Genomic DNA, 57,671 nt, shown 5'->3' with positions numbered 1-57,671 from the left:
TTTCGCGCAGTATCTGCCGCTCTCTTATCGTGCGCTGGTGTTTATTCTGGGTATCTTCTCAATGGCGGTGTCCAACCTCGGGTTGAGCCACCTGATTCAGATTTCGATTCCGGTGCTGACGATGATCTACCCGCCCTGTATCGTACTGGTGGTGCTGAGTTTTACCCGCTCCTTCTGGAACAGTTCAACACGCGTTATCGCACCGGCCATGTTTATCAGCCTGCTTTTTGGTATCCTTGACGGCGTGAAAGCCTCCGCGTTTGCTGAACACCTTCCTGCCTGGACACAGCGCTTGCCGCTGGCGGAGCAGGGGCTGGCCTGGTTGATGCCAAGTCTGGTGATGGTGATTCTGGCCGCAATCTGGGATCGCGCCGCAGGACGGCAAGTGACTTCCAGCGCGCATTAACAGCAGCAAACACGGTTTGTTTAACCACGGGGTACGCGCTCCGTGGTTTTTTATTTTTGTGTTGAATAATGGCAGTGGAAACGATGGAAAGTACTAATAAGCTGAAGCGTGGGCTAAGCACCCGCCACATTCGCTTTATGGCGCTGGGTTCAGCGATTGGCACCGGGCTGTTTTACGGCTCCGCAGACGCCATCAAAATGGCCGGGCCAAGCGTGCTGCTGGCTTACATTATTGGCGGTGTCGCCGCGTATATCATTATGCGTGCGCTGGGCGAAATGTCCGTGCATAACCCTTCTGCCAGCTCCTTCTCCCGCTACGCGCAGGAAAACCTCGGCCCGCTGGCCGGTTATATCACCGGCTGGACCTACTGTTTTGAAATCCTGATTGTCGCCATTGCCGATGTGACCGCTTTCGGCATCTATATGGGCGTCTGGTTCCCGACGGTGCCGCACTGGATTTGGGTGTTGAGTGTGGTGCTGATTATCTGCGCCATTAACCTGATGAGCGTGAAGGTATTCGGCGAACTGGAGTTCTGGTTCTCGTTCTTCAAAGTCGCCACGATCATCATCATGATTGTCGCCGGGTTCGGCATCATCATCTGGGGCATTGGCAACGGTGGCGAACCGACCGGCATCAGCAACTTGTGGAGCCACGGCGGCTTCTTCAGCAATGGCTGGCTCGGCACGGTGATGGCGCTGCAAATGGTGATGTTCGCCTACGGCGGTATTGAAATCATCGGTATCACCGCCGGTGAAGCGAAAGACCCGGAAAAGTCGATCCCGCGCGCCATTAATTCAGTACCGCTGCGCATACTGGTGTTCTACGTCGGGACGCTATTTGTGATTATGTCCATTTACCCGTGGAACCAGGTAGGAACAGACGGCAGCCCGTTTGTGCTGACCTTCCAGCATATGGGTATCACCTTTGCCGCCAGCATTCTTAACTTTGTGGTACTGACCGCCTCGCTTTCCGCGATCAACAGCGACGTGTTTGGTGTCGGGCGTATGCTGCACGGCATGGCCGAGCAGGGAAGCGCGCCGAAGATGTTCGCCAAAACCTCGCGCCGCGGTATTCCGTGGGTCACGGTGATGGTGATGACGGTCGCGCTGCTGCTGGCGGTCTATCTGAACTACATCATGCCGGAAAATGTCTTCCTGGTGATTGCCTCGCTGGCGACCTTCGCCACGGTGTGGGTGTGGATCATGATCCTGCTCTCGCAGATTGGTTTCCGCCGCCGTCTCTCTGCTGATGAAGTGAAAGCGCTGAAATTCAAAGTCCCTGGTGGGGTAGCCACTACCGTTGCTGGGCTGATTTTCCTCGTGTTTATTATCGCGCTGATTGGCTGGCACCCGGATACCCGCATCTCGCTGTATGTCGGTTTCGCGTGGATTGTGCTGCTGCTGATTGGCTGGATGTTTAAACGCCGCAAAGCCTGATAACCATGCCGGATAAGCGTCAGGCTTGTCCGGCATTTTCCCCTCTTTACTGGCCTACACCACAGCCGTCAGCAGTTTCCCTTGCGTAAAGTAGCTCAGCAGATTATTGATGGTCAGATCCGCCATCGCCTGGCGCGTTTCGGCGGTATTACTGGCGATATGCGGCAATAACACCACGTTTTGCAGGCTGCGCAGCGCGGGCGGAATATGCGGTTCCTCTTCAAACACATCCAGCCCGGCGCCGCGTAATTTCCCTTCCTGAAGCACAGCGATTAACGCCTCCGTATCAACCACGCTGCCGCGCGCAATATTGATCAGAATGCCCTCAGGCCCCAGCGCTTCCAGCACGTCACGGTTGATAATGTGCTGCGTTTTCGCACCACCAGGCAATGTGAGCACCAGAAAATCGACCGCGTTCGCAAGCTTGATAAGCGAGTCATGGCGCTGCCAGTGTCTGTTGCGCGCTTCCCGTGGGCTGAAATAATGAATCGGCATATTGAATGCCGCCGCGCGTTGGGCTATGTCATGCCCAATATTACCCATGCCCACAATGCCGCAGCGCTTGCCGCTCATCTTCCATGCGCCGGGGAAGGCGCGATGTTCCCATTCGCCGGCGCGGGCAAAGCGGTCGGCCTCGCAAATTTTCCGCGTGACTGCCAGCATTAACGCCAGCCCGGTATCCGCTACGCATTCGTTAAGCACGTTCGGCGTGTTGCTGACTTTTATTCCGCGCTGGCGACAGACATTGAGATCGGTGGCATCCACGCCGACGCCGAAACCGCTGATCACTTCCAGCACCGGCAGTTGCTCAATCAGCGCGTTACTGATGCCTTTCGCGGCACGTGTCAGGGCACCACGGATGGCAGGCGCGCGTTCGCGCAACAGGGCCTGTGCATCGATCTGCCAGTAACGATGTACCACGAAATGGCGTTCGAGGGTGTCGATCATCGCCTGCGGAATTTCGCTAATGACGAGGATCTCGGGTTTGCTGCTCATACTAAGCCCTTTATTCATCTATAGTTTTTATCAGTATAAAAAGCACGTTAGCCTGCGGCTTCGGGCATTCGCACGAAGCGGGCGCGGAAAAACTCACACACATGCCTGGTGAATATCTCGCCAGATCACATCTGCGCCCTCTCTCTCACCCCCGGAAAAAAGCGGAAAGAAGGAGGCAGGGTGAGAATCGCTGTGGAAGAGTGGCGTCATTTTGAGCAAAGGGGATTTTTTGATGTTTAATGCATGGCATTTGCCCGTCGCGCCGTTTGTGAAACAGAATCAGGATCAATTAGTTATTAGCCTTTGGCTAACCGGAACCTCGCTGCCGGAGCGGGTGACGCTGCGGACGGAAATCGATAACGAAGAGACGCCGGTGGTGATGCATCGCGCGCGCAAACCAACAGCCGATGGTGTGACTGTCTGGCGGGCAGCGATCGATGTGGCGAGCGGGCAGCCGCGTCGTCGCTATAGCTTTAAGCTGCTATGGGAAAACCGCCAGCTCTGGTTTACCCCGCAGGGCTTTAGCCATTTTCCACCCGCGCGGCTTGAGCTGTTCGCCATTGATGTGCCGGACAGCGGGCCGCAATGGGTGGCAGATCAGGTGTTCTACCAGATTTTCCCGGATCGCTTTGCCCGCAGTCTGCCGCGCGGCGAAGATCAAGACAACATCTATCATCACCATGCGGCAGGGCAGCCGATTGTCATGCGTGAATGGGACGATCCACTGACTGGCGAAGCGGGTGGTTCGACCTTTTATGGTGGCGATCTTGACGGCATCAGCGAGAAATTGCCGTACCTGAAAAAGCTCGGCGTCACCGCGCTGTACCTTAACCCGGTATTTGTCGCCCCCAGCGTACACAAATATGACACCGAAGATTATCGCCATGTTGACCCGCAGTTTGGCGGTGATGAGGCGTTGCTGCGCCTGCGGCACAACACGCTTGACGCGGGTATGAAGCTAATTCTGGATGGCGTCTTTAATCACACTGGCGATTCCCACGCCTGGTTCGACCGGCACAACCGCGCAACGGGCGGAGCCTGCCACAACCCGGACTCACGCTGGCGTAGCTGGTTCAGTTTTGATGAGAATGGCCACGCCCGCGACTGGCTGGGCTATGCGAGCCTGCCGAAACTCGATTACCAGTCGCCCGCGTTAGTTGATGAAATTTATCAGGGTGAAGAGAGCGTGGTGCGTCACTGGCTGAAAGCGCCGTGGCAGATGGATGGCTGGCGATTGGATGTAGTGCATATGCTGGGCGAAGATGGCGGCGCGCGTAACAATTTGCGCCATGTCACGGGCATTACGCAGGCGGCGAAAGAGACTCAGCCGCAGGCGTATATTGTTGGCGAACATTTTGGCGATGCGCGCCAGTGGTTGCAGGCGGATGCCGAAGACGCGGCCATGAACTATCGCGGTTTTACCCTGCCGGTGTGGGCTTTTCTGGCGAAGACCGATCTCTCTTATGATCCGCAAAAAATCGATGCGCAAACCTGTGCGGCATGGATGGATAACTACCGCGCCGGACTGTCGCATCAGCAGCAATTGCGCATGTTTAACCAGCTCGACAGCCACGATACGCCGCGCTTTAAAACGGTGCTCGGTAACGACATTGCGCGCTTACCGTTGGCGGTGGTCTGGCTGTTTAGCTGGCCGGGCACGCCGTGTATTTATTACGGCGACGAAGTGGGGCTGGATGGCGCTAACGATCCGTTTTGCCGCAAGCCGTTCCCGTGGGACAAAAAGCGCCAGGATGGCAAACTGCTGGCGCTTTATCAGCGCATGGCGAAGTTGCGTTCACGTTCGCAAGCGTTGCGCTACGGCGGCTGTCTGGTGATTTATGCGCACGACAATGTGCTGGTATTTTTGCGCGTTTACCGTCAGCAACGGGTTCTGGTCGCCATTAACCGCGGCGAAGCCTGTGAAGTTGTGCTGGAGGATTCACCGCTGTTACGGGGGAAAAGCTGGCGGCTTCAGGAAGGTACAGGTACGCTACAGGATGATGTGCTGACGCTTTCAGCCATTAGCGCATCTGTCTGGTCCGCCGCCTGAATCGCCACGCGAAAAGGGGCGGGCATTACGTCTCCCCTTTAGCGAAGGCGATAGTACATGGATGGTCTTTTACTCTTTGGTGTGGTGGTGCTGTTTCTGGCACTGGTGGTGGTGCCTATTGTGGCCATCACCGCCTGGCGACGCAGTATTGCCACCCAGAATGAACTGCAACAACTGCGTCAGCGGCTGAGCATACTGGAACGGCAGTTTTCGGCGACGCCGGAAAACCGTGAACCAACGCCAGTGGCGATGGCTGAAATTGCGCATCCCATTGAACCGGTTGAAATCCCTCAACCTGCTGAGCCGGTGGAAAACCCGTGGGGGCGAAAAGCCGAATCGCCTGTGGCGGCGGAAAACCCGTGGGGACGTAAAGCTGAAACACCTGCACCGGTTATGTCCGCACCTGCTATTGACGAACCTGCCGTAACGACAAAAACGCCGGAAACTGCATCGTGGGGAATGGTAACCTCGCTGGTGCGCTGGTTTATGCAGGGCAACCCGCTGGCAAAACTGGGCGTTATCCTGCTGTTTATCGGCCTCTCCTTCCTGCTGCGCTACACCGTGGAATATGCGTTGTTCCCGCTGGAACTGCGGCTGGCCGCCGTCGCGCTGGTGGCGATTGTACTGCTCGGGCTTGGCTGGCGGCTGCGGCATAAACAGACGGTCTTTGCACTGATACTGCAAGGCGGCGCGGTTGGTGCGCTCTATCTCACCGTCTTTGGCGCGTTTCGCTTATGGCAGATGCTGCCGATGACGCTGGCTTTTGTGCTGTTAATCGTTATCTGTGCGGCGAGCGTTGGCCTGGCAGTGCTGCAAAAAGCGCTGAGTCTGGCGTTGCTGGCAAGCCTTGGCGGCTATCTCGCGCCGATCCTGCTCTCTAACGGTGGCGGCAGTCATATTGCGCTGTTCTCATTTTACCTGCTGCTTTCGGTGGGCATTCTCGCCATCAGTATCTGGCAGCACTGGCGCGAATTGAATCTGCTCGGCATGGTCTTCACTTTCGGCGTTGCCGGGCTGTGGGGCATGGATAATTATCGTCCGGAATTTTACCTCAGTTGCCAGCTGTTCCTGATGGCTAACATCCTCATCTTCGGCGTACTGAGCGTGGCGCTTTCACTGCGCGCGCAGCGCCGGGGTGAGCGCATTATTGATGGTGTTTTACTCTTTGCGCCGCCGCTGGTGGGCTTTAGCATGCAGTACGCCATCACGCAACACTGGCATTATGGCCCGGCATTTAGCGCGCTGGGCTTTGGTCTCTTCTATCTGGCGCTGGCGATGCTGGCGCTCAAACGGTTCCCTACAACCGCAAAACCGCTGGTGCTGGCAGCGCTGGCGCTCGGCGGCGCGTTTGCCACGCTCGCCATTCCGCTGGCGCTGTCGGCGCGCTGGACGGCAATGGCCTGGGCACTGGAAGGATTGGGCATTTTGTGGCTTGGCGTGCAGCAAAAACTGCGCCGCATGAGCTACAGCGGCAGCGCCTTACTGCTGCTGGCGTTGTGCAGCGCGCTGTGGGCGGCGGCGGACGGCATCAATGCCGTGTCGACATTGCTGATCTTCGCCGTGCTAAGCGGTTGCTGGCTGGCGGCCTCCTGGTTGTGGCGTGGTCTGCGGCAAGAGGGAAGCTGGCTATTGCTGGTGGGCGGCATCGTGTTTTGGGGCGTTGCGCTCGGAGGGGCGTCTCAGGCTGCGCTGCCATCTTCTGTGGACAATGGGTTTGGCGTGCTGACGTTGCTGGCGCTTTCCGTATGGTTATGGCGTGCGGGCAGCTTGCGCTGGTCGTGGCCGGAACTGGGTTACGCACGCTGGCTGTTATGGCCGGGAATGGCAGTCATACTGGGCTGGCAGATTATGACCGGGGGGCACCTGCTGGCAGCGGGCTGGCCGAATCTGGCCTGGTGTGTTGCGCTGCCTGCCGCGTTCCTGCTGCTTTATCGCGAGAAAGAAACGATACCCGCGCGGGTGTCGCAGGGGCTGCATATCGCGTTGTTATGGATGTTGCTACTGGCGGCAGGTACTGAGCTGTGGTGGTTCGTCGATGGGCTGGCGTGGGGGAATGAACCCTGGCAGCTCGGGCTGCCCATGGCAGCGGGTGGTGTGGTTATTGCGTTGGCACTGGCGGCTATTCGCCGTCAGTTCTGGCCGTGGCGCGTCTGGCCCGCGCTGTATGGCGCGCTGGGATTATTACCGCTGGTTCCTGTGCTGCTGTGTTTGCTGGTGTATGCCAATCTGAGCGATGGGGTGGTGATGGGCATGCCGTATCTGCCGGTCATTAACCCGCTGGAGGAAGGCGCGGCGTTTGCACTGCTCGGCGTCTGGCTGCACAGCCGTTTTGCCGAAGCGCACTATCCGACCATTGCACCGCAACTCTGGCGTGCGCGCCCGTGGGTGCTGGCGGCGCTCGGTTTCTGGTGGCTAAACGGTGTGTTACTGCGCCTGCTGGCTTATTACGGCGACGTAGCCTGGGAGAGTGAAAGCCTGTGGCAGTCGCGATTGATTCAGACCAGCTTTGCGCTGTTCTGGATGCTGATCGCGCTGGTGGTGATGATCCGCGCCACCCGTCAGCATACGCGCCAGCAATGGTTGTGCGGCAGTGTGTTGCTGGGCGTGGTGCTGCTCAAATTAATGCTGGTTGACAGCGCTGGCGGCGGTGGGCTTTCGCGTGCAATTGCCTTTATTGGCGTGGCGGTTCTGGTGCTGATTGTGGGGTATTTTTCACCCCTGCCGCCAAAAGCCGTGCGGGAAGAGGACAAGGGAGAAGAGCAATGAAAAAGTGGCATGGATTACTACTGGCCGCACTGCTGACCACCGCAAGCGCGGCGATAAGCAGTGAAGCTGTTCCGGATTCACCGCAGGATTACGCGTTTGGCGCGACACTCGATCTACCGCAACCGGCATCCTGGTATCGTGTCGATCTGCCGCAGGAGACTTACGCCCAGAGCGCCTGGCCGGATCTGCGTGATGTGCGGGTGTTTAACCACGATGGCGAGCGTGTGCCGTTTACGCTGGAAACGCAGCGTGCCACCGCGCGTGCGCCAGAGCCTATTGCGCTGCGCGTGTTCCCGCTGGATACGTCGCCGGTTGACACCAGCACAGAAGGGCAGAATGTGGTGCGTTTGCACTCTTCGTCCGGCGTCGATATTCGTATTGAAGGCGAGCCCGACGAGGTGGTCGGGCAGAGCTATTTGCTGGCGTTCCCGGAAAATACGCCGGAAAACTTCACTCTCGCGCAACTGAAGCTGGCCTGGTCGGAACCAGTAAAAAACTGGCGTGGCAAAGTGACGCTCTTTTTCAGCAGCGATATGCGCAACTGGACGACATTGCAGCAAGACATACCAGTGATGGAGCTGGCAAGCGGCAGCGATCGGTTGACGCTCGATCAGATTAACCTCGACCAGCCGATGCCTGCCGATGGTGTACGTTATTTGCTGATGGTGTTTGATACTCCGAACCTGCCAGTGACGATTACGCAGGTCACCGCGCGACCTGGTAGTGAGCCAACACCGCTGGAACAGGTGGAGATGGCAGGCCGCGAACAACGGATTTCCCCAACCGAAGCGCAGTATCAGTGGACGCAACCGCAGCCATTAAGCGCGCTATTGATGAGGCTTGCTAAAGAGGGCGTGTTGCCGGTGGCGATTGACTGGCGTAGCAGCGCCAATGGTGAGTGGAAACCGTTAAGTAAAACGGTGTTGTGGGCGCTTAATGGACGTACTTCCGCGCCGCTCAGCCTGCCAGGCGATGTCGTACAGGCGGTGCGCATCACCACGCTTGATGCCCGTTTACCCGAAGCTTTGCCGCAGGTGACCGGCAGCCGCGACCGACAATCGCTGGTCTTTAATGCGCAGGGCAAGGGGCCATTTATGCTGGCGTGGGGTAACCGTGCAGCGGCGCCTGCTGCGGTGACAATGGAAGGCCTGATCCCGGAAGCGCTGCGTAAACAGCTCGATCTTACGGCGATACCGGAAGTGCAGGTGCAGGATCGTGTGGTGCTTGGCGGCGAGGAGCGGCTGACGGCGACATTACCAGCAGAGCGCCAGCAGACGTGGAAAACGTTGCTGGTGTGGGGCGTCTTGTTGTTGGGAGTGGCGGTGCTGGTATGGATGGCACTGCGCATCTGGCGTGAAGTGAAAACACGTGCGTGAATAACGATCCGCTTGTTAAGGGGGCGGTATTGGTTTCGCCCCTGAACGGTGTGTCGTAACCTGACAAGCAGCGGCGGCCCATAGGGCTTGTTTGCCATCCAAAGACAATAAGGCCGACCCAAACTTGTTGACAACGACGCTCACCGGGCGTTGTTTTCAGCTTTCCATAAAAAAGGCCCGCGGTGCGGGCCTTTATCAACGCTGCCAATTACAGGCTGGAGACGTTTTCGCTCAGGTATTTTGCCACGCCGTCCGGAGAGGCGTTCATCCCTTCTTTGCCTTTTTCCCACTGTGCCGGGCATACTTCGCCATGCTCTTCGTGGAACTGCAGCGCGTCAACCATGCGCAGCATTTCATCGATGTTACGGCCCAGCGGCAGGTCATTGACGACCTGGTGGCGCACGATGCCGTTTTTGTCGATCAGGAAAGAACCACGCAGGGCAACGCCCGCGTCCGGATGCTCAATACCGTAAGCCTGCTGAATTTCACGTTTGATGTCAGCGACCATCGCGTATTTCACCGCGCCGATACCGCCTTTCTCAACCGGCGTGTTACGCCATGCGTTGTGAACAAACTCGGAGTCGAAAGAGACGCCAACCACTTCCACACCGCGGCTTTTGAACTCTTCGTAACGTTTGTCAAAAGCGATCAGTTCAGACGGGCAAACGAAGGTGAAGTCCATCGGCCAGAAAAACAGCACGGTCGCTTTACCGTTGGTGTGCTGTTTGAAGTTGAAGTTTTCAACAATTTCACCGCTGCCCAGAACGGCTGCGGCAGTAAAATCCGGTGCCTGACGAGTAACCAGTACCATATGTACTCCTGTAATTTACAAGGTTAATAGAACGCAACGCGGGCCAGTATAGGGAGAGGGGTAGGGTAGCTCAAAGCGCCACTGACAATCGCTGGTATAGGTTTTGTCTATCGATTGTTTTTGTAATGACGCTTTCCAAAATAGCGTAATGCACACGCAGTGCAAGAATTAAAGCTGCTGATCTTTAGCCTGCGCCATCATGCGCGGATAGAATTCCCAGAATTGTGACTCCAGCGCGGCGTAGTTGGCGTCGAGATCCTGCCAGGAGTCGCGCAGTGCATCCAGGCGCGGGCGACGGTTCGCCATGCCGTTAAGCACATTCTGGATAAAGGCCATCTCGCGGTAGCGCTCTAGCCAGCGCTCTGACCAAAGGTAATTGTTCAAATTAACAAATCGCGGCGGAGAGTCGGGCAGGATTGTCGCCACCTGCGCACGGGCGTAGCGAACAAAATCCTCCAGCGGGAAATCCGGCGAGATTTGCGCCCAGTGGCGGGAGAGGAAGTGATCCCACATCACATCCAGCGTGATCGGCGCGACCCGCCGGGTTTCCGGACGGAACCACTCGCGGGCGGTTTTGACTTCCGGCAGGTTGTCAGTCATGACGTCGATACGGCGATGCATCTGGATCCCGTCAACGATCTCCACCGGGTAGAGGTCTTGTGGGTTGCCGCGAACAAAATCCGCCAGCAGGTTGCCGGGCAGGGAACTGTCGGCAAGATGGGCTAAGTGCAGGTGTGCTAAAAAATTCATGCTTATTGTTTGTCCAAAAGCGGCTAACGGTTGCAGCGAAGGGGCGTGGGCACTAGACTACCCGCCTCTTAAATATGTATCGAGTTAGTGTCATGCGCGTTGCCGATTTTTCCTTTGAATTGCCTGAATCCCTGATTGCCCATTACCCGCAGCCTGAGCGCAGCAGTTGCCGCTTACTGTCGCTGGATGGCCCAACAGGCGCGCTGACGCACGGTACTTTCACCGATTTGCTCGACAAGCTCAACCCCGGCGATCTGCTGGTGTTTAATAACACCCGCGTAATTCCGGCGCGCCTGTTCGGCCGTAAAGCCAGCGGCGGCAAGATTGAAGTGCTGGTCGAACGCATGCTCGACGATAAACGTATTCTGGCACATATTCGCGCATCCAAAGCGCCGAAACCGGGCGCGGAACTGCTGCTGGGTGACGCGGAAGATATCCAGGCAACGATGGTGGCGCGCCATGACGCGCTGTTCGAAGTCGAGTTTCACGACGAACGCCCGGTGCTGGATATCCTTAACGCAATCGGCCATATGCCGCTGCCGCCCTATATTGACCGCCCGGATGAAGACGCGGACCGTGAACTCTACCAGACCGTATACAGCCAGAAGCCTGGCGCGGTTGCCGCACCGACGGCAGGGCTGCATTTTGATGAGCCATTGCTTGAGCGCTTGCGTAATAAAGGCATCGAAATGGCGTTTGTGACGCTGCATGTAGGGGCGGGAACTTTCCAGCCGGTGCGCGTAGACAGCATTGAAGACCACGTTATGCATTCTGAATACGCCGAAGTGCCGCAGGAGGTTGTTGACGCGGTGCTGGCGGCAAAAGCGCGCGGCAATCGGGTTGTCGCCGTGGGAACCACGTCCGTGCGTTCGCTGGAAAGCGCCGCGCAGGCAGCAAAAAAAGATCTGATCGAGCCGTTCTTCGGCGATACGCAGATTTTCATTTATCCAGGTTACCAGTACCGGGTGATTGATGCGCTGGTCACCAACTTCCACTTACCGGAATCGACGCTGATCATGCTGGTTTCCGCCTTCGCCGGGTACCAACACACCATGAATGCGTACCGCGCCGCAGTTGCAGAGAAATATCGCTTTTTTAGTTACGGGGATGCGATGTTTATCACGTACAATCCGCAAGCCATTTTTGAACGCGTCGGGGAATAGGTCCGCGGCGCTGGTTTTAAACGTCAGACTGTCTTTCTGGCTGGAGAAGAAATGAAATTTGAACTGGATACCACTGACGGACGCGCCCGCCGCGGTCGTCTGGTGTTTGATCGCGGCGTGGTTGAAACGCCAGCGTTTATGCCTGTGGGTACTTACGGCACCGTAAAAGGGATGACGCCGGAAGAAGTTGAAGCCACCGGCGCACAGATTATCCTCGGCAACACCTTCCACCTGTGGCTGCGCCCGGGTCAGGAGATCATGAAGCTGCACGGCGATCTGCACGACTTTATGCAGTGGAAAGGCCCAATCCTTACCGATTCCGGCGGTTTCCAGGTGTTCAGCCTTGGCGACATCCGCAAGATCACCGAAGCGGGCGTACACTTTCGTAACCCGATCAACGGCGATCCTATTTTCCTCGATCCCGAAAAATCGATGGAGATTCAGTACGATCTCGGTTCCGATATCGTGATGATCTTCGACGAATGTACGCCGTATCCGGCGGACTGGGATTACGCAAAACGCTCCATGGAGATGTCTCTGCGCTGGGCGAAACGTAGTCGTGAGCGTTTTGATGGGCTGGGTAACAAAAACGCGCTGTTCGGTATTATTCAGGGCAGCGTTTACGAAGATTTACGCGATATCTCGGTCAAAGGTCTGGTAGAGATTGGCTTTGATGGCTACGCTGTCGGCGGTCTGGCTGTGGGCGAGCCGAAAGAAGATATGCACCGTATTCTGGAGCATGTCTGCCCGCAAATCCCCGCAGACAAACCACGATACCTGATGGGCGTCGGTAAACCAGAAGATCTGGTTGAAGGCGTGCGACGCGGCATTGATATGTTTGACTGCGTGATGCCGACGCGCAACGCCCGTAACGGTCACCTGTTTGTGACCAATGGCGTGGTGAAAATCCGTAACGCGAAATATAAAAGCGATACCGGCCCGCTTGATAGCGAGTGTGATTGCTATACCTGTCGCAATTATTCTCTTGCTTACTTGCATCATCTCGACCGTTGCAACGAAATATTGGGCGCGCGTCTCAATACCATTCATAACCTGCGGTATTATCAGCGTTTAATGGCTGGTTTACGCAAGGCTATCGAAGAGGGTAAATTAGAGAGCTTCGTCGCGGATTTTTACCAGCGTCAGGGGCGGTCTGTACCACCTTTGAACGTTGATTAATTTAATAATGAGGGAATTTGAATGAGCTTTTTTATTTCTGATGCGGTAGCAGCAGCAGGCGCACCGGCAGCCCAAAGCCAGTGGACGTTGATTCCGATGCTGGTGGTGTTCGGTCTGATTTTTTACTTCATGATCCTGCGCCCGCAGCAAAAACGCACGAAAGAGCATAAAAAGCTGATGGACTCCATCGCCAAAGGTGATGAAGTGCTGACCAATGGTGGTCTGATCGGCCGCGTGACCAAAGTAGCAGACACTGGCTACATTGCTATCGCACTGAACGACACCACCGAAGTGGTAATCAAACGTGACTTCGTAGCTGCCGTTCTGCCGAAAGGCACGATGAAGGCGCTGTAATCTATTGTTTTCCCAAAGGGAACTGCCGTGTTAAACCGTTATCCTTTGTGGAAGTACATTATGCTGGTCGTCGTCATTATCGTCGGCCTGCTTTACGCACTTCCCAACCTGTATGGTGAGGATCCGGCTGTTCAGATCACTGGCGTGCGCGGTGTCGCCGCCAGTGAGCAAACGCTGATCCAGGTCCAGAACGATCTACAAAAAGAAAAAATCAACGCGAAGTCTGTGGCACTGGAAGAGGGCGCGATTCTTGCTCGCTTCGATTCTACTGATACGCAGCTGCGCGCCCGCGAAGTGCTGGTCAGCGCGTTAGGCGATCAGTATGTTGTCGCGCTTAACCTTGCTCCGGCAACACCACGCTGGTTGACCGCCATTAAAGCCGAACCGATGAAACTCGGTCTCGATCTGCGCGGCGGTGTGCACTTCCTGATGGAAGTGGATATGCAAACAGCGCTCAGTAAACTGCAGGAACAAAACATGGACAGCCTGCGCAGCGATCTGCGCGACAAAGGCATTCCTTACACCACCGTGCGTAAGGAAGATAACTATGGCCTGAGCATTCAATTCCGCGACAGCGCGGCGCGCGATCAGGCGAATGCTTACCTGACAGCCCGCCACCGCGATCTCGTTATCTCCAATCAGGGCGACAACGTACTGCGCGCCGTGATGAGCGATGCGCGTCTGAGCGAAGCCCGCGAATATGCTGTTCAGCAGAACATCAATATCCTGCGTAACCGTGTAAACCAACTGGGCGTGGCTGAGCCGCTGGTACAGCGCCAGGGCGCTGACCGCATCGTGGTTGAGCTGCCGGGTATTCAGGATACCGCGCGTGCGAAAGAGATTCTGGGCGCCACTGCGACGCTGGAATTCCGCCTCGTTAACAGCAGTGTGGATGCATCCGCCGCCGCCGCTGGTCGTGTACCAGGTGACTCCGAAGTGAAACAGACGCGCGAAGGGCAGCCTGTTGTGCTGTACAAACGCGTGATCCTGACCGGCGACCATATCACCGACTCAACGTCCAGCCAGGATGAGTACAACCAACCGCAGGTGAACATTTCACTGGATAGCGCGGGTGGCAACATCATGTCTAACTTCACCAAGGACAATATCGGTAAACCGATGGCGACCTTGTTTGTGGAGTACAAAGACAGCGGTAAAAAAGATGCCAACGGACGTGCGGTGCTGGTGAAACAGGAAGAGGTGATTAACATCGCCAACATCCAGTCTCGCCTCGGCAACAGCTTTCGTATTACCGGTATCAGCAACCCGAACGAAGCGCGCCAGCTTTCTCTGCTGCTGCGTGCCGGTGCGCTGATTGCACCGATTCAGATTGTTGAAGAACGCACCATTGGCCCAACGCTTGGTTCGCAGAACATCACGCAGGGTCTGGAAGCGTGCCTGGCAGGTCTGGTGGTTTCTATCATCTTCATGATCTTCTTCTATAAGAAGTTTGGTCTGATCGCCACGTCCGCGCTGATTGCCAACCTGGTGTTAATTGTCGGCATTATGTCGCTGTTGCCTGGCGCAACGCTGACGATGCCGGGGATTGCGGGTATCGTGTTAACCCTTGCGGTGGCGGTGGATGCCAACGTTCTGATAAACGAACGTATTAAAGAAGAGCTGAGCAACGGCCGTTCGGTACAGCAGGCGATTCATGAAGGTTATCAGGGCGCGTTTTCATCCATTTTCGATGCGAACGTCACCACGTTGATCAAAGTGCTTATCCTTTACGCGGTAGGTACTGGTTCAATTAAAGGGTTTGCGATCACTACCGGTATCGGTGTGGCGACCTCAATGTTCACCGCTATTGTCGGTACCCGTGCCATCGTCAACCTGTTGTACGGCGGCAAACGCATTAACAAGCTGTCTATCTGAGGAGTGCGTTGTGGCACAGGATTATACTGTTGAACAATTGAACCACGGCCGTAAAGTCTGGGACTTTATGCGCTGGGACAACTGGGCTTTTATCATTTCCGGCGCGCTGCTGATCCTCTCCATCGTTGTGATGGGCGTTCGCGGCTTTAACTGGGGCCTGGATTTTACCGGTGGTACGGTTATCGAAATCTCGCTGGAAAAACCAGCGGATATGGATTTGATGCGTGACGCGCTGGAGAAAGCGGGCTTCCAGGAGCCGCTGCTGCAAAACTTCGGTAGCAGCCGCGACATCATGGTACGTATGCCGCCTGCTCAGGGCGAAACCGGTGGCCAGGTGCTGGGAAGTAAAGTCGTTAGCGTGATTAACGAAGCGACCAGCCAGAATGCTGCTGTAAAACGTATTGAGTTTGTCGGTCCGAGCGTAGGCGCTGATCTGGCGCAGACCGGTGGGATGGCGCTGCTGGTCGCGTTGATCAGTATTCTGGTTTATGTCGGTTTCCGCTTCGAGTGGCGTCTGGCGGCGGGCGTGGTTATCGCGCTGGCGCACGACGTTATTATCACGATGGGCGTACTCTCGCTGTTCCAGATTGAGATTGACCTGACCATCGTGGCGTCGCTGATGTCGGTAATTGGTTACTCGCTTAACGACAGCATCGTGGTATCTGACCGTATTCGTGAGAACTTCCGCAAGATCCGCCGCGGCACGCCATACGAGATCTTTAACATCTCTCTGACGCAAACATTGCACCGTACATTGATCACATCCGGTACGACGTTAGTGGTGATTTTGATGCTTTATCTCTTTGGCGGCGCGATGCTGAAGGGCTTCTCGCTGACCATGCTTATCGGTGTTTCCATCGGTACGGCTTCGTCTATCTATGTCGCGTCTGCTCTGGCGCTGAAAATGGGAATGAAGCGCGAGCATTTACTGCAGCAGAAAGTGGAAAAAGAAGGGGCGGATCAGCCGTCTATTCTGCCGTGAGCATTCGTTGCACCAAACAAACCGCAGCCATGTGCTGCGGTTTTTTTATCTGTGGCATTTTTTCTATTTATAATAAAAACGCATTTATTTATTAAATATATTAATTTCGCTTTTTTATTTTTATAAAATGCGAGCGCCTTTCCTTTATTAAATATTCATTCTGCATTGCCATTTTTTTTTGTTAAAGTGCGTGAACTCGTAATGATATGGCTGTGACCAGAGATTTCTAAGCGTGTTGAAACCTAAAAAAGTGTTGATTGCAGATGATCACCCTATTTATTTAATGGGGATGCGAGCGTTACTCGCACCACTTTCCGCGCAATACATCATCGTTGATGAAGCTATGACCGCCGATGAAGTCGTGGCAAAGCTGGAGCAGCACGCAACCGATATTCTGATAACCGATCTCAGCATGCCCGGAGAACGATACAATGATGGTCTGGCGCTCATTCAATTATTAAAAAGACGCTGGCCAGATTTGCTGATTATTGTGGTTTCTATGATCAATAACCCAGGTATTCAGCATTCATTACTCCGTCTCGGAGTGCACACGGTATTAAATAAGGCCAGCTTGTCGACAAAGCTGTTACAGACATTGCAAGCGCTCACCTCGCCTGCTATTTCCCCGAGAACGAATACGCCGCAAGAAGACGCTTCCGCGCAACTTGAGGTGAAGTTGACGCCAAAAGAGAATGAAGTGTTACGCCTGTTATTGCGCGGCATGACGGTGAACGATATCAGTACCCGGCTTAGCAGGACGAAACAAACCGTCAGCGCACAGAAAAAAAGTGCCATGCGCAAACTGGGTGTCACCTCCGAATACGAGCTCTATCAATACCTGCAGCAAATTGGATTAACAAGTTAACGACATGGAGTTTGTTATGCATGGAATGCAGACACTACTTGCGACGTGCAGTGCTGAGCAGCAGCGCGTGCTCGCCCAACAGCTGCGCTTTTGCAGTGATGTAAATATCGCTACTGTGAATATAAGCGATGCGCAGAATGCGCTTTCCCGTCACCCCTGGCATGCGCTATTGGTCGATTTGAGCGAGAGTGCACATTCAGGTGTTGATTTAGTTGAGAAGCTTCTCGCTGCGGAGTTGGCGGGAGAATTAACATTACCTTCGTTATTACTGGCCTGCATAGGCAATGAACAGCCAGAAACAGAATCAATGCTGCGTCTGAAGGGGTTCGACCATATTTTGTCTCTTCCTTTATCTGCAGAGCGTTTACGCTGCTCTTTTCAGTCGAGGGATATAGCACAACCGGAGCTGCGTGAATTACATCTGCTGGCGAATCATCAGCAGCCAATAATTGATGCCATGCTCCCGAAGCTCTTACAGGCGTTAGCGGCCGACATTCAACAACTCGACATCATCGCGCGCACAGGAACACTCCTTCAAATTGCGAATCTTGCCCACCGAATGAAATCTTCCTGGTATCTTTTGGGAATGCGCCGGGCGATACGCTACTGCATCGTGATGGAACGATTGCCGAAGTTGATTGATGAGGGAACGATAAATAAAGAAAATATTTCTAAAATGCGTCAGCGTTTTATTTCACTCATGTTTAAAGATTATAACCAACTGGTTTTATTATTTGGTTAATTGACTGTGAGTATGCTCGCGTCGAATTATTGATAGGTTTTACATATTGCATCGACCAGCAATTGCAAACGGGAAAAGCGAATGTCTTCTTTTATTTTTCACCGTATTAAATGGTGCGTTTTTTTATTATCGCTTCTCTTTATTTGCTGCCTCGCAGTAAATGCTCGTCCGACAAATATCGCTTTTTATACAGCCGATATTTCCGGCAGCGGAGCAACAGAAAAGCAAGTCATCCATCCGATCGGATCTGCAGCTGTGAATACGTTTCCGGTGAACAATGGAGTTGCTGCGCAAAAGAGCGTGTTTTGGCAGGGCGGGCGCCGTCATATCAAGGTCATTAGTCTGGTGATGTCGGTGATTGTTATCATCTCGATGGTGTGGATCATTTCGCTCAGACGCCAGGTCAACCAGCGCATACGTATGCAACAGCGACTTAAAGAGCAACTCGCCTGCATGAGCAATATGATGTTTTCCGTCCCCTGGCCGGTTGCGGTGCGTAATCTGCGCGGGGAGCTTGTCAGTTGTAATAGCCGCTATCTGGAAGAGATGAACGTCACGCGCGATGAGGTGTATGGGAAAACCGTCGATGTATTACCTTTGCCGGATTTCATGATCCGTGAGTTTCACCGCGACTATCAACGGGTGATTACCACAGGTGTCCCGCACATGCGTGACAGGTTGCTGACGTTTAACCACTCAGCCCAATCACGCACTGTTTTTTACTGGATTATTCCTTTTCACGGCAGCGATGGCCGAAACAATGGTGTTTTAAGTGGCTGGATAGACATGACGGAGCGGCAGGAATTCATTCAGCAATTGAATGAAGCGAGGGATGAAGCCGTAGCGGCAAATCGGGCGAAGACGAATTTTCTCTCGGTAATGAGCCATGAAATTCGCACGCCGTTAAACGCGATTCTTGGCATTCTGGAACTGCAAATCAAACAGAATGTGCTGGCGCAACAGCCACAGCCAATGCTGGAAGTTGCGCACGATGCCGCAAAAAATTTACTCGCTGTCGTGGGGGATATTCTGGATATTTCACGGATTGAATCGGGCCGTATGGCAATAGCGCCGCGAAAAGAGGAGCTGATTGCGTTGACACGCTCGGTAGCGCTGTTATTCAAAGAGGCGACCGATCAAAAACAGCTAACGATTAATATGCATGTAGAAGGTGGCGAACGGTGTCTGCTAAAAATTGACCCTCATCGTTATAAACAGATCCTTTCGAACCTGTTAAGTAATGCGGTTAAATTTACCCGCGAAGGTTCAATAGACGTCATTCTAAAACATGAACCGGCTGTTGAGGGGATGATTGCGGTTTCGCTGACCGTAAAAGATACCGGTATCGGCATTACGCCCGAAGACCAAAAAAGGCTTTTTAAACCCTTCACCCAGTTGGGTTCCGATAAAGACGCCTCGCGGCTCGGCTCAGGGCTGGGGCTGTTTATCTGCCGTACCCTGTGTGAACTGATGAAAGGCGAATTAACGCTGGAAAGTACCCCTGGCCAGGGTACCGCTGTGCATGTGCATGTGCGTTTGCGCCTGCCTGCTGTAGCGGTAAATCCTGCTGAGCATGTATCGGCGGTGCCAGCAAGGCGCTCACCTTCCGGCGTAAAACGGGTGCTCATTGTTGATGATTATCCGCCGAACCTTATGTTGTTACGTCATCAACTTGAATTTCTTGGTCATCAGGTCAGCGAAGCAACGAATGGAGAAGAAGCGCTAACCCTTTGGTTGATGACCCGCAATTACGATTACATTCTGATCGATTGCAACATGCCGGTGATGGATGGTTTCACGCTGGCAAAGCTGATACGCGCGGAAGAGCTGCGTTCCGGAGAGATGCGTGCAACGCTATTGGGGTTCACCGCCATTGCGCAAGCCGAGGTTGTTGAACAATGCATCGCGGCAGGAATGGATGGCTGTTTGTTTAAGCCTTGCAGCCAGGAAGTGATCAATAAATGGATTAAATAGCTGTTGATAATTTTTAAGTTATACATAAAGGCCTGAGTTGGAAAAATACAGAGGCCTTTTTATTTACCGGCTAATAGATTAAATGCGATGCAGCAATTTACATTGCGATATCAAACATCCGCGTCTGAAATAATAAACAATAAAGCTGGCAATCCGTTCGCACATTGAGTTTTCCCATGGCGCGGAGTTTATGTGCGCTGACAGTTTTAATACTAATGTTCATGCGTTTGGAAATCGTCGTTAACGAAAGCCCACGGCATAATAAGCGTAAAACCTCACTTTCGCGCGTTGATAATTCCTGCGGTGTCAGCGCATCGCGGCGGAAAAGTGAATCCATTAACCCTCGTTCAATATAGACTTCGTCCATTAGCACGGTAGTAATGGCTCGCCAGAGCGTGCGTTCGCTGGTGTTACGGCTTATATAGCCTTTGGCACCCGCTTCCAGCGCAATACGAATAAGATTCGTATTGTTATAAGGCGATAACACGATGGTTTTTGTATTGGGGTAACGGCTTGAAATCCATTTTACCAGTGCAACGCCATCCAGTTCCGACACAGGGTTACCCGTTTTAATGGTATGCAGGCCATAACCCAGAAAGAGAAGATCCACTTTTTTACTGGCGAGAATATCAAGAAGTTCTGTTTGCTCATTGGTGTCACCGATAACATCAATATCAAGTTTATCAGTATTAAGATTGCTGTTTTTTAGTGAGTTAATCATCGAGGTCATTCCCCGACGTATAATGGCATGCTCATCCACAATTAAAATATTAATGGACATAGATTAACCTCCTAAACCTGCCTGAGGAATGTAAGCGGGATAGAGAAGATACGATGTTCTATTCCTGTTTTCTATCTGACCAGTAAGAAAAATGACCATGATATTTAAGCCCGGTTTGTAAGGTTTGATAGATAAAATGCCAGTGTCTATTTCAGGACTGCGCGTTATATTCCTGAAGCGGATGAATTTCCCTTCAACGCCTGTTGGGAGGGGGAGTCAGGTAATTCGCACTGCTATTGTGGGTAGGCGATTGATGATACCCCGGCAATATCACGCAGTTTAAAAATAGTAATCCACGGAGAGTTGCCAGCGCCTGTCTGGCTGCACGCTATAGGTCTTTTTTACCTCAGGGCGGTAGATTTTTTGCCACTGAAGGGCGATATCCACCGAATTCAGATGACGCCTTAGCTCGACAAATCCCATATTTTTCTGGCGCTGCAAATCCCGCTGCCAAATCAGGTTGAAGTCATACTGGTCGGCGATGTCTTTCCAGTACGCCTGCAATAGCGCACCACGCCGTGGCGTCAGCCCGTCTTGCGCTTGCTGCGCGGTGTTGTCTGCGGGAGAGGCGGCAATCTGTGCGGCGATATAAGGGGGAGCGGCACGAAGTGTGGCGATGGCCTTTTTGCTGTCGGCACTGCCGTTATAGTGCCCCTCAAGACGCAGGGTTAAATGGTTCTCGCCAGTCCAGGTTAAACCAACGGCTGCACGGTTACGCCACGCCGTATCCCACTGGCTTTCGGGCAGCGCTTCCTGCCAGTTGAAGGGCTGGCGTCCTCCCGCCCATTCCGCATAGACCAGCGCGGAGCGCGACAGCACCCGCGAAAGGTTGATGCCCAACTGAGGTGATCGGTGTTCTTCCTGTAGCAGCAATAATTGAGGATTAAGGTTTTCGGCAAAGCGATAGCTTCCCGCCAGTAAGACACGTTCGCGGGGATTACTGGCATTCCAGTCAAGGCTGGCGCTGTTCTGCCGCCGGCTGGCACTGATTTTTGGCGACCAGATCACCGTTGCTGCCGCGTTGTCCCAAAATTTTTGCAAACGGATCATGGCATTGCCCAGGCGGTTGCTGCGCAGGGACTCCGGATCGGCCGATATGGCTGAACGCACAGTACCGCGACCAAGAAAGTCGGTAGGGTTGTAGCCCAGCGCAACGCCATAACGGGTGTTAATGCGCCCGACATCGATGGAGGCCTGAGACGTCAGCGCATAGCTAAGCCAGGCTTCACGCAAGGTATTGATATTACGATTTTGGCTCAGATGGTGAGAGAAGCGGCTATCGAAGCGGTTCGAAAGTACAGCCCGCCAGTTGCGTAACAGGGTTTTGTCCCAGCGCATATCCAGCGACGCGCGTTGCTCTTTGGCGCTGTTTTCGTTCAGGCTGCTGGCTATTTCGAGTAGTCCACTCAGCGCCTTATTTTCTACGGCGGTAAACTCGGTCTTATCCGCCAGTTCAAGCGCCGCCAGGGTGCTATCCTGCTGTGCGCTGGCAGAAGCGTTGCACAGCGCGCCGAGTGCGATGAGCCAGCGCGTAGCCTTCATTGATCCGTATCCTTAAAGTGCGCCAGATAATCGCGTTGTAGCCACGCTTCCGGGACATCCCGCCAGGCAAAATTCTGCTGGCGCAGAACGGTAACAAGCTGGGCGTTGACGCCATCAATGATCACCGCCTCGGTGGGACGCACACCGCCAAGCGCAGGTTCGTAGCGACGATACCAGGTCGTTTTCAGCAGGTTGCCATTAACGGCGTAAAACTCCGCTTTACGGCTTTTGAAATCGTTTTTGTCGACCCAAAGATCCATCGAAGGGTAGGGAGCGTCCGGATTGGTTGCGACTAAATGCAAGTGGTAGCAGTCGCGCATTTGCTTTTCGCCGTCCTGGATCTGCTCTTCTGCCACCAGGCTTGCCTTGTAATCTTCGGCCCAGTTTGCTGTTACGACATCACCGTTAGACGCTTGGCCCAACAGACGCTGTTGCGGGGAGATTGGCACGCTCGCCTGGCTTGCCGGGTCATAAAGCCAGAGATCGCGGCCGCTTTTCAGGGTCAATTTACCCGCATCGCGCTGCGGACTGATAAAGCGCAGCAGGCTGCGGAATTGACCGCCATTCGGCGATGCGCGCGAGTAAAGCACCAGTTTGCTGGTGTCGTTCTGCTTGCCGTTTTTATAACTGATAAGCGTTGTGACCAGGCTAAAGGAGCGATCCGGGTTACGCACCTCGTCGCTTTTTTTCAGGATTTGTTGCGCTTCAAGCGCGGCGCTTGCTGGCATCGCGGCTAACAAGAGCCACACCAGGCACAAGGGTGCCAGTGGTTTCTTTTGCAATTGCATTACGTTCTTCCTTGTTAATAGACGAAGGGCAGGGGTCAGATATGGCGCAGCGCCTCGACGATAGAGACATTCGCCGCGTGGCGTGCAGGCCACCACGATGAGATCACGGTTATCAGCAACAACACGCCGACTACGCTGCTAACCATTCCCCACTCTCCCCACACACTGATATGGATCCTGATTGGCACTGTCACGCCGGGAGGCTGCCAGGTAAGCCCGGCGTGATTGATCAGATACGCCAGCAATAAAGAGACGATTACCCCGATAATCGAGCCGAACACACCCAGTAGCGAGCCTTCACTGAGAAACAAGCGCTGGATATCACGCCGTTTCTGCCCGACAGCACGCAGCGTACCAATCTCCACCGTGCGCTCCATTACCGCCATTCCCATGGTGTTACTGACGGTGAATAGCGCGATGGCGAGGATGAGAACCAGCATGAAATTGAGCATGTTATCGAACATTTTCAGTACCTGTTTATACAACGGCTGCAGCTCGGTGAAGTCGTATACTGTCAGTGGATAATCCGCGAGTTCGTTGGCAAAAAGCTGCTGGAGCCGCGCTCGCGCATCCGCCAGTTGCGAGGTGCTGTGCAGTTGCAGAATGATAGCCGTCACGCCCGGCGTCTCCTGACCAAACAGCAGTTGTTGCGCCTGGTGCAGATGGATGCCGACGAAGCTATCATCCAGCTCACGAGCGGGTTGCGGCTGAATGCCTTCCACTTTAACGCGCACGATATTTGGCGCGCCGTTACCGGAAGCCGCCAGCAGTTCAATGTAATTACCACTGTCCGCAGCGTATGCCTGCCGCGCTTGTTGCGACAGTTGCAGAAGATCGGCCGGGAGATCGGCGGCGTGGTTCTCTTTGGCTGGTGGAGCACTGCAAGGCTGGTTGCTGGCGAGGTTGCACAGTTGCAGCAAACGCGCCAGACCGCCGCCAATAAATGCCGAATCCGCTGCGGCACCAGAGTATATCTGGCGGTTTTGCAGGAAATCCCCGAGGTGGTATTCGTCCCATTTGTTCAGTTGCACTTTTCCTGCGGCGTCACTGCCGTAAATAAGCGCCGGACGTGATGTCCCGACCGCGTAATGTCCGGCGATGCCTGTCAGCGTCAGCACCGGCGTGCTGACGGTGAGCATCGGTTGCAGTACCGGATCGCTGGCGATGATATCCATCACTTTCTGGTAATTGCGGATGCTGTATTGCGCCGGGTTTCCCGTACCGTGCAGTAAATAATCCCGATGCTGGATTTGCAGATGACCGGTGCTACGCACAAAAGTCGTTTGCAAACTGTATTTGATCGAGTGGTTATAACCGCCAAACAGCAGAATACCGACGGCACCCACCACGATTGCACAGAGTGTTGATAAGGTACGGCGACGGTTACGCAGCAGGTTGCGCAGCGCGTGTTTGAGCGTTTTTAGTTTCAGCATGTTCTCTCCTTAGCAATCGCCCGGGCCGTTCACACTGCCGTCGTGGACGACATACAAATCATCGGCCTCGGCAATCACCTGCGGATCGTGGGAAGAGAACACCACCGTAACGGCATGCTCCTGCTGCAAACGCCGTAACAGCTGTAAAATGGATTTGCCGGTTTTGCTGTCAAGGTTCGCAGTGGGTTCGTCCGCCACCACCAGCGCTGGGCGGTGAATGAGCGCCCGGGCGATGGCGACGCGCTGGCGCTGCCCGCCAGAGAGCTGGTTCGGCAATGAATCGGCTTTATCGCCAAGGCCGACGCTCTCAAGCATGTCGTTGACCGCCTGTTTGCGCCAGGCCGCGGTGTGACGCTGTGCGAGAAGTGGAATTTCGACATTTTCACGTGCGGTGAGCACCGGGATAAGATTGAAGTTCTGAAAGATAAATCCAAGGTTACGGGCGCGAAAAGCGCTGCACTGGTCGTCATTGAGGCTGTTCATTTCGCGATCGGCAATCACCAGGCGGCCACTATCGGGAGTATCAATACCGCCGATTAAGTTCAGTAGTGTCGTTTTGCCACTGCCGGACTGACCGGATAATACGGTAAACCGTTTTGCTGCAATGTTGAGCGTCACCTCTTTTAATGCGTCAACACGAACCTGTCCTAATAAATAACTTTTACTGACGGCCTGCATTTCAACTGCCCACATCGTTCCCTGTTCCTTAGCGTGTAGTTGCTGTTTGTATCGGCTACCCATTACGGCAGGGGGCGGAGTTTATAGATATCATTTTGCTTTGAATACATAGCCTGCTCATTAATGCTTTGGTTAATTATGTTTTTCGGATAATTATCGCGGCAGGACGGAAAATAGTAAGACGATCCCTACTGACAATATGTTGTCAGGAGCCCTCTGGCAGACTCACTGTGTTGATTTTTCTAACGCAGAGGAACAGAGCATGAACACATTAGTGAATTGGTTTGAATTGCCGGTACAGCAACTGGATCGAGCAGTCGCGTTTTATGAGCATGTATTAGGTGGTCAGTTTCGCCATGAGACCGTAGCCGGTATCGAAATGGCGGTATTTCCGCATGTAAAACCCGCGACCGGCGGTGCGCTGGTAAAAGGGCCAATGTTCCAGCCGGCAAGCGGTGGTACAGTGGTCTACCTGGCGACGGCAAACCTTGCGGCTGCGCTGGAACGCGTGCGTGAAAAGGGCGGTGAATGTTGTTTTGGCCCGGAAGTATTGCCGCAGGGCATTGGTACTATTGCCTTGATTATTGACAGTGAGGGTAACCGGGTTGGATTGCATCAACCCGCCTGAACCACTGATGCCCGTGCTGATGCGCGGGCTTTTCTTCATCCGGATAAGTTATGAGCCGTCGTGCTGATCGATTGTTTCAGATAGTCCAGGTTCTGCGTACCCGACGTCGCGTGACGGCGGCGCTACTGGCCGAGCGGCTGGAGGTTTCTGAACGCACCATCTATCGCGACATTCGCGATTTGTCGCTTTCCGGCGTACCGATTCAGGGCGAAGCGGGTAGTGGCTACCGTTTGCTGCCCGGTTTCGATTTGCCGCCGTTAATGTTTACCGGTCTTGAGGTTGAAGCACTAATTGCCGCTATCGGCATGTTGCAAACCTGGAGCGGTGATACGCTGGCACAGGCTGCCGGTTCGGCGCAGGAAAAACTTTTGGCGGTGCTGCCTTACGACAAACGCATTACGGCTGAACGCAACCGCATTGTTTCACCCAATTTTGATAAATACCCGCAGGTACGCGTCTGGTTTGATGTTATGCACCAGGCGATGCGACTGCATCAGGAGCTGCATTTGCATTATGAAGACGACAAAGGAAAAGCCTCGGAGCGGGTGATCCATCCGTTAGGGTTGTCGTTTATGGGAAGTGTGTGGGTATTGGTGTCGTGGTGTACGTTACGCGATGACTATCGCTGTTTTCGCCTCGATCGCTGCACATCGGTTGCTTTTACCGGCAAGACATTTACGGAACGTGCGGACAGATCGATGCAGGATTTCGTTAACCTGCAGAAAGCGCGCTTTCAATAAAAAAGCCGACCATCGGTCGGCTTTTATGCAATGCAGTGGGATTAGAAGTTGTAACCAACAACCAGGTAACCACCCCAACCGGTAGAACGCACATAGCTATCACCCAGGGCCGCATCATCTTTGAACTGACCGCCATTGTGCCAGTAACGCGCCACTACAGAGTAGTGCCAGTGATCATATCCCAGAGAGAGGATATGGCTGGAGGCAATCGAGTTGTTGGTGCGGAACTGTTCGCCGTTAACGTAGTAGCGGCTGTCGCCCAGTTTTGAGCCCCAGTCAAAGTTGGTAAAACCGATGTAGCTCAGCTGGCCGCCCCACAGGCTGGTGATCGGCACGAAATATTTCACTTTGAAACGGTAGCCATCCCACTCGTTCTGGTTCGGCGCATCGTAGTTCTGCCACTGGTATTTCGCATAGACGTTCAGGGAGAGGCTCATCGGCAGACCGGTGTCGATATCGGTACCCAGACCCATGTACCAGGTGCTCTGGCGGCCGGAGGCGTTGCGACCCATGTCGTAAATGTAGTTGTTGGCGAAGTACCACTCTTTGAACGGACCGAAACTCAGGTCGGTTCCGGTCAGCTTATCAATAGAGAAACGCGGCTCGATTTCCATAAACAGCGGCGAACCGTGGTTCCAGATCCCCTTCGCACCGGTGTTACCACCGAAGAAGACCGGCGCATCCAGGTAGCCGTAGAAATCAAACCAATCTTTCTTGGCGAACGCTTCATATTCCAGATAAGTATCGTTACGCGGAACAGGCCCGAAACGGGTGTGGTAGCTGCCCACCACGTTTACGCTCTGGTGCCACCAGTCGGAAACGTATTCAGGTTTGCTGTTATCCGCTGCGTTAGCAGTAAAAGAAGCGGAAAGCGCCAGAGCAGCACCGGCTGCGAGAATTGTTTTTTTCATCATTACGCCACTGATTGAGATCCCAGACGGGAGTGAAAGAAAGCACGCATGGAGTTTCTAAATGTTTCATATTTCTGCGCGCCTATTATAAGTATCCGCGTTCACAAAAATATGTGTTGTTTCACATTATTGACACGCGCGTAATCGATTGCGTTCACGTTTGCGTGCAATAAACGACGGCGATTGTACTGGCATTTATCGATATTGCAAATTGGTGAATGTGATGAAGAGATGACAAAAAAGAAGAAAATGCATGACAGAGAGTAAGAAAGGGCGACAGCGTCGCCCCGGATGTTACTGCAAATTGGCGGGCTGGATATCGTGAATGCGGAGGAAGCCTAACTGCTCTGGCGTGATGCCGTTAAGTTGCAGCGGAATATCAACGTCGCTCGGCGCCAGCGTGCTGGCCGGTGCGTTAATCAGTTGGTTTTGTACATTCACTTCCTGGTAGTTCTCGGTGGTGCCCTGGATCTGACCCCACTCAACGGTGCCGCTAAAAGCCGGTAACGGATCGTTCGATTCGCCCTGGATCCGCAACACGACGCGGGTTCCCGCCGCATTCGGCGCGATATTTTGCAACGACATCCGCAGCATACCGATTTGGCTATTCAAGCGGGCGGGCGTATTGGCGCCCGGCAGCAGGTAAACGCCGCTAGCGGATTTGGCATTAAGCGTGTTCTGCTGGGTGATTTTCACCGTCTCTTTGTTCAGCTTGCTCATTTCATTATTTAGCGTGCTGACACTTTGATGAAGCTGGCGAACTTCGCTTTGCTGGGCGCAGGCACTGAGGGCAAAAAGGCTTCCCAGTAACAGGGTTCTTAGGTAACGTCTTGTCATTGTGTCTGTTTCCTTGGATAGGATCTTCTCTGTAATGGTAGATCGCAACGGCCTCGTTGCCATCGATCCATTGTCTCAAAAACGGTCTGCCTTTGTTGTCATGCCAGTTCAGGGTAAAATAGATTTCAGTTAACTCTAACGTCAGGACGCCGTATGCATTGCCCATTCTGTTTCGCCGTGGATACCAAAGTTATCGATTCTCGCCTGGTGGGTGAAGGTTCATCCGTTCGCCGTCGCCGGCAGTGCCTGGTCTGCAATGAGCGTTTCACCACCTTTGAAGTGGCGGAGCTTGTGATGCCGCGCGTCGTGAAAAGCAATGATGTGCGTGAACCTTTCAATGAAGAGAAGCTGCGTCGTGGCATGTTAAAAGCGCTTGAAAAGCGCCCGGTCAGCGCAGATGACGTCGAAATGGCGCTGAATCACATTAAATCGCAACTTCGCGCAACCGGCGAAAGGGAAGTGCCGAGTAAGATGATTGGCAATTTGGTGATGGAGCAGCTGAAAAAGCTCGATAAAGTGGCCTATGTCCGCTTTGCCTCCGTCTACCGTAGCTTTGAAGATATTCGCGAATTTGGCGAAGAGATCGCCCGTCTACAGGACTAATCATGCTCGACGAAATGTACATGGCGCGGGCGCTGAAACTGGCGCAGCGCGGGCGTTTTACCACTCACCCGAACCCGCGTGTCGGCTGCGTAATTGTCAACGATGGCGAAATTGTCGGCGAAGGTTTTCATTACCGCGCTGGCGAACCGCACGCGGAAGTGCATGCGTTGCGCATGGCGGGCGAACGGGCTCGCGGTGCGACGGCGTACGTCACGCTCGAACCGTGCAGCCATCACGGACGCACACCACCATGCTGTGAAGCGCTGATTAATGCTGGCGTTGCGCGCGTGGTTGCCGCAATGCAGGATCCTAACCCGCAGGTTGCCGGGCGCGGTTTGTATCGCTTGCAGCAGGAAGGCATTGAAGTCAGCCACGGGCTAATGATGAGTGAAGCCGAAGCGTTGAATAAAGGCTTTCTCAAACGTATGCGCACCGGGTTCCCTTACGTGCAACTCAAGCTTGGCGCGTCGCTTGATGGCCGTACCGCGATGGCCAGCGGTGAAAGCCAGTGGATCACCTCACCGCAGGCGCGCCGCGACGTACAGTTGCTACGCGCGCAGAGCCACGCGATCCTGACCAGCAGTGAAACGGTGCTGGCGGACGATCCGGCGCTGACCGTGCGCTGGGCAGAGTTAAATGCGGATACGCAGGCGCTTTACCCACAGGAAAATCTGCGTCAACCGGTACGCATTGTTGTCGACAGCCAGAACCGTGTGACACCGCAGCATCAGTTAGTCGGCCTGGCGGGAGAAACCTGGTTTGCCCGTACGCGAGCCGATGAGCGCCAGTGGCCTGAAAATGTGCGTGAAATTATCGTACCGGAACATAATGGGCACGCCGACCTGGTCACGCTAATGATGCTGCTCGGCAAACAGCAGATCAACAGTGTGTGGGTCGAAGCGGGCGCGCACCTTGCCGGCGCGTTACTGCAGGCAGGCCTGGTGGATGAGCTGATTGTCTATCTGGCACCTACACTGTTAGGCAGCGATGCGCGCGGTCTGTGCGTGCTGCCGGGGTTATCTGCCCTTGCGGACGCACCACCCTTTAAATTCAATGAGATACGTCAGGTTGGCCCGGATGTCTGCCTGCATCTCACTCATGCGTGATGCTTCCTGTAAAAGGGAAGCAGCGCGCAAAATATTATGCTAAAATCCGCCCCCCTGCGGGGTCCGAACTGAACCTGTGAAGGAAGTGTATGAACATTATTGAAGCCAACGTTGCTGCTCCGGACGCTCGCGTCGCTATCACCATTGCGCGTTTCAACAACTTCATCAACGACAGCCTGCTGGAAGGCGCGGTTGATGCGCTGAAACGCATCGGTCAGGTGAAAGATAACAACATCACTGTTGTGTGGGTGCCTGGCGCTTACGAACTGCCGCTGGCGGCAGGTGCGCTGGCCAAAACCGGTAAATATGACGCGGTGATTGCACTTGGCACCGTGATCCGCGGTGGTACTGCGCACTTCGAATATGTTGCCGGTGGTGCAAGCAATGGCCTGGCGCATGTTGCCCAGGACAGCGAGATCCCGGTGGCTTTCGGCGTGCTGACCACTGAAAGTATTGAACAAGCCATCGAACGCGCTGGCACCAAAGCCGGTAATAAAGGTGCGGAAGCCGCACTGACCGCGCTTGAAATGATTAATGTATTGAAAGCCATCAAGGCCTGATTTTTGTAAGGGGAATTCCGTGAAACCTGCTGCTCGTCGCCGCGCCCGTGAGTGTGCCGTCCAGGCGCTCTACTCCTGGCAGTTGTCCCAGAACGACATCTCTGATGTTGAATACCAGTTCCTGGCAGAGCAAGACGTTAAAGATGTTGACGTCCTGTATTTCCGCGAGCTGTTGACCGGGGTGGCGACTAATAGCGCATATCTCGATGGCTTAATGAAGCCTTACCTGTCCCGTTTGCTCGAAGAGCTGGGTCAGGTCGAGAAAGCGGTATTGCGTATCGCGCTGTTCGAACTGTCCAAACGTGATGATGTGCCGTACAAGGTGGCGATCAACGAGGCTATCGAACTGGCAAAAACCTTCGGCGCTGAAGACAGCCACAAGTTTGTTAACGGCGTGCTGGATAAAGCCGCACCTGCGATCCGCCCCCACAAGAAGTGATCCGCAAGCCGGAAACTGGCGCTGCATGTTGCGCGTCGGTTCCGGCTTTTTCTTTTTTCTACAGAGGCATAACGTATGGCATGCGGCGAATTTTCCCTGATTGCCCGTTATTTTGACCGCGTACGAAATTCCCGTCGCGATGTAGAAACTGGCATCGGCGACGACTGCGCGCTACTCAATGTTCCCGAAAAACAGACGCTGGCGATAAGCGTCGATACGCTGGTGGCGGGCAACCATTTTCTGCCGGATATCGATCCGGCCGATCTGGCGTACAAAGCGATGGCATCAAATCTCAGTGATTTGGCGGCGATGGGTGCCGATCCGGCGTGGTTAACGCTGGCCCTGACACTCCCCGAGGCAGATGAAACCTGGCTGCAAGCCTTTAGCGACAGCCTGTTCGAACAGCTTAATTACTACGATATGCAACTGATTGGCGGCGACACCACGCGTGGCCCGCTGTCGATGACGATTGGCATTCATGGTTATGTGCCGGTTGGGCGGGCAATGAAACGTTCAGGCGCGAAGCCAGGTGACTGGATTTACGTCACCGGCACGCCAGGCGACAGCGCTGCCGGGCTGGCGATTTTGCAACAGCGTTTAGCCGTGAACGATAGCGCTGATGCACAGTATTTGCTCAAGCGCCATCTGCGACCAACGCCGCGCGTATTGCAGGGGCAGGCGCTGCGCAATCTCGCAAGTTCGGCGATTGATCTCTCCGATGGCCTTATTTCTGACCTCGCGCATGTGCTGAAAGCCAGCGGCTGCGGCGCGCGTATCGATCTGGATGCGTTGCCATTTTCCAACGCCGTTCGCCGCCATGTCATGCCGGATCAGGCACTGCGCTGGGCGCTTTCCGGCGGGGAAGATTACGAGTTGTGCTTTACCGTGCCGGAGCTGAACCGCGGTGCGCTGGATGTCGCGATTGGTCAGTTGGGTGCGCCTTTTACCTGTATCGGGCAGATTAGTGCGGATATTGAAGGATTGCATTTCACCCGTGACGGCAAAGCCGTGACGCTTGACTGGAAAGGATATGACCACTTTGCCGCGCACTAAAGATGTGGCTAAAAGCCGTCTCAACTTACGCAACCCCTGGCATCTGCTGGCTACTGGCTTTGGTAGCGGTTTAAGCCCTATCGTTCCGGGAACCATGGGATCGCTGGCGTCGATTCCCTTCTGGTGGGCGATGACCTTTTTGCCCTGGCAGCTCTACTCGCTGCTGGTGATGTTTGGGATCTCGCTTGGCGTTTACCTCTGCCACCAGACGGCAAAAGATATGGGTGTGCACGATCACGGCAGTATTGTCTGGGATGAGTTCATCGGTATGTGGATCACGCTGATGGCGCTCCCGACCAATGACTGGCAATGGGTCGCCGTGGGGTTTGTGCTGTTCCGTATTCTGGATATGTGGAAGCCGTGGCCGATCCGCTGGTTTGATCGCAATGTTCACGGCGGAATGGGGATCATGGTCGATGATATTGTCGCCGGGATCATCGCCGCCGGGCTGCTCTATCTGATTGGCCATCACTGGCCGCTTGGCCTTATCTGAACTTTCCCTCTCCCGGCGGGAGAGGGAGGTTTCGCGTTTACTTAAAGCCCACCACTGGATGCGGTTTATATGGTGTTTCCAGCTCGGCTATCTGCTCCGGTTTCAGCGTTAAATCCACCGCGCCCAGCAAGTCGTCCAGTTGCTCTTCACGCGATGTACCGATAATCGGCGCGGCAACACCGGGTTTACTCAGCAGCCACGCCAGCGCGACCTGCGCGCGCGATGCGCCAATCTCTTCTGCCACACCCGCCAGCCGCTCGGCGATCTGCGCGTCGTTGTCATCCGTTTCGCTGTACAGCGTTTTGCCAAATTCATCCGACACCAGACGCGCAGTGGTTTCCCCCCACGGGCGCGTTAAACGCCCGCGCGCCAGCGGGCTCCACGGAATAATCGCCACGCCCTCTTTGTAGCACAGCGGCAGCATCTCGCGCTCTTCTTCGCGGTAGATCAGATTGTAGTGATCCTGCATGGTAACAAAGCGCGCCCAGCCGTTTTGCTCCTGCAACGTTAATGCCTGGGCAAACTGGCGGGCGTGCATTGACGATGCGCCAATATAGCGCGCCTTACCGGCTTTCACTACTTCGTCCAGCGCTTCCAGCGTCTCTTCGATAGGCGTGGTGTAATCCCAGCGATGGATTTGCAGTAAATCCACATATTCCATGCCAAGACGCCGCAGGCTGTCGTCGATGGAGCGTAGAATTTGCGCGCGCGACAGGCCTTCGGGCAGGTCGCCAACCTGGTGATACACTTTGGTCGCCACCACCACTTCATCGCGACGGGCGAAATCACGCAGCGCCCGGCCAACAATCTCTTCGCTGCTGCCGTCTGAGTAGCTGTTTGCGGTATCGAAAAAGTTGATCCCGCTTTCCAGGGCGCGTTTGATGATGGGGCGGCTGCTCTCTTCGGGCAAAGTCCAGGCGTGTTTACCGCGATCCGGTTCGCCAAACGTCATGCAGCCCAGACAAAGGCGGGAAACCTTCAGGTCTGTTTTTCCTAATGTGTTGTATTGCATGGTTCCACTCCTGCTTGTCAAAACGTACGTTTAAGCATAGCAGGAGCGGAAAGGGGAGGGTCAGGCAAGCCAGTTTCTGATGCGGGATTCAATCCCTGCGGCATCCAGGCCTATTTCGGCGCGGGCTTCATCCTGCGTGCCTTGCGGGATAAAGAAATCCGGCAGTCCAAGATTCAGCACCGGTACTGGTCTGCGGTGAGCCATCAGCACCTCATTCACGCCGCTACCAGCGCCACCGATAATGGCGTTTTCTTCCAGCGTTACCAGCGATTCATGGTGTGCGGCGGTTTCCAGAATCAGCGCCTCATCCAGCGGTTTGGCAAAACGCATATCGATAAGCGTGGCGTTCAGCGCTTCGGCGGCTTTTTCCGCCTCCGGCAATAGCGTGCCAAAATTAAGAATTGCCACTTTTTCGCCACGGCGTTTCACCACACCTTTGCCGATGGGCATTTTTTCCAGCGGTTGCAGCGGCACACCAACGGCATTGCCGCGCGGGTAGCGCACCGCGCTTGGGCCATCTGCGTAGTGATAGCCGGTAAACAGCATCTGGCGACATTCGTTTTCGTCGCTCGGGGTCATCACCACCATGCCCGGGATGCAGCGCAGATAAGAGATATCAAACGCGCCCTGGTGGGTTTGACCGTCTGCACCAACGATCCCGGCACGGTCGATAGCGAACAGTACCGGCAGTTTCTGGATCGCCACATCATGAATAACCTGATCGTAGGCGCGTTGCAGGAAAGTGGAGTAAATCGCCACCACCGGCTTATAGCCGCCAATCGCAAGACCTGCGGCAAATGTCACCGCGTGCTGTTCGGCAATCGCCACATCAAAGTATTGATCCGGGTATTTGCGCGAAAACTCAACCATGCCGGAACCTTCACGCATCGCCGGCGTGATCGCCATCAGCTTGCTATCTTTGGCGGCGGTTTCGCACAGCCAGTCGCCGAAAATCTTCGAATAGCTCGGCATGCCGCCGCTGCTTTTAGGCAGCGTTCCACTGGTGGGATCGAATTTCGGTACTGCGTGGAATGTGATCGGATCTTTTTCGGCCGGTTCATAACCGCGCCCTTTTTTGGTCATGATATGCAGGAACTGCGGGCCTTTCAGATCGCGCATATTGCGCAGCGTCTGCACTAACCCCAGCACATCGTGACCGTCGACCGGGCCGATATAGTTAAAGCCCAGCTCTTCAAACAGCGTACCCGGCACCACCATGCCTTTGATGTGCTCTTCGGTGCGCTTAATCAGCTCTTTAATCGGCGGTACGCCGGAAAGCACTTTTTTACCGCCTTCGCGCAGCGTGGAGTAGAGCTTGCCGGAGAGCAACTGCGCCAGGTGATTATTCAGCGCGCCGACATTCTCAGAAATCGACATCTCGTTGTCGTTTAACACCACCAGCATATCTGGGCGGATATCGCCCGCGTGGTTCATGGCTTCAAATGCCATGCCTGCGGTGATCGCGCCATCGCCAATCACGCAGACGGTGCGACGCTGTTTGCCCTCTTTCGCGGCTGCGACAGCCACGCCAATACCGGCGCTAATGGACGTTGATGAATGACCGACGCTCAGCACGTCGTATTCGCTTTCGCCGCGCCATGGGAAAGGGTGCAACCCGTTTTTCTGCCGGATGGTGCCGATTTTGTCACGACGTCCGGTCAGAATTTTATGTGGATACGCCTGGTGACCCACGTCCCAGATCAGTTGATCAAATGGCGTGTTATAGACGTAATGTAGCGCGACGGTCAATTCAACCGTGCCAAGCCCGGAGGCGAAGTGCCCGCTGGAGCGGCTCACGCTGTCGAGCAGGTAGCGACGCAGTTCGTCGCATAGCTTCGGCAGGCTCTCTTTCGGCAGCAGGCGCAACTCTTGCGTGGTATCAACCAGCGCCAGCGTCGGGTATTTGGCTATATCAAAACTCATCAGAGACTCATCGTGGTGTTTTCGTTATTTATCACGCTGGATTATATAATTCGCCAGTGCTTCCAGTGCCGTCGTATCCAGCGACTGTGCCGCAAGCAGGCTTAAAGCTTGCCGGGCGTCGTCAATCAGGTCGCGGGCTTTTGTCCGGGCTTGCTCAAGGCCCAGTAGTGCGGGATAGGTGCTTTTCCCCAGTTGCTGGTCAGCGCCCTGGCGTTTGCCAAGCGTCGCAGTATCGCCGACAACATCCAGAATGTCATCCTGAACCTGGAACGCCAGACCAACGCATTCGGCATAGCGATCGAGCAATGGCAGGGCTTCGCGGCCTTTATCCCCTGCGCTTAGCGCGCCCATTCGCACCGCTGCGCGAATCAGCGCGCCGGTTTTGTGGCGATGGATCTGCTCCAGTTCAGCCAGTGAAACCTGCTTGCCTTCCGCTGCGAGATCCAGTGCCTGGCCGCCGCACATTCCTGCGACGCCGCTGGCGTGAGCCAGTTCCGAAACCATCGCCAGCCGGTCACGCGCATCGACTTCTGCCATTGGTGCATCTGCAAGAATGGAGAAAGCCAGAGTTTGTAACGCATCACCCGCGAGGATGGCGCTGGCTTCACCAAACTTAATATGGCATGTCGGTAAACCCCGACGGAGATCATCATCATCCATGGCGGGCAGATCGTCGTGGATCAGCGAGTAAGCGTGAATACACTCCACCGCCGCTGCAGGCGCATCCAGCGTTTGCTGGCTAACGCCGAACATGGTGCCCGTGGCATAAACCAAAAAAGGGCGCAGACGTTTACCGCCTAATAATGCGCCATAGGAAATGGCCTCAACCAGAGGAGTGTTCTGAAAGGGCAGTGGCGCGATAAATCGGCGCAGCGCTTCATTGGCCTGAGAGACACAGGCCTGTAGCTGTTGATCGAAATCCATTTATTCAGCGTCCGGAGCAAAAGGCGTAAGGGGAGCCTCTTGTGAATCAGAGAGCAGGATCTGCACGCGTTGTTCCGCCTGCTGGAGTTTCACCTGTCCCTGGCGCGCCAGCTGCACGCCGCGTTCGAATTCATTGAGTGCCTCTTCAAGCGGAAGATCGCCGCTTTCAAGACGAGTGACAATCTGTTCCAGTTCGCTTAGCGCTGTTTCAAAACTGGCCGGTGCGTCGTTTTTCTTTGGCATAGTGAATGTCTGACTCTTCTATTGTTCTGGCTCAACGTAGCTATGGTAGCGAAGTCACGGCGCTTAGCAAATAACGCGCAATGGTAATGCAATGTGCGCAGCTTTATTGCGATGGTGGTATACTCCTGCGCCTGGATGCAGCCGCGGGTATGGGGCTGCTGTACTATTTTCCTATACAGGCCCAGCCGGGCTTGCCAACGAACCATTGCCGCCATGAAGTTTATCATTAAATTGTTCCCGGAAATCACCATCAAAAGCCAATCTGTGCGTTTGCGCTTTATTAAAATTTTGACCGGGAACATTCGTAACGTTCTGAAGCACTACGACGAGACCCTCGCCGTTGTCCGCCACTGGGATCATATCGAAGTGCGCGCCAAAGATGAAAATCAGCGCCTGGCTATCCGCGACGCGCTGACCCGTATTCCGGGCATCCACCATATTCTCGAAGTGGAAGATGTTCCTTTCACCTCGCTGCACGACATTTTTGAGAAAGCGCTGGTGCAGTACCGCGAGCAGATCGAAGGTAAAACCTTCTGCGTACGCGTTAAACGCCGCGGCAAACATGAGTTTAGCTCGATTGAAGTTGAACGTTACGTCGGCGGCGGTCTGAACCAGCATGTCGACTCTGCGCGTGTCAAACTGACTCACCCGGATGTGACGGTGAATCTGGAGATCGAAGACGATCGCCTGCTGTTAGTGAAAGGCCGTTATGAAGGTATTGGCGGTTTCCCGATCGGCACTCAGGAAGATGTGCTGTCGCTCATCTCCGGCGGTTTCGACTCTGGCGTTTCCAGCTATATGCTGATGCGTCGCGGTTGCCGCGTACACTACTGCTTCTTTAACCTGGGCGGCGCCGCGCATGAAATTGGCGTTCGCCAGGTGGCGCACTATTTGTGGAACCGTTTTGGCAGTTCCCACCGCGTACGGTTTGTGGCGATCAACTTTGAACCTGTAGTCGGTGAAATCCTCGAAAAAGTGGATGACGGCCAGATGGGCGTAGTGTTGAAACGCATGATGGTGCGCGCAGCGTCAAAAGTGGCTGAGCGCTACGGCGTGCAAGCGCTGGTGACCGGTGAAGCTCTGGGCCAGGTCTCCAGCCAGACGCTGACCAACCTGCGTTTAATCGATAACGTTTCTGACACGCTGATTTTGCGCCCGCTTATCTCTTACGATAAAGAGCACATCATCGATCTGGCGCGTGAAATCGGTACTGAAGATTTCGCCCGTACCATGCCGGAGTATTGTGGTGTGATCTCGAAAAGCCCAACTGTAAAAGCGGTGAAGGCGAAAATCGAAGCGGAAGAGGAGCATTTCGACTTCTCCATCCTCGATAAAGTGGTTGCTGAAGCGAGCAATATCGATATCCGTGAAATTGCCCAGCAGACGCAGGAAACGGTTGTTGAAGTCGAAACGGTAACCGGTTTTGGCCCGAACGATGTGATCCTGGATATTCGTTCTATTGATGAACAGGATGACAAACCGCTGAAGCTGGAAGGGATCGACGTGGTTTCGCTGCCGTTCTATAAACTGAGCACCAAATTTGGCGACCTCGATCAGAACAAAACCTGGTTGCTGTGGTGCGAGCGCGGCGTGATGAGCCGCTTGCAGGCGCTCTATCTGCGCGAGCAGGGCTTTGCCAACGTTAAAGTTTATCGCCCATAAAAAACTGCCGGAGAGGGTGACCTTTTCCGGCAGCTTTCGCGTTACTTTGCATTGAGAGCCCGGCAGGCATCGCACCGCCGGGCTTTTTGTTTTCAGGCTTCGTAGTAGTTATAAATTCCGGCAGCCATCACCAGCTGTGACGCCACTTCGTGCGCTTTTTCGCGCCCCACCAGTAAATCAATGATCTTCAAACCAAAATCGATGGCGGTGCCCGGCCCCTGGCTGGTGAGTAGATTGACACGCGGATCCCACACTACTCGTTTATCCTGCCACTGTTCGGCGGGAATAGTCTCTTTCAGGCCCGGAAAACCGGTCATATTGCCCAGCGGGAAAATCTCATGCGGCACCAGCACGGTGCCCGCCGCAGCACAAATTGCGGCGACGATACGGCCCGAGAGGTGAAACTGGCGCACGGTTTCCACCAGTAACGGACTATCGCGAAAACACTCCGCCCCTTTCAGACCGCCGGGCAGCACAATCACGTCGTAATCGCCATCGGCTACTTCTACTAACGGCGCATCCGCCAGCAGTTTTACGCCGCGTGAGCAAGTGATGACCAGATTGCCATCGCTGGCGACGCTGGCGGTAGTAACGGCAATTCCACCACGTACCAGCAAATCGATAGTGGTGACCGCTTCGGTTTCTTCACTACCAGGGGCGAGACATATCAGAGCCGATGCGCTCATACTCACTCTCCTTACGTTTAATCATTTCATACAGACGGGCGTTTTCCGGCACCGCAATACCGTGCGCGCGGGCGCGTCTGAGCAGGTAACCCGTAATATAATCACATTCGGTATGGCGCATCGCGCGTACGTCCTGCAGCATAGATGAGATATTTTCTGCCGTGTTTTCAATAATCTGATTCACGTAGCTCAGTAAATCATCGGCAGAAATATGGTGGCCTTCGCGTTCAATCACCGCGGCAACTTCATGCGTCACCTTTTGGATCTCCTCCGGGAAAGCACGCAGATAGCCATTTTTACAGTCATGCAGTGCGGTTAACGGGTTGATGACGCAGTTCACTGCCAGTTTGCGCCACAGCGCAGGACGAATCGTATTATGCCAGGCTACGTCCGGCAGCACATCCTGCAGAATGTCAGCCAGATAGCTGAACTCGCCATCCTGCTGTCGCGCCGGGCCAATGTGCGTGGTGCCGCTGGCAACGTGCACGATAACGTTGCCATCGCGGCGCGCAGCATGAGTCGTGGTGCCGATGAGTAACGGATTCGCCAGCGCTTTCAACTCTTCGACAGTACCCATGCCGTTGTGAATCAGTAACACGGGAGTGGAAGGTGAGAGTGTTGCAGCCAGCCCTTTCACCGCATCGGAAACTTGCCACGCTTTTAACGTCACCAGCAATAAATCGCTACGCGCCAGGAATTCAGGATCGTTGGCCGTCAGGGATTCGTTAAATATTGAGCCGTCTTCATCAACGACATTCACACTGCAAAATGGCTGTGGCACGCGCAACCAACCCTGTACCTCATGTCCCTTTTTACACAACGCGGTTAACCACAATTGCCCTAAAGCACCGCATCCGAGTACGGTAATTCTCATTTATCCTCCTCACCTGCAACGTCGCCAGGTGTTGCTTTCACCATTATAGCGCTGTCGGCTAAGCTTCCCGTATTACAAGTTGAGTTATGCCTCGTTGCGGGTATTATGCAACGCAACAAATGTAGAGGGAGAAGAAAAGATGCCATCTTTCGATATCGTTTCCGAAGTTGAAATGCGAGAAGTGCAAAACGGCGTTGAGAATGCGACCCGTGAAGTAGGGACTCGCTTTGATTTTCGCAACGTTGAAGCCACGTTTGACCTGAACGAAGAGAAACAGACCATTAAAGTTCTGAGCGAATCCGATTTCCAGGTTAACCAGCTTCTGGATATTTTACGCGCTAAGTTGCTGAAACGCGGCATTGAAGGGGCGTCGCTGGACGTGCCGGAAGAGTTTGTCCACAGCGGCAAGACCTGGTTCGTGGAAGCAAAACTGAAGCAGGGCATTGATGCGCCGACAGCGAAGAAAATCATCAAGCTGATTAAAGACAGCAAGCTGAAAGTGCAGGCGCAGATTCAGGGCGAAGAAATTCGTGTGACCGGGAAATCCCGTGATGACTTGCAGTCTGTTATGGCACTGGTGCGCGGCGGCAATCTCGGTCAGCCGTTCCAGTTCAAAAACTTCCGCGATTAATATGCGCGCTCTCTCCCTGGCGGAGAGAGCGTGTCGCAGCGTTAACCCGTTACCGCTTGTTCAACCTCAAAGCGGTTAGTGACCTTACTGTCAATCTTGACGTAAGCGCTACGCTCTTCGGCAACCACCAATACTTCACTTACTCCCTTTGTTGCCAGCAAACGTTTTTGCAACGCTTCATTGATGGTGACATTTTCCGGGATCGCGATGCGCAGGCTGCTGACATAGGGCGGTTCCTGCATGGTGCCTGCGACAAGCAGCCAGACCATCGCCAGCAATGCGCCGGCAAGGAATACCGTTTGTGAATCAAACAGACCATCTACCCAGCCGCCGAGTGCGCCACCAATTGCCACGCCGATAAACTGGCTGGTGGAGTAAATCCCCATCGCCGTGCCTTTATAGCCCGCGGGCGCTTCTTTGCTGATTAACGAGGGTAGTAATGCTTCCATCAGGTTAAAGGCGAGGAAAAAGATCTGTACACCAATGACGATTTCCCAGAAATGTGGCCCCGCGCCCCACAACACGATTTCAGCAATCAGCAGCAGCGCCACGCAGAACACGAAAACGCGCTTCATGCGGCGCTTCACTTCGGCGTAGATAATAAATGGCACCACCGAAACGAAAGAGATAAGCATGGTGACCAGGTAGATTTTCCAGTGATCCGGTGCGAGAAAACCGGCGGCTTCGAGTTGGCCTGGCAGGGCAACAAACGTCGACATCAGCAGGATATGCAGGCACATAATGCCAAAGTTGAGTTTTAGCAGCTTCGGGTTGACCATCACCATCTGGAAACAGTCTTTCACCATGCCGGATTCGCGGTTACGCACATGTTGCTGACTGTCTGGCACGACCCAGATAGTCAACGCAATACCGGCAGTTGCCAACCCGGCAATCATCCAGAACAGCGCATGCAAACCCAACTGATGCGTGATAATCGGGCCAAGCACCATGGCAATGGCGAAGGTGACGCCAAAACTAACGCCGATAAAGGCCATCGCTTTGGTACGATTCTGTTCGCGAGTGAGATCGGAAAGAAGCGCCATAACAGCGGCGGCGATGGCACCGGAGCCTTGTAATGCGCGGCCAAGAATAATGCCCCAGATAGAATCGGAAAGGGCGGCAATCACGCTACCGGCAACAAAAATCGCTAACCCACCAACGATAAGCGGCTTGCGGCCAATGCGGTCAGAAAGCAAGCCAAAGGGAATTTGAAACACGGCTTGCGCGAGGCCATAAATACCAATCGCCAGACCGATGAGTGCTTCACTGGCGCCCTGCAGCGCCATACCGTACGTGGTCAGAACGGGCAGGACCATAAACATGCCGAGCATGCGCAGTGAGAATACAGTCCCTAAACCCCAGGTGGCGCGCAACTCGCCTGGCGTCATTTTATAATCGTTCATTACCACCTCAATTTGAAAACCGGACATAGTGTAGTGCGGGGGCAGGGCGGGGTAAATAACAGCTTAATTAACAAATATTACCTGTAGAGCGGGGCATTTGGGCATGAAAAAAGGGTGCCGTAGCACCCTTTATAATGGCGGTTTGGATCACCAGACGTAGGTCAACAGGTTATGGGAATCCGGCACCATAAAATCGACCGACATCATCACGCTGAGCGAGGTGATAGCGACAATGGAAAAGACGAACAGTTTGCGCGCCCATACCTTGTCATCCTCAACTTTGTAACCACGCAGCGCCATGCCCAGCCACCAAAGGCTTACCGCTGCGGCAACGACCAGGTATTTGTAACCGGCGTAGCCGCCAAGCGACAGCATCAGGGTGGCGATAGCGAACGCCAGGATGTAGAGCGTGATATGGTTTTTCGCCACGGAAATGCCTTTCACTACCGGCAGTACCGGGATATTCGCTGCCTGATAATCCTTAAAGCGGAAAATCGCGATAGCATACGAGTGAGGCATCTGCCACAGGCTGAAAATGGCCAGCAGGATCGCCGCGCCGCTGTCAAACTCGTTGGTGACGGCACAGTAGCCAATCACCGGCGGCGCAGCGCCGGAGAGTGAACCAATCAGCGTACCGTAAACGGAGTGGCGTTTCATATACAGGCTGTAGACGCCCACATATACCACGAACCCCATTACCCCGAGCCAGCAGGCCAGCGGGTTAGCGCCAAACCACAGCAGCATGAAGCCAGCAATACCCAGCAAGGCGGCGTAAACCAGCGAGACTTTTGGCGAGATCAGCCCTCTGACCAGCACCCTGTTTTTCGTCCGTTCCATCTTTTTGTCGATGTCACGATCGATGTAGTTGTTAAAAACACAACCAGAGGCGACCACCAGCGACACACCAATCAGCGTGTAGATGAACAGGGGATAATCGATGTGGCCTTTAGAGGCCAGCAGGAATCCCCCGATCACGGAGATCAAGTTGCCAAAAATAATGCCCGGTTTCGTGACTTGCAGGTATTGCTTAAACATACTTCGCCGCTCTTATCGAACCATCATGTTGTAGTTGAGGTTCCACATAATCCAGATGGAACCTACCACCACGATCGCGATGATCAGCACAGTAAAGACGAAAGCCGTCATGTTCCAGCCTTCATCAGACTTGGTGTTCATGTGCAGGAAGCACACCAGATGCACCAGAATCTGTACTACTGCTGTCACCAGCACAGTGCCGAGAATCGCCACGTGGGACGCAGTACCGCTCATCACCATCCAGAACGGGATCACCGTCAGGATGATCGACAGGATAAAACCTGTCATGTAGGTTTTTACGCTACCGTGGGAAGCGCCATGATCGGTTGAATGACTCATTACATCGCCCCCATCAGATAAACGACTGAGAATACACAAATCCATACCACGTCCAGGAAGTGCCAGAACAGGCTCAGGCACAGGATACGTGTACGGTTTGTACTGGTCAGGCCGCGACGGGAAATCTGGAACATCAGCACTGCCATCCAGATCAGACCCGAGGTCACGTGCAGACCGTGAGTGCCAACCAGCGCGAAGAACGCTGACAGGAAGCCACTGCGATCCGGCCCCATGCCTTCAACAATCAGGTGATGGAATTCATAGAGTTCCATCCCGATGAAGCCTGCGCCGAACAGCCAGGTCAACGCCAGCCAGGAAACAACCTGGCTTTTGTTGTTCTTATACATGGCGATCGCCGCCATGCCATAGGTAATGGAGCTGAACAGCAGCAGGGCGGTTTCCACCAGAACGAACGGCAGTTCAAAGATGTCTTTACCCGACGGGCCACCCGCCGTGTTATTCACTAACACGGCATAGGTCGCGAACAGGATCGAGAACAGAATGCAGTCGCTCATCAGGTAGATCCAGAAACCGAAGACTTTCGTCGGTCCTGAATCATGGTGCCCATGTTCGTGCGCGTGGGCGTTCGCAGTCGTCAGAGTATCAGTTGCCATTTTTCAGCCCTGCCTTTTTGATCTCATCGAAATGCTGATTTTCCAGTTTTTCGACTTCTGCAACCGGTACGTAGTAATCCACGTCCTCGTCAAAGCTCTTCACAATCCAGCTAATTACGATGCCGGCGAAACCGACGATCGCCATCCACCAGATGTGCCAGATCATGGCAAAGCCAAACACCGTTGCGAAAGCTGCAATAACAATGCCCGCACCGCTGTTTTTCGGCATATGAATTTCTTCATAATGCGCAGGTTGCTTGTACGCTTCGCCTTTTTCTTTCATTTCCCAGAATGCATCACGCTCATGAACGTGTGGCACTTCAGCGAAGTTGTAGAACGGCGGCGGAGAAGAGGTTGCCCACTCCAGCGTACGGCCGCCCCACGGGTCACCGGTCAGGTCACGGTTGAGGTGACGGTCGCGGATGGAGACGTAGTACTGAATCAGCTGGCACAGAATACCGCAGGCAATCAGCGCAGCGCCGCAAGCGGCAACCACCAGCATGGTGTGGAACTGCGGATCGATCTGCTGGCTCAGGCGACGGGTCATACCCATAAAGCCCAGCACATACAGCGGCATAAATGCCACGAAGAAGCCGATGATCCAGAACCAGAACGCGCGTTTACCCCAGGTTTCATTCAGGGTGAAGCCAAACGCTTTCGGCCACCAGTAAGTGATACCCGCAAAGCAACCAAATACCACACCGCCGATGATGACGTTATGGAAGTGAGCAATCAGGAACAGACTGTTGTGCAGCACAAAGTCCGCGCCCGGTACCGCCAGCAGTACGCCGGTCATACCGCCCACAGAGAAGGTCACGATAAAGCCGATGGTCCACATCATTGCTGAATGGAACACGATACGGCCCTGGTACATGGTGAACAGCCAGTTGAAGATCTTCACCCCGGTCGGGATGGCGATAATCATGGTGGCGATACCGAAGAAGGCGTTAACGTTCGCGCCCGCACCCATGGTGAAGAAGTGGTGCAACCAAACGATAAACGACAGTACGGTAATGCACACGGTCGCCCAAACCAGCGAGGTGTAACCGAACAGGCGCTTACGCGAGAAGGTCGCGGCGACTTCCGAGAACACACCGAACACCGGCAGAACCAGGATGTACACTTCCGGATGGCCCCAGGCCCAGATCAGGTTGATGTACATCATCATGTTGCCGCCCATTTCGTTGGTGAAGAAATGGGTACCCAGATAGCGGTCCAGGGTCAGCAGCGCGACGGTGACAGTCAGGATCGGGAACGAGGCAATAATCAGCACGTTGGCGCACAGTGATGCCCAGGTAAATACCGGCATCTTGAACATGGTCATGCCCGGCGCACGCATCTTCAGAATGGTGACGAAGAAGTTGATACCGGTCAGCGTCGTACCGATACCGGAGAGCTGAAGTGCCCAGATCCAGTAATCGACCCCTACGCCCGGACTGTACTCGATTCCCGATAGCGGCGGATAAGCCAGCCAGCCAGTCTGCGCGAATTCACCCACGCCGAGAGACAGGTTAACCAGGATCACACCGACAACCGTGAACCAGAAGCTCAGGTTGTTCAGGAACGGGAACGCCACGTCGCGAGCGCCGATCTGCAGTGGGATCACCACGTTCATCAGACCGATAACCAGCGGCATTGCTACGAAGAAGATCATGATCACGCCGTGGGCGGTGAAGATCTGATCGTAGTGGTGCGGCGGCAGGAAGCCTGCTTCACCCGCCGAGGCGAGTGCTTGCTGGCTACGCATCATGATGGCGTCAGCAAAGCCACGAATCAGCATTACGATACCGACGATGCAGTACATGATGCCGAGTTTTTTGTGGTCAACCGAAGTCAGCCACTCTTTCCACAAGTAGTTCCACTTACCGAAGTAAGTAATCAGGGCCAGTAATGCCAGGCCACCGATGATAATGGCAGCCACCGTAACCACAATAATGGGTTCATGGTAGGGGACTGCATCCAGTGTCAATTTTCCGAACATCGTTTTCTTCCTCGACCCCTTAGTGAGAGGTTTCCGCGTGGCTCATGTCCATGCCTTCCATACCTTCGTGCTCGCTATGCTCGCCCTTCGGTTGGTTCATGTCCATGCTCATGCCGTGGCCCATAAATTTGTTGATAACGTCTTTAAACAAATCGGGTTTCACGCTGGAGAAGTATTCAACCTTGTTGTATTCGCTTGGCGCAGCAAGTTTGTCATACGCTGCCATATCCGGCAGGGTATTTGGAGCTTGTTTCGCTTTTGCGACCCACTGGTCGAATGCGGCACGGTCCGGCGTAGCAATTGCTTTAAACTTCATACCCGAGAAGCCCGGGCCGCTGTAGCTTGCGGAGATACCATCGTAGGTGCCAGCTTCGTTGGCGATCAGATGCAGGTTAGTCTGCATACCGGCCATCGCATAAATCTGGCTACCCAGTTTCGGGATAAAGAACGAGTTCATCACGGAGTTGGAGGTCACTTTGAACTGAACCGGAACGTTAGCCGGGAAGGCGATTTCGTTCACGGTAGCAATGCCCTGCTCCGGATAGATGAAGAACCATTTCCAGTCCATAGAAACAACTTCAATGGTGATCGGTTGTTCGTCATGGGCTAATGGTTTGCTTGGTTCAAGCGCGTGGGTGGTTTTCCATGTCAATACGGCAAGGAACAGGATGATCAGAATTGGCACCGTCCAGACCACAGCTTCCACTTTATTGGAGTGTGACCAGTTAGGGCTATACTTCGCATCTTTATTGCTCGCACGATACTTCCAGGCGAAACCAACGGCCATCAAGATGGCGGGAATAACGACAATCAACATCAGGCCAAAAGCCGTCAGTATCAGCGAACGTTGCTCCAGTCCAATCTGTCCTTTGGGGTCAAGAAGTGCAGAATCGCAGCCACTGAGTAAAACAGTACCGGCGATTAATGACAACCATCCCAAACTTTTATTGTATTTCCTGAGTCTCATTTAACGACCTCAATTCCACGGGATCTGGTGGCGCTTAAAGTGTGCGGGCATTTTACGGAAAGGTTACGTTACTGTAAACATGATTGGCTCTGTGTCAGTAAGGTGTTACTGGCTTTTGCCGTTTATGTCACATCGAATGCAACAATCTGTAAAAAAAGCGATTCGCACTGCCAGAGAGTGAGATTATAACGGAAAAATTACATCACAATCAGTGTTGGGGGTAAATTGGTATAACCAATCAATTAAATATACATTTATTTAACAAATATCCAGCAAATATTGAACATTATTGGAACGAACTTGAAACCCAACAATTAATAACCGTGCTGAATCGTTAAAGAGTAGCCTTTAATTTATAAGGCACAAAACAATTAAGATTTTTTATTTGTTCAGTTTGAATTAGGTGATTTGCTAAAAAGATAGGATGTTTATTTATTGAGCATAATAATAACTTTGGTGAATTGTTTTGGGCCGTTTTTATTTTTTGATGACCTGATTTTAATAGGAAAATAGCCAGCAAATATATTCTTTAGTGATTTTTTTGTCACTGTACTGTTTTTTAACATTTCGAGGCTTTGACGCCAAAAAAAGCGCCCGCAGGCGCTTTTTTATCACGTCGTTTTAACAGGTTATAGCAACTCTGTTTTACGTAGCGCCAGCAGATCCAACACACCGCCAAACACAATGCCGATAATCGCTAGCAGTGCGCCCCATTCCAGCAGCGTGGTGCCGAAAGACCAGTCAGTCAAACCTGCGGCGTTAATCATCAGTACCAGCAGCCAGCATCCTAACAGCACGCAACCGGCGCTCAGTATGCGCAGCGCCAGCCGGTAGGCCGCAGCGTATTCCGTCCTGCAGAGAAAACTTTCACTCTGTTGCGTAAATGCCAGCGTTTTTTTGCACAACATCAGCAATAACAGACCGGGAAGCGCGGCCACAATCGAAAAGAGATAGAACGTCGACCAGCTGTAACTTTCAACAAACCAGCCAGCCAGCGGGCCGACATAGACGCGTCCAACCGCCGATAGCGCCGAGAGCAGAGCAAACTGCGTTGCGGAGAAGGATTTGTTGCAGAGGGTCATTAAAAGTGCAACAAACGCCGCGGTTCCCATGCCGCCACATAAGTTTTCTAAAAAGACGGCTGAACCCATCGTAAAAATGCTTTTCGCCGTAATCGATAGCAGCCAGTAACCGGCATTCGAAATGGCCTGCAGTACGCCAAAAATGAACAGCGCTCGGAACAGGGATAACCGTTGCATCAGTACGCCGCCAAATAACGCGCCGATAATCGTGGCGATAAGCCCGAGGGTTTTGTTCACCACGCCGACTTCTCCGGCACCAAAACCGACACCGCGGATGAGAAATGTTGTTGTCAGGCTCATGGCGAACGCATCGCCCAGTTTGTACAGCACTATTAATAGAAGGATAAGCCAGGCGTTATTGCGCCCGAAGAAATCACGCAGCGGCTCGACAACGGCGCGTTCCAGCGTTTTCGGCACCGGAATCACATCCTCTGGCTCCGGTGCGAGCAGGGTGGCGATAATGCACGGGACCAGTAGCACGGCCATCAACCAGTACATTCCCTGCCAGCCGAGCCAGCGATCCGCCAGCCATAAAGCCAGTCCTCCGGAAACCAACATTCCGAGCCGATAGCCCAGCACGCTTATTGCCGCACCTGCGCCTCGCTCTTCGAGCGGCAGCACATCCGTTTTCCAGGCGTCAAACACTATATCCTGAGACGCAGAGCAGAAAGCGATAAGCACAGCCAGCGCTGCCATCCAGCGCAGATGGTTGGCCGGATCGAGGAAACCCATTGCGGCAATCGACACCAGCAGCAGAATTTGCGTAAGGAGCAGCCAGCCGCGACGACGCCCGAGTAAAGGCGGTGTGTAGCGATCCATCAGCGGTGACCACAAAAACTTAAACACGTAAGCCTGGCCGACCAGAGAAAAGAAACCGATGGTTTTTAAATCGATGTTTTCAACGGTCATCCATGCCTGGAGCGTGCCGCTGGTCAGGGCGAGAGGCAAACCGGAAGCAAAACCCAGAATCAGCAGGATGGCTGATTTCGGTTGGGTGAAAATGCGTAAGTAGTGACTGGACATGAGTTAAAAACTGGCCCGGAAAACCGGGCCAGAAAAAGATTAACGGGCGTTTTGCTTGATGAAGTCGTGAATGCTGGTGTCCTGAGACATATCAGCGATGGTGTCAGTCAACACGCTGTTAACCGCACCGGCAATCTTGTCGTTGGTAGCCTGGAATGCGCCTTCGACGTTATAGCTTGCGCGGTAGTTTTTGGTCATCTTGTTGCCGTTCGCGGCTGTGGCGATGATTGCGATATCCGCTTTGGTCGCGATGTTGTAGCGGACGTTGCCCTGAGAGACATCCGCATACAGCTGGTTAACAATAATCTGCAGGTTTACCGCGCCGTTCGGCCCGATCATATAACCGCGCGCGGTCATCTGTTTTTCCAGCACTTCTTGCAGCAGGAAACGCAGATCGCGGGAGGCTGTCAGGGTAACCAGCTGGTTATCGCGCGTCACTTTGGCCAGCGCTTGATCCGGGCGCTGATCGGCACCGTTGATGCTCACGGTGACACCCATCAGGCTTGGATCCTGCTGCGGCAGAGTAATTTTTGGGGTGACATCAAGCGTTGTCGGCGGGGTTGCGCACCCGGCCAGCATAAATAAAGCGACCAACGGAAAGAGTAGTTTTTTAAACATGTTCAGGCTCTCAAGGATCTAAGCTTCTGGGGGAAAATTCTCGCCATCATAACATTGCCGCTGTTAAGAGGAAGTCCTCAATGCATGGAAATTCATCGTCTTGTGCTTTTTTTGCTATCAAAAACCTTTTTATGGGTGATACCACGCAAAAAAAAGCTGCTTTCAGTAAAGTTCATCACCTTGAGCGGGAAACCAGGACGAACGCTAATTTTTTATTGTTTTATTGTTATAGAGACGGTAAAAGCGGCTAACATTTAAAGAGATGGCTGGCATCTCAGCGTTGTCGGAGGTGTAATATCATGATGATGCGCGAACAAATAGAAGCAAAGCTGAAGGCGGCGTTTGAGCCCCTCATTCTCGAAGTTGTTGACGAGAGCTATCGTCACAATGTCCCCGCAGGTTCTGAAAGTCACTTCAAAGTTGTACTGGTAAGCGACCGCTTTACTGGAGAGCGTTTTCTGAACCGTCATCGCATGATTTATGGCACGTTGGCAGATGAACTGTCTACGACGATTCATGCACTGGCTCTGCATACGTACACACTTAAGGAGTGGGAAGGTTTGCAGGATACCCTGCTGACTTCGCCAGCCTGTCGCGGTGCCGGAAGCATCGCGTAGAAAACCTGGTTGCAACTGCCCAAACTTTTCCAGTATGTTGCATGCAGATTATGTAAAAACGGCCTACGGGCCGTTTTGTTTTGTCTGAATTTTGAGCGAGAAACGCCCTTTTTTGAGCGAAATTGCTTCAGAAGTGTGAAAAAGTGACGCACCATTGCGACATTCCCGTTCTCGACTCATATCTGTGATGCCGCTATAATGCTGCGTCTTATTTTTCGGAATGTCTTCGGGATGATTCTGACGACAGGGAATGTATATCTGATTTGAGAGAACATCCCGGTTCTGCAAGCGAAACGGTTTGCTTCGCAGAGTAGAGTTGACCGAGCACTGTGATTTTTTGAGGTAACAAGATGCAAGTTTCAGTTGAAACCACTCAGGGCCTTGGGCGCCGTGTAACGATTACAATCGCTGCTGACAGCATCGAGACCGCTGTGAAGAGCGAGCTGGTCAACGTAGCGAAGAAAGTGCGTATTGACGGCTTCCGTAAGGGTAAAGTACCGATGACCGTTGTTGCTCAGCGTTATGGCGCGTCTGTTCGCCAGGACGTTCTGGGCGATCTGATGAGCCGCAACTTTATCGATGCGATCATTCAGGAAAAAATCAACCCAGCTGGCGCGCCGAACTATGTTCCGGGCGAATACAAACTGGGCGAAGACTTTACCTACTCTGTAGAGTTCGAGGTGTATCCGGAAGTTGAGCTGAAAGCGCTGGATACCATCGAAGTCGAAAAACCGGTTGTTGAAGTGACCGATGCTGACGTAGACACCATGCTGGAAACTCTGCGCAAGCAGCAGGCGACCTGGAAAGACAAAGACGGCGCTGCTGACGCTGAAGATCGCGTGACCGTTGATTTCACTGGTTCCGTTGATGGCGAAGAATTCGAAGGCGGCAAAGCCACTGATTTCGTACTGGCAATGGGCCAGGGTCGTATGATCCCGGGTTTCGAAGACGGTATTAAAGGCCACAAAGCGGGCGAAGAGTTCACCATCGACGTGACCTTCCCGGAAGAGTACCACGCAGAAAACCTGAAAGGTAAAGCGGCGAAATTCGTCATTAACCTGAAAAAAGTGGAAGAGCGTGAGCTGCCGGAACTGACCGAAGAGTTCATCAAACGCTTTGGCGTGGAAGATGGCTCCGTTGCGGGTCTGCGCGCAGAAGTACGCAAAAACATGGATCGTGAGCTGAAAGGCGCGGTGCGTAACCGTGTTAAATCTCAGGCGATTGAAGGCCTGGTAAAAGCGAACGAAATCGACGTTCCGGCTGCACTGATTGACAGCGAAATCGACGTTCTGCGCCGCCAGGCTGCACAGCGTTTCGGTGGCAACGAGAAGCAAGCTCTGGAACTGCCGCGCGAGCTGTTCGAAGAGCAGGCTAAACGCCGTGTTGTGGTTGGCCTGCTGCTGGGCGAAGTTATTCGTACCCACGAGCTGAAAGCTGACGAAGAGCGCGTTAAAGGCCTGATCGAAGAGATGGCTTCTGCATATGAAGATCCGAAAGAAGTGATCGAATTCTACAGCAAAAACAAAGAGCTGATGGAAAACATGCGTAACGTTGCGCTGGAAGAACAAGCGGTTGAAGCGGTTCTGGAAAAAGCGAAAGTGACTGAAAAAGCCACTTCCTTTAACGAACTGATGAACCAACAGGCTTAATCGACTTCTGCGATAGCTAAAAGCAATAAGCCCGTCACCTGCTTGCTGGTGACGGGCTTTTTTTATCGCATCAGGACTATCAGATCTGTGCTAAAAGGGCGTTTCAGTGTTAGCGTAACAGCAAAAGATTGTTATGCTTGAAATCAGGTAATGTCATCCCCACTAAGGGAATAGCGACAGAAAAGACTCTGGCTGATAATCCGTCCGTGAGGCGTCGTAGTCAGACCCCACTCACTCAAGTACAATCAGTACAGCAGGTTTGTTAATTTTTTATCCAGGAGACGGAAATGTCATACAGCGGCGAACGAGACAACTTTGCACCCCATATGGCCCTGGTGCCAATGGTTATTGAACAGACCTCACGCGGTGAGCGTTCTTTCGATATCTACTCCCGTCTTCTCAAGGAACGCGTAATTTTTCTGACTGGTCAGGTTGAAGACCACATGGCGAACCTGATTGTGGCGCAAATGCTGTTTCTGGAAGCGGAAAACCCGGAAAAGGACATTTACCTGTACATTAACTCGCCTGGCGGGGTAATTACCGCAGGGATGTCAATTTATGACACCATGCAATTTATTAAGCCGGACGTCAGCACAATTTGTATGGGCCAGGCTGCGTCAATGGGCGCATTTCTGCTGACGGCGGGTGCAAAGGGCAAGCGTTTCTGCCTGCCAAACTCACGTGTGATGATTCACCAGCCGCTGGGCGGCTATCAGGGCCAGGCGACGGATATTGAAATCCACGCGCGTGAGATTCTGAAAGTGAAAGGGCGCATGAATGAACTTATGGCGCATCATACGGGTCAATCTTTAGAACAAATTGAACGCGATACAGAACGTGACCGCTTCCTTGCCGCGCAAGAGGCGGTTGAATACGGGCTGGTTGATTCAATTTTAACCCATCGTAACTAAGCTCAGGCTGCAGGTGCCGCTATACTAATGAGTACAAGCGGCACACGCTTGAGTAACGTTTTGCGCCTGGAATGGCATATGCGTCGTCATGTGCGGCACAAAGAACAGATAAGAGGTTTTGACTCATGACAGATAAACGCAAAGATGGTTCGGGCAAACTGTTGTACTGCTCTTTTTGCGGCAAAAGCCAGCATGAAGTGCGTAAGCTGATCGCCGGGCCATCCGTGTATATCTGCGACGAATGTGTGGATCTGTGTAACGACATTATTCGCGAAGAGATTAAAGAAGTTGCGCCGCATCGCGAGCGCAGCGCGCTGCCGACTCCGCATGAAATTCGCCACCATCTTGATGATTATGTAATCGGTCAGGAGCAGGCGAAAAAAGTGCTGGCGGTCGCGGTATATAACCACTACAAACGTCTGCGCAATGGCGACACCAGCAACGGCGTTGAACTGGGTAAAAGTAACATTCTGCTTATCGGGCCCACAGGTTCCGGTAAAACGTTGCTGGCGGAAACGCTGGCGCGTCTGTTGGATGTCCCGTTCACCATGGCCGATGCTACGACGTTAACCGAAGCAGGTTACGTGGGTGAAGACGTGGAAAACATCATTCAGAAACTGCTGCAGAAGTGCGACTACGACGTGCAGAAAGCGCAGCGCGGGATTGTCTACATCGATGAAATCGACAAGATCTCCCGTAAGTCTGATAACCCGTCGATTACCCGTGACGTTTCCGGCGAAGGTGTACAGCAGGCGCTGCTAAAACTGATCGAAGGTACCGTAGCTGCAGTTCCGCCGCAGGGTGGACGTAAGCATCCGCAGCAGGAGTTTTTGCAGGTTGATACCTCTAAAATCCTGTTTATCTGTGGTGGTGCGTTCGCAGGCCTGGATAAAGTGATTTCTCACCGTGTTGAAACCGGCTCCGGCATTGGTTTTGGCGCAACGGTGAAAGGAAAATCTGAAAAAGCCAACGAAGGCGAACTGCTGGCGCAGGTTGAACCGGAAGATTTGATCAAATTCGGTCTGATTCCTGAATTCATCGGGCGTCTGCCGGTCGTTGCAACGCTGAGTGAATTGAGCGAAGAAGCGCTGATTCAGATTCTGAAAGAGCCTAAAAACGCCCTGACGAAGCAGTATCAGGCGTTGTTCAACCTGGAAGGCGTGGATCTCGAATTCCGCGACGAAGCGCTCGACGCTATCGCTAAGAAAGCAATGGTGCGCAAAACCGGTGCTCGTGGGCTGCGTTCTATCGTGGAAGCCGCGCTGCTGGACACCATGTATGATCTGCCATCACTTGAAGATGTCGAGAAAGTGGTGATTGATGAGTCGGTCATCGCGGGTCAAACCAAACCCTTGCTGATTTATGGCAAACCGGAAGCGCAGCAGGCGTCTGGCGAATAATTAGCCAAATCTTACAATCAGTTAATCGAAAAGGGGGGATTTTATCTCCCCTTTTATTTTTCCGTAAACACAGCGTTGAATGTGTGGGAAACATCCCCATATACTGCTTTACATGTTAATGGTGCGTGTTGCACAGTCACGTCACCTGATTACCTGGCGGACTTTAAACTAAGAGAGAGCTCTATGAATCCTGAGCGTTCTGAACGCATTGAAATCCCCGTATTGCCGTTGCGCGATGTGGTGGTTTATCCGCACATGGTCATTCCGTTATTTGTGGGACGGGAAAAATCTATCCGTTGTCTGGAAGCGGCCATGGACCATGATAAAAAAATCATGCTGGTTGCACAGAAAGAAGCCTCAACGGATGAGCCGGGTGTAAACGATCTTTTCACCGTCGGGACCGTGGCGTCTATTTTGCAAATGTTGAAACTGCCCGATGGCACGGTAAAAGTGCTGGTCGAGGGGCTTCAGCGCGCGCGCATTACCACGCTTGCCGACGATGGTGAGCACTTCTCAGCGAAAGCAGAATACCTTGACTCGCCGGCTATCGATGAGCGCGAGCAGGAAGTGCTGGTGCGCACGGCGATCAGCCAGTTTGAAGGCTATATCAAGCTCAACAAAAAAATCCCGCCAGAAGTGCTGACGTCGCTCAATAGCATCGACGATCCTGCGCGTCTGGCTGACACCATCGCTGCGCACATGCCGCTGAAACTGGCGGATAAGCAGTCCGTGCTGGAGATGTCCGACGTCAACGAACGTCTGGAATATCTGATGGCAATGATGGAGTCTGAAATCGATCTGCTGCAGGTTGAGAAACGCATCCGCAATCGCGTGAAAAAGCAGATGGAGAAATCCCAGCGTGAGTACTATCTGAATGAACAGATGAAAGCCATTCAGAAAGAGCTGGGCGAAATGGATGACGCGCCGGACGAGAACGAAGCGCTGAAGCGTAAAATCGACGCCTCGAAAATGCCGAAAGAGGCAAAAGAGAAAGCCGAATCTGAACTGCAAAAGCTGAAAATGATGTCGCCGATGTCTGCGGAAGCAACCGTGGTGCGCGGTTATATCGAATGGATGGTGCAGGTACCGTGGAACGCGCGTAGCAAGGTCAAAAAAGATCTGCGTCAGGCGCAGGAAATTCTGGATACCGACCACTACGGCCTCGAACGTGTCAAAGACCGCATCCTTGAGTATCTTGCGGTTCAGAGCCGTATGAACAAGTTAAAAGGGCCGATTCTGTGCCTGGTGGGACCGCCGGGGGTTGGTAAAACCTCGTTGGGTCAGTCCATTGCGAAAGCTACCGGTCGCAAATACATCCGCATGGCGCTGGGCGGCGTGCGTGATGAAGCGGAAATCCGCGGTCACCGCCGTACTTACATCGGCTCAATGCCGGGCAAACTGATTCAGAAGATGGCGAAAGTGGGCGTGAAAAACCCGCTGTTCCTGCTTGATGAGATCGACAAAATGTCGTCTGACATGCGCGGCGATCCGGCTTCAGCACTGTTGGAAGTGCTGGATCCTGAACAGAACGTGGCGTTCAGCGATCACTATCTGGAAGTGGATTACGACCTCAGTGACGTCATGTTCGTTGCCACCTCCAACTCGATGAATATTCCGGCGCCGCTGCTGGATCGTATGGAAGTGATCCGTCTTTCTGGTTACACCGAAGACGAAAAACTGAACATTGCCAAGCGTCATCTGCTGACCAAGCAAATTGAACGTAATGCGCTGAAACCTAATGAGTTAACGGTTGATGACAGTGCTATTGTCGGCATTATCCGTTACTACACGCGTGAAGCCGGTGTGCGTGGTCTGGAGCGTGAAATTTCGAAACTGTGCCGGAAAGCGGTGAAACAGCTGCTGCTGGATCCGTCTCTGAAGCATATCGAAATCAACGGTGAAAACCTGCATGACTACCTTGGTGTGCAGCGCTTTGATTACGGTCGGGCGGACGATGAAAACCGTGTGGGTCAGGTCACTGGTCTGGCCTGGACGGAAGTGGGCGGCGACTTGCTGACCATTGAAACCGCCTGCGTACCAGGCAAAGGTAAGCTGACTTATACCGGTTCTCTGGGCGAAGTGATGCAGGAGTCTATCCAGGCGGCGCTGACGGTTGTGCGTGCCCGTGCGGAAAAACTGGGTATCAACGGCGATTTCTATGAGAAACGTGATATTCACGTTCATGTGCCGGAAGGTGCGACGCCGAAAGATGGTCCGAGCGCTGGTATTGCGATGTGCACCGCGCTGGTTTCTTGTCTGACCGGTAACCCGGTTCGTGCAGATGTGGCGATGACAGGGGAAATTACCCTGCGCGGCCAGGTTCTGCCAATTGGCGGTCTGAAAGAGAAACTGCTGGCGGCGCATCGTGGGGGCATTAAGACTGTTCTGATTCCTTACGAAAATAAACGCGATTTGGAAGAGATTCCGGATAACGTTGTTGCCGATCTGGATATCCATCCGGTTAAGCGTATCGAAGAAGTTCTCGCCCTCGCGCTGCAGAATGAACCCTTTGGTATGCAAGTCGTAACGGCAAAATAGTGACCTTGCGCAAAGTGCGTTAATAAAAACAAGGCTGGTGAGTGATTTCGGACTTGCCAGCCTTTTTTTGTATAGCTAATTTAGATTGCTGGTTGGGTGTGTCATCATCAACTGGTGTTGTAAGGGCATGACAGGCCTGATATAACTGCTGCGCGGTCGCGCTGTGAAGGATTCAGGTGCGATATAAATTATAAAGAGAGGAAGAGTAGAGTGAATAAATCTCAACTGGTAGACAAGATTGCCGCAGATGCTGACATCTCTAAAGCTGCGGCTGGACGTGTGTTAGATGCTTTTATTGCTGCCGTTACTGATTCTTTGAAATCCGGGGACGACGTAGCGCTGGTAGGTTTTGGCTCTTTTGTTGTTAAAGAGCGTGCTGCCCGTACAGGCCGCAACCCTCAGACCGGCAAAGAAATCACCATTGCTGCGGCTAAAGTTCCTGGTTTCCGCGCAGGCAAAGCACTGAAAGACGCAGTAAACTGATCGCCTTCCCTTTGAAGGGATAGCGACAAACTACAAGGGCGCATCGCGAGATGTGCCTTTTTTATTTGTGCAGACGCACTTTCTGCGAGTTAATACGCGATGCGGGCTAACAATTACCCCGTTTTCTTGTCAAAATACGCGCTTACACGCAGCGGGCAACTTGAGCTGCCTGAGATCTACAGTCACCTACAGCGGAGTGTTGTTACACCATGATGGACAATTTACGCGCGGCGGCAAATCACGTCGTGCTCAAGATCATTCTGGGTTTGATTATCGTGTCATTCATTTTGACTGGCGTAGGTAACTACCTGATTGGCGGTAACAATAATTACGCCGCAAAAGTTAATGGTCAGGAAATCGGCCGTTCACAGTTTGAAAATGCGGTGAATAGCGAGCGCAACCGCATGGCGCAACAGCTGGGCGATCAGTTCTCTGAGCTGGCTGCTAACGAAAACTATATGAAATCGGTGCGTCAGCAAGTGCTCAACCGCTTAATTGATGAAGCGCTGCTGGACCAGTACGCAAAAAACCTGGGGCTTGGTATTAGCGATGATCAGGTGAAAAAAGCGATTTTCGCTACTCAGGCATTTCAGGCTAACGGTAAATTTGATAACAATCGCTTCAGCGCCATCGTAAACCAGATGGGGATGAGCACCGATCAATATGCTCAGGCGCTGCGCAACCAGTTAACCTCTCAGCAACTGATTAACGCCGTTGCGGGTACTGATTTCATGCTCAA

General features: G+C 53.5%; 54 protein-coding genes (2 of these 54 only partly in view). 30 read left to right on the top strand and 24 right to left on the bottom strand.

The features are described 5' to 3' along the window. Both brnQ and proY read left to right on the top strand, forming a co-directional pair. A protein-coding gene (gene brnQ / locus M8Q36_RS00550) for a branched-chain amino acid transporter carrier protein BrnQ (protein ID WP_200553010.1) crosses the window boundary here: on the top strand, nt 1-406 show its 3' end. It extends 914 nt beyond the left edge of the window; the window shows 406 of its 1,320 coding nt (coding positions 915-1,320); the start codon falls outside the window, past its left edge; its stop codon occupies nt 404-406. A gap of 83 nt (nt 407-489) precedes the next feature. After that, nucleotides 490-1,842 (top strand): proline-specific permease ProY, encoded by a 1,353-nt coding sequence (gene proY / locus M8Q36_RS00545; protein WP_020456732.1) that lies wholly within the window; start codon nt 490-492, stop codon nt 1,840-1,842. Between the two features lie 54 nt (nt 1,843-1,896). Here proY and M8Q36_RS00540 read toward each other — a convergent pair whose 3' ends face one another. After that, nucleotides 1,897-2,838, bottom strand: coding sequence for a 2-hydroxyacid dehydrogenase (locus tag M8Q36_RS00540; RefSeq protein WP_249879674.1), 942 nt, complete (start codon nt 2,836-2,838; stop codon nt 1,897-1,899). A gap of 232 nt (nt 2,839-3,070) precedes the next feature. Here M8Q36_RS00540 and malZ point away from each other — a divergent pair, with 232 nt between their 5' ends. The 3 genes from malZ to M8Q36_RS00525 are packed head-to-tail and all read left to right on the top strand — an operon-like array spanning nt 3,071 to nt 9,030. Continuing rightward, nucleotides 3,071-4,888, top strand: coding sequence for a maltodextrin glucosidase (gene malZ, locus M8Q36_RS00535; protein WP_249879673.1), 1,818 nt, complete (start codon nt 3,071-3,073; stop codon nt 4,886-4,888). A gap of 57 nt (nt 4,889-4,945) precedes the next feature. Beyond that, complete coding sequence (locus M8Q36_RS00530; RefSeq protein ID WP_249879672.1) at nt 4,946-7,654, top strand: DUF2339 domain-containing protein; 2,709 nt, start codon at nt 4,946-4,948, stop codon at nt 7,652-7,654. Beyond that, nucleotides 7,651-9,030, top strand: a complete 1,380-nt coding sequence (locus M8Q36_RS00525; RefSeq protein WP_249879671.1) for a DUF3999 family protein — start codon at nt 7,651-7,653, stop codon at nt 9,028-9,030. The genes M8Q36_RS00530 and M8Q36_RS00525 overlap by 4 nt, the downstream gene beginning before the upstream one ends. A gap of 208 nt (nt 9,031-9,238) precedes the next feature. Here M8Q36_RS00525 and M8Q36_RS00520 read toward each other — a convergent pair whose 3' ends face one another. Continuing rightward, nucleotides 9,239-9,841 (bottom strand): peroxiredoxin C, encoded by a 603-nt coding sequence (locus M8Q36_RS00520; RefSeq protein ID WP_017458841.1) that lies wholly within the window; start codon nt 9,839-9,841, stop codon nt 9,239-9,241. Between the two features lie 168 nt (nt 9,842-10,009). After that, a complete protein-coding gene (acpH, locus tag M8Q36_RS00515; protein ID WP_249879670.1) occupies nt 10,010-10,591 on the bottom strand; it encodes an ACP phosphodiesterase in 582 nt (193 codons plus the stop codon). A gap of 92 nt (nt 10,592-10,683) precedes the next feature. Here acpH and queA point away from each other — a divergent pair, with 92 nt between their 5' ends. The 8 genes from queA (at nt 10,684) to M8Q36_RS00475 (ending at nt 19,725) form a co-directional block, all read left to right on the top strand. Continuing rightward, a complete protein-coding gene (gene queA / locus M8Q36_RS00510) occupies nt 10,684-11,754 on the top strand; it encodes a tRNA preQ1(34) S-adenosylmethionine ribosyltransferase-isomerase QueA (RefSeq protein ID WP_249879669.1) in 1,071 nt (356 codons plus the stop codon). A gap of 51 nt (nt 11,755-11,805) precedes the next feature. Beyond that, nucleotides 11,806-12,933 (top strand): tRNA guanosine(34) transglycosylase Tgt, encoded by a 1,128-nt coding sequence (gene tgt, locus M8Q36_RS00505; RefSeq protein WP_020456739.1) that lies wholly within the window; start codon nt 11,806-11,808, stop codon nt 12,931-12,933. Between the two features lie 21 nt (nt 12,934-12,954). After that, a complete protein-coding gene (gene yajC, locus M8Q36_RS00500; protein ID WP_020456740.1) occupies nt 12,955-13,287 on the top strand; it encodes a preprotein translocase subunit YajC in 333 nt (110 codons plus the stop codon). Nucleotides 13,288-13,314: 27 nt separating this feature from the next. Then, the gene (gene secD, locus M8Q36_RS00495; RefSeq protein WP_071925261.1) at nt 13,315-15,162 is read left to right on the top strand and encodes a protein translocase subunit SecD; all 1,848 of its coding nucleotides are present in this window, start codon (nt 13,315-13,317) and stop codon (nt 15,160-15,162) included. A 10-nt stretch (nt 15,163-15,172) separates the two neighbouring features. Next, entirely contained in the window at nt 15,173-16,144 is a 972-nt protein-coding gene (secF, locus tag M8Q36_RS00490) for a protein translocase subunit SecF (protein ID WP_020456742.1), read from the top strand. Between the two features lie 232 nt (nt 16,145-16,376). Further along, nucleotides 16,377-17,009: a response regulator gene (locus M8Q36_RS00485; protein ID WP_249879668.1), complete on the top strand. Its 633-nt coding sequence runs from the start codon at nt 16,377-16,379 to the stop codon at nt 17,007-17,009. Between the two features lie 16 nt (nt 17,010-17,025). Continuing rightward, a complete protein-coding gene (locus M8Q36_RS00480; RefSeq protein WP_249879667.1) occupies nt 17,026-17,751 on the top strand; it encodes an Hpt domain-containing protein in 726 nt (241 codons plus the stop codon). Between the two features lie 255 nt (nt 17,752-18,006). Then, entirely contained in the window at nt 18,007-19,725 is a 1,719-nt protein-coding gene (locus M8Q36_RS00475) for an ATP-binding protein (RefSeq protein ID WP_249879666.1), read from the top strand. Nucleotides 19,726-19,822: 97 nt separating this feature from the next. Here M8Q36_RS00475 and M8Q36_RS00470 read toward each other — a convergent pair whose 3' ends face one another. From M8Q36_RS00470 to M8Q36_RS00450, 5 genes are all read right to left on the bottom strand, one after another. After that, entirely contained in the window at nt 19,823-20,506 is a 684-nt protein-coding gene (locus M8Q36_RS00470) for a LuxR C-terminal-related transcriptional regulator (RefSeq protein WP_200552999.1), read from the bottom strand. Between the two features lie 279 nt (nt 20,507-20,785). Next, on the bottom strand, nt 20,786-22,048 hold the full coding sequence (locus tag M8Q36_RS00465; protein ID WP_249879665.1) for a hypothetical protein: 1,263 nt from the start codon (nt 22,046-22,048) through the stop codon (nt 20,786-20,788). Next, complete coding sequence (locus M8Q36_RS00460) at nt 22,045-22,836, bottom strand: outer membrane lipoprotein-sorting protein (protein WP_249879664.1); 792 nt, start codon at nt 22,834-22,836, stop codon at nt 22,045-22,047. Before M8Q36_RS00460 ends, M8Q36_RS00465 begins: the two co-directional genes overlap by 4 nt. Before the next feature lie 35 nt (nt 22,837-22,871). Then, nucleotides 22,872-24,269 (bottom strand): ABC transporter permease, encoded by a 1,398-nt coding sequence (locus M8Q36_RS00455; RefSeq protein WP_249879663.1) that lies wholly within the window; start codon nt 24,267-24,269, stop codon nt 22,872-22,874. A gap of 9 nt (nt 24,270-24,278) precedes the next feature. Beyond that, complete coding sequence (locus tag M8Q36_RS00450; RefSeq protein WP_249879662.1) at nt 24,279-24,962, bottom strand: ABC transporter ATP-binding protein; 684 nt, start codon at nt 24,960-24,962, stop codon at nt 24,279-24,281. A gap of 247 nt (nt 24,963-25,209) precedes the next feature. On the opposite strand from M8Q36_RS00450, the gene M8Q36_RS00445 reads away from it, so the two are divergent. Together M8Q36_RS00445 and M8Q36_RS00440 are read left to right on the top strand one after the other, a co-directional pair. After that, nucleotides 25,210-25,575 carry a VOC family protein gene (locus M8Q36_RS00445; protein WP_131410064.1) on the top strand — a complete coding sequence of 122 codons (366 nt, stop codon included), beginning with the start codon at nt 25,210-25,212 and terminating at the stop codon, nt 25,573-25,575. A 50-nt stretch (nt 25,576-25,625) separates the two neighbouring features. Continuing rightward, on the top strand, nt 25,626-26,315 hold the full coding sequence (locus M8Q36_RS00440) for a helix-turn-helix transcriptional regulator (protein WP_160271092.1): 690 nt from the start codon (nt 25,626-25,628) through the stop codon (nt 26,313-26,315). Nucleotides 26,316-26,356: 41 nt separating this feature from the next. On the opposite strand, the gene M8Q36_RS00435 is transcribed toward M8Q36_RS00440, so the two are convergent. Continuing rightward, a complete protein-coding gene (locus M8Q36_RS00435) occupies nt 26,357-27,226 on the bottom strand; it encodes a nucleoside-specific channel-forming protein Tsx (RefSeq protein WP_249882696.1) in 870 nt (289 codons plus the stop codon). Nucleotides 27,227-27,520: 294 nt separating this feature from the next. Beyond that, nucleotides 27,521-28,063, bottom strand: a complete 543-nt coding sequence (locus tag M8Q36_RS00430) for a SadB/YajI family lipoprotein (protein ID WP_249879661.1) — start codon at nt 28,061-28,063, stop codon at nt 27,521-27,523. A 153-nt stretch (nt 28,064-28,216) separates the two neighbouring features. Here M8Q36_RS00430 and nrdR point away from each other — a divergent pair, with 153 nt between their 5' ends. The 6 genes from nrdR (at nt 28,217) to pgpA (ending at nt 32,317) form a co-directional block, all read left to right on the top strand. Beyond that, entirely contained in the window at nt 28,217-28,666 is a 450-nt protein-coding gene (gene nrdR, locus M8Q36_RS00425; protein ID WP_017458860.1) for a transcriptional regulator NrdR, read from the top strand. A 2-nt stretch (nt 28,667-28,668) separates the two neighbouring features. Continuing rightward, entirely contained in the window at nt 28,669-29,772 is a 1,104-nt protein-coding gene (ribD, locus tag M8Q36_RS00420; protein WP_249879660.1) for a bifunctional diaminohydroxyphosphoribosylaminopyrimidine deaminase/5-amino-6-(5-phosphoribosylamino)uracil reductase RibD, read from the top strand. A gap of 89 nt (nt 29,773-29,861) precedes the next feature. Further along, entirely contained in the window at nt 29,862-30,332 is a 471-nt protein-coding gene (gene ribH, locus M8Q36_RS00415) for a 6,7-dimethyl-8-ribityllumazine synthase (protein ID WP_020456756.1), read from the top strand. Between the two features lie 19 nt (nt 30,333-30,351). Continuing rightward, nucleotides 30,352-30,771 carry a transcription antitermination factor NusB gene (gene nusB / locus M8Q36_RS00410; protein ID WP_017458863.1) on the top strand — a complete coding sequence of 140 codons (420 nt, stop codon included), beginning with the start codon at nt 30,352-30,354 and terminating at the stop codon, nt 30,769-30,771. A gap of 75 nt (nt 30,772-30,846) precedes the next feature. Beyond that, the gene (gene thiL / locus M8Q36_RS00405; RefSeq protein WP_249879659.1) at nt 30,847-31,824 is read left to right on the top strand and encodes a thiamine-phosphate kinase; all 978 of its coding nucleotides are present in this window, start codon (nt 30,847-30,849) and stop codon (nt 31,822-31,824) included. Then, complete coding sequence (gene pgpA / locus M8Q36_RS00400) at nt 31,802-32,317, top strand: phosphatidylglycerophosphatase A (RefSeq protein WP_200552990.1); 516 nt, start codon at nt 31,802-31,804, stop codon at nt 32,315-32,317. The genes thiL and pgpA overlap by 23 nt, the downstream gene beginning before the upstream one ends. A gap of 37 nt (nt 32,318-32,354) precedes the next feature. On the opposite strand, the gene M8Q36_RS00395 is transcribed toward pgpA, so the two are convergent. The 4 genes from M8Q36_RS00395 to xseB are packed head-to-tail and all read right to left on the bottom strand — an operon-like array spanning nt 32,355 to nt 36,419. Then, entirely contained in the window at nt 32,355-33,329 is a 975-nt protein-coding gene (locus M8Q36_RS00395) for an aldo/keto reductase (RefSeq protein WP_249879658.1), read from the bottom strand. A gap of 60 nt (nt 33,330-33,389) precedes the next feature. Further along, the gene (dxs, locus tag M8Q36_RS00390) at nt 33,390-35,252 is read right to left on the bottom strand and encodes a 1-deoxy-D-xylulose-5-phosphate synthase (protein ID WP_249879657.1); all 1,863 of its coding nucleotides are present in this window, start codon (nt 35,250-35,252) and stop codon (nt 33,390-33,392) included. A 24-nt stretch (nt 35,253-35,276) separates the two neighbouring features. Continuing rightward, entirely contained in the window at nt 35,277-36,176 is a 900-nt protein-coding gene (ispA, locus tag M8Q36_RS00385; protein WP_249879656.1) for a (2E,6E)-farnesyl diphosphate synthase, read from the bottom strand. Further along, on the bottom strand, nt 36,177-36,419 hold the full coding sequence (gene xseB, locus M8Q36_RS00380) for an exodeoxyribonuclease VII small subunit (protein WP_017458869.1): 243 nt from the start codon (nt 36,417-36,419) through the stop codon (nt 36,177-36,179). It abuts the gene before it with no gap. A 213-nt stretch (nt 36,420-36,632) separates the two neighbouring features. Here xseB and thiI point away from each other — a divergent pair, with 213 nt between their 5' ends. After that, nucleotides 36,633-38,081 (top strand): tRNA uracil 4-sulfurtransferase ThiI, encoded by a 1,449-nt coding sequence (gene thiI / locus M8Q36_RS00375; protein ID WP_249879655.1) that lies wholly within the window; start codon nt 36,633-36,635, stop codon nt 38,079-38,081. A gap of 92 nt (nt 38,082-38,173) precedes the next feature. On the opposite strand, the gene yajL is transcribed toward thiI, so the two are convergent. Further along, entirely contained in the window at nt 38,174-38,767 is a 594-nt protein-coding gene (yajL, locus tag M8Q36_RS00370; protein WP_249879654.1) for a protein deglycase YajL, read from the bottom strand. Beyond that, entirely contained in the window at nt 38,730-39,641 is a 912-nt protein-coding gene (gene panE, locus M8Q36_RS00365; protein ID WP_249879653.1) for a 2-dehydropantoate 2-reductase, read from the bottom strand. Before panE ends, yajL begins: the two co-directional genes overlap by 38 nt. A 139-nt stretch (nt 39,642-39,780) precedes the next feature. On the opposite strand from panE, the gene M8Q36_RS00360 reads away from it, so the two are divergent. Beyond that, nucleotides 39,781-40,272, top strand: coding sequence for a YajQ family cyclic di-GMP-binding protein (locus M8Q36_RS00360; protein ID WP_249879652.1), 492 nt, complete (start codon nt 39,781-39,783; stop codon nt 40,270-40,272). Between the two features lie 41 nt (nt 40,273-40,313). Here M8Q36_RS00360 and M8Q36_RS00355 read toward each other — a convergent pair whose 3' ends face one another. The 8 genes from M8Q36_RS00355 to M8Q36_RS00320 all read right to left on the bottom strand — a co-directional run bounded on the left by M8Q36_RS00355 (nt 40,314) and on the right by M8Q36_RS00320 (nt 49,334). Beyond that, nucleotides 40,314-41,675 carry an MFS transporter gene (locus M8Q36_RS00355; protein WP_249879651.1) on the bottom strand — a complete coding sequence of 454 codons (1,362 nt, stop codon included), beginning with the start codon at nt 41,673-41,675 and terminating at the stop codon, nt 40,314-40,316. A gap of 147 nt (nt 41,676-41,822) precedes the next feature. Beyond that, the gene (gene cyoE / locus M8Q36_RS00350) at nt 41,823-42,710 is read right to left on the bottom strand and encodes a heme o synthase (RefSeq protein ID WP_017458875.1); all 888 of its coding nucleotides are present in this window, start codon (nt 42,708-42,710) and stop codon (nt 41,823-41,825) included. A 12-nt stretch (nt 42,711-42,722) separates the two neighbouring features. After that, on the bottom strand, nt 42,723-43,049 hold the full coding sequence (locus M8Q36_RS00345; RefSeq protein WP_017458876.1) for a cytochrome o ubiquinol oxidase subunit IV: 327 nt from the start codon (nt 43,047-43,049) through the stop codon (nt 42,723-42,725). Beyond that, nucleotides 43,049-43,663, bottom strand: coding sequence for a cytochrome o ubiquinol oxidase subunit III (locus M8Q36_RS00340; protein ID WP_017458877.1), 615 nt, complete (start codon nt 43,661-43,663; stop codon nt 43,049-43,051). The genes M8Q36_RS00345 and M8Q36_RS00340 overlap by 1 nt, the downstream gene beginning before the upstream one ends. Further along, a complete protein-coding gene (cyoB, locus tag M8Q36_RS00335; protein WP_200552979.1) occupies nt 43,653-45,644 on the bottom strand; it encodes a cytochrome o ubiquinol oxidase subunit I in 1,992 nt (663 codons plus the stop codon). The genes M8Q36_RS00340 and cyoB overlap by 11 nt, the downstream gene beginning before the upstream one ends. Nucleotides 45,645-45,663: 19 nt before the next feature. Further along, nucleotides 45,664-46,611: a cytochrome o ubiquinol oxidase subunit II gene (cyoA, locus tag M8Q36_RS00330; RefSeq protein WP_017458879.1), complete on the bottom strand. Its 948-nt coding sequence runs from the start codon at nt 46,609-46,611 to the stop codon at nt 45,664-45,666. A gap of 629 nt (nt 46,612-47,240) precedes the next feature. After that, a complete protein-coding gene (gene ampG, locus M8Q36_RS00325) occupies nt 47,241-48,716 on the bottom strand; it encodes a muropeptide MFS transporter AmpG (protein WP_249879650.1) in 1,476 nt (491 codons plus the stop codon). Nucleotides 48,717-48,755: 39 nt separating this feature from the next. Continuing rightward, nucleotides 48,756-49,334, bottom strand: coding sequence for a lipoprotein (locus tag M8Q36_RS00320; protein ID WP_017458882.1), 579 nt, complete (start codon nt 49,332-49,334; stop codon nt 48,756-48,758). Nucleotides 49,335-49,633: 299 nt separating this feature from the next. On the opposite strand from M8Q36_RS00320, the gene bolA reads away from it, so the two are divergent. From bolA to ppiD, 7 genes are all read left to right on the top strand, one after another. Beyond that, complete coding sequence (bolA, locus tag M8Q36_RS00315) at nt 49,634-49,951, top strand: transcriptional regulator BolA (protein WP_017458883.1); 318 nt, start codon at nt 49,634-49,636, stop codon at nt 49,949-49,951. A gap of 350 nt (nt 49,952-50,301) precedes the next feature. Continuing rightward, the gene (gene tig / locus M8Q36_RS00310; RefSeq protein WP_249879649.1) at nt 50,302-51,600 is read left to right on the top strand and encodes a trigger factor; all 1,299 of its coding nucleotides are present in this window, start codon (nt 50,302-50,304) and stop codon (nt 51,598-51,600) included. A 287-nt stretch (nt 51,601-51,887) separates the two neighbouring features. Beyond that, nucleotides 51,888-52,511 carry an ATP-dependent Clp endopeptidase proteolytic subunit ClpP gene (gene clpP, locus M8Q36_RS00305; protein WP_017458886.1) on the top strand — a complete coding sequence of 208 codons (624 nt, stop codon included), beginning with the start codon at nt 51,888-51,890 and terminating at the stop codon, nt 52,509-52,511. A gap of 125 nt (nt 52,512-52,636) precedes the next feature. Then, nucleotides 52,637-53,911, top strand: coding sequence for an ATP-dependent protease ATP-binding subunit ClpX (gene clpX, locus M8Q36_RS00300; RefSeq protein ID WP_017458887.1), 1,275 nt, complete (start codon nt 52,637-52,639; stop codon nt 53,909-53,911). Between the two features lie 183 nt (nt 53,912-54,094). Beyond that, nucleotides 54,095-56,449, top strand: coding sequence for an endopeptidase La (lon, locus tag M8Q36_RS00295; protein ID WP_017458888.1), 2,355 nt, complete (start codon nt 54,095-54,097; stop codon nt 56,447-56,449). Nucleotides 56,450-56,659: 210 nt separating this feature from the next. After that, a complete protein-coding gene (gene hupB / locus M8Q36_RS00290; protein WP_017458889.1) occupies nt 56,660-56,932 on the top strand; it encodes a nucleoid-associated protein HU-beta in 273 nt (90 codons plus the stop codon). A 209-nt stretch (nt 56,933-57,141) separates the two neighbouring features. Continuing rightward, nucleotides 57,142-57,671, top strand: the 5' portion of a protein-coding gene (gene ppiD, locus M8Q36_RS00285) for a peptidylprolyl isomerase (RefSeq protein WP_249879648.1). It continues 1,348 nt past the right edge of the window; 530 of the gene's 1,878 nt are visible here — the first part of the coding sequence; it begins with the start codon at nt 57,142-57,144; its stop codon lies off the right edge, out of view.

Source organism: Kosakonia sp. R1.Fl, from assembly GCF_023516815.1.
In the GTDB taxonomy this organism is placed as follows: domain Bacteria; phylum Pseudomonadota; class Gammaproteobacteria; order Enterobacterales; family Enterobacteriaceae; genus Kosakonia.
This window is presented reverse-complemented; position numbering and strand designations above follow the sequence as displayed.

Excerpts from the sequence above, each read along its gene's own strand:
- proY (WP_020456732.1), top strand. The coding sequence starts at position 490 with ATGGAAAGTACTAATAAGCTGAAGCGTGGGCTAAGCACCCGCCACATT.
- M8Q36_RS00540 (WP_249879674.1), bottom strand. The coding sequence starts at position 2,838 with ATGAGCAGCAAACCCGAGATCCTCGTCATTAGCGAAATTCCGCAGGCG.
- malZ (WP_249879673.1), top strand. The coding sequence starts at position 3,071 with ATGTTTAATGCATGGCATTTGCCCGTCGCGCCGTTTGTGAAACAGAAT.
- M8Q36_RS00530 (WP_249879672.1), top strand. The coding sequence starts at position 4,946 with ATGGATGGTCTTTTACTCTTTGGTGTGGTGGTGCTGTTTCTGGCACTG.
- M8Q36_RS00525 (WP_249879671.1), top strand. The coding sequence starts at position 7,651 with ATGAAAAAGTGGCATGGATTACTACTGGCCGCACTGCTGACCACCGCA.
- M8Q36_RS00520 (WP_017458841.1), bottom strand. The coding sequence starts at position 9,841 with ATGGTACTGGTTACTCGTCAGGCACCGGATTTTACTGCCGCAGCCGTT.
- acpH (WP_249879670.1), bottom strand. The coding sequence starts at position 10,591 with ATGAATTTTTTAGCACACCTGCACTTAGCCCATCTTGCCGACAGTTCC.
- queA (WP_249879669.1), top strand. The coding sequence starts at position 10,684 with ATGCGCGTTGCCGATTTTTCCTTTGAATTGCCTGAATCCCTGATTGCC.
- tgt (WP_020456739.1), top strand. The coding sequence starts at position 11,806 with ATGAAATTTGAACTGGATACCACTGACGGACGCGCCCGCCGCGGTCGT.
- yajC (WP_020456740.1), top strand. The coding sequence starts at position 12,955 with ATGAGCTTTTTTATTTCTGATGCGGTAGCAGCAGCAGGCGCACCGGCA.
- M8Q36_RS00480 (WP_249879667.1), top strand. The coding sequence starts at position 17,026 with ATGCATGGAATGCAGACACTACTTGCGACGTGCAGTGCTGAGCAGCAG.
- M8Q36_RS00470 (WP_200552999.1), bottom strand. The coding sequence starts at position 20,506 with ATGTCCATTAATATTTTAATTGTGGATGAGCATGCCATTATACGTCGG.
- M8Q36_RS00465 (WP_249879665.1), bottom strand. The coding sequence starts at position 22,048 with ATGAAGGCTACGCGCTGGCTCATCGCACTCGGCGCGCTGTGCAACGCT.
- M8Q36_RS00460 (WP_249879664.1), bottom strand. The coding sequence starts at position 22,836 with ATGCAATTGCAAAAGAAACCACTGGCACCCTTGTGCCTGGTGTGGCTC.
- M8Q36_RS00455 (WP_249879663.1), bottom strand. The coding sequence starts at position 24,269 with ATGCTGAAACTAAAAACGCTCAAACACGCGCTGCGCAACCTGCTGCGT.
- M8Q36_RS00450 (WP_249879662.1), bottom strand. The coding sequence starts at position 24,962 with ATGTGGGCAGTTGAAATGCAGGCCGTCAGTAAAAGTTATTTATTAGGA.
- M8Q36_RS00445 (WP_131410064.1), top strand. The coding sequence starts at position 25,210 with ATGAACACATTAGTGAATTGGTTTGAATTGCCGGTACAGCAACTGGAT.
- M8Q36_RS00440 (WP_160271092.1), top strand. The coding sequence starts at position 25,626 with ATGAGCCGTCGTGCTGATCGATTGTTTCAGATAGTCCAGGTTCTGCGT.
- M8Q36_RS00435 (WP_249882696.1), bottom strand. The coding sequence starts at position 27,226 with ATGAAAAAAACAATTCTCGCAGCCGGTGCTGCTCTGGCGCTTTCCGCT.
- M8Q36_RS00430 (WP_249879661.1), bottom strand. The coding sequence starts at position 28,063 with ATGACAAGACGTTACCTAAGAACCCTGTTACTGGGAAGCCTTTTTGCC.
- nrdR (WP_017458860.1), top strand. The coding sequence starts at position 28,217 with ATGCATTGCCCATTCTGTTTCGCCGTGGATACCAAAGTTATCGATTCT.
- ribD (WP_249879660.1), top strand. The coding sequence starts at position 28,669 with ATGCTCGACGAAATGTACATGGCGCGGGCGCTGAAACTGGCGCAGCGC.
- ribH (WP_020456756.1), top strand. The coding sequence starts at position 29,862 with ATGAACATTATTGAAGCCAACGTTGCTGCTCCGGACGCTCGCGTCGCT.
- thiL (WP_249879659.1), top strand. The coding sequence starts at position 30,847 with ATGGCATGCGGCGAATTTTCCCTGATTGCCCGTTATTTTGACCGCGTA.
- pgpA (WP_200552990.1), top strand. The coding sequence starts at position 31,802 with ATGACCACTTTGCCGCGCACTAAAGATGTGGCTAAAAGCCGTCTCAAC.
- M8Q36_RS00395 (WP_249879658.1), bottom strand. The coding sequence starts at position 33,329 with ATGCAATACAACACATTAGGAAAAACAGACCTGAAGGTTTCCCGCCTT.
- dxs (WP_249879657.1), bottom strand. The coding sequence starts at position 35,252 with ATGAGTTTTGATATAGCCAAATACCCGACGCTGGCGCTGGTTGATACC.
- ispA (WP_249879656.1), bottom strand. The coding sequence starts at position 36,176 with ATGGATTTCGATCAACAGCTACAGGCCTGTGTCTCTCAGGCCAATGAA.
- xseB (WP_017458869.1), bottom strand. The coding sequence starts at position 36,419 with ATGCCAAAGAAAAACGACGCACCGGCCAGTTTTGAAACAGCGCTAAGC.
- thiI (WP_249879655.1), top strand. The coding sequence starts at position 36,633 with ATGAAGTTTATCATTAAATTGTTCCCGGAAATCACCATCAAAAGCCAA.
- yajL (WP_249879654.1), bottom strand. The coding sequence starts at position 38,767 with ATGAGCGCATCGGCTCTGATATGTCTCGCCCCTGGTAGTGAAGAAACC.
- panE (WP_249879653.1), bottom strand. The coding sequence starts at position 39,641 with ATGAGAATTACCGTACTCGGATGCGGTGCTTTAGGGCAATTGTGGTTA.
- M8Q36_RS00360 (WP_249879652.1), top strand. The coding sequence starts at position 39,781 with ATGCCATCTTTCGATATCGTTTCCGAAGTTGAAATGCGAGAAGTGCAA.
- M8Q36_RS00355 (WP_249879651.1), bottom strand. The coding sequence starts at position 41,675 with ATGAACGATTATAAAATGACGCCAGGCGAGTTGCGCGCCACCTGGGGT.
- cyoE (WP_017458875.1), bottom strand. The coding sequence starts at position 42,710 with ATGTTTAAGCAATACCTGCAAGTCACGAAACCGGGCATTATTTTTGGC.
- M8Q36_RS00345 (WP_017458876.1), bottom strand. The coding sequence starts at position 43,049 with ATGAGTCATTCAACCGATCATGGCGCTTCCCACGGTAGCGTAAAAACC.
- M8Q36_RS00340 (WP_017458877.1), bottom strand. The coding sequence starts at position 43,663 with ATGGCAACTGATACTCTGACGACTGCGAACGCCCACGCGCACGAACAT.
- cyoB (WP_200552979.1), bottom strand. The coding sequence starts at position 45,644 with ATGTTCGGAAAATTGACACTGGATGCAGTCCCCTACCATGAACCCATT.
- cyoA (WP_017458879.1), bottom strand. The coding sequence starts at position 46,611 with ATGAGACTCAGGAAATACAATAAAAGTTTGGGATGGTTGTCATTAATC.
- ampG (WP_249879650.1), bottom strand. The coding sequence starts at position 48,716 with ATGTCCAGTCACTACTTACGCATTTTCACCCAACCGAAATCAGCCATC.
- M8Q36_RS00320 (WP_017458882.1), bottom strand. The coding sequence starts at position 49,334 with ATGTTTAAAAAACTACTCTTTCCGTTGGTCGCTTTATTTATGCTGGCC.
- bolA (WP_017458883.1), top strand. The coding sequence starts at position 49,634 with ATGATGATGCGCGAACAAATAGAAGCAAAGCTGAAGGCGGCGTTTGAG.
- tig (WP_249879649.1), top strand. The coding sequence starts at position 50,302 with ATGCAAGTTTCAGTTGAAACCACTCAGGGCCTTGGGCGCCGTGTAACG.
- clpP (WP_017458886.1), top strand. The coding sequence starts at position 51,888 with ATGTCATACAGCGGCGAACGAGACAACTTTGCACCCCATATGGCCCTG.
- clpX (WP_017458887.1), top strand. The coding sequence starts at position 52,637 with ATGACAGATAAACGCAAAGATGGTTCGGGCAAACTGTTGTACTGCTCT.
- lon (WP_017458888.1), top strand. The coding sequence starts at position 54,095 with ATGAATCCTGAGCGTTCTGAACGCATTGAAATCCCCGTATTGCCGTTG.